This is a genomic window from Variovorax humicola, assembly GCF_037889915.1.
Classification (GTDB): Bacteria; Pseudomonadota; Gammaproteobacteria; order Burkholderiales; family Burkholderiaceae_C; genus Variovorax; species Variovorax humicola.
Genome location: NZ_JBBKZV010000025.1, coordinates 56573 through 104796, shown reverse-complemented (window position 1 = coordinate 104796; position 48224 = coordinate 56573). Strand labels below are relative to the sequence as shown.

The window sequence follows — 48224 nt, the reverse complement described above, 5'->3', positions numbered from 1 at the left end:
CGCGTGAGACACAGCACACCGAGTCGGCGGCGTGATCGACGACACCGGTTGTCCGGCGGCTGGTGCACGAAGATCTTATCGTCGTACTTGTGGCGGTGCACGGGCTGGTGGGCGCACTCGGTCTTTGGAGCGGGGGTGTAGTTGAACTCGTCCTTGGCCTTCTGCATGATCTCGGCCGCCTTGGCAAAGGTGGCGACGCGGGCCTCCGTACTCGCCACCTTCTGGGTGCCCCCTGCGGCCGCGAGATAGTCGGTGATGCCGGTGTCGAAGCGGTAGGGCGAGCTGTTGAGGATGAGGGTGTCGGGGCCGCGCACGCCATCGAGGTAGAACAGCGAGCACAGCGCGATCATGGTGCCCTGACTGTGGGCGATGATGTTGATGGGCTCGTTGGGCAGGTCGCGTCGGATGGTCTTGACGAGATTGGCCAGGCGGCGCGCGGCGTGCACGCCCCAGTAGAAGGGGATGATCGGGGAGCGCGTCCGATTGCCGCTCTTGTTGTGCGTCAGAAATCGCACATCCGTTGGATTCGCCTTCTCAAGCCTTTGCAAGTCATCCCGCCCGAGGCGAAAGTTCAAGCCATGAGCGAACTGCTCGGCCGCGTCCCGATACCACTCACTTTCGGAATTCACGTCGTGCACGAAGATGATGGTGCCGGGCATCAGGTGCGGGATGCCCACGGTATGGGTGCGCACGGGGTTGTCGCGGTCGATGCCAGTGCACTTACCTTCGACCCACTGACCCTTGCCTTGGTCGAACGCGACGGGGTCCAGCTTGCCGAGGTCACTCATTGCTTATTCCTTGCCGTTTGCAGTGCAGTGGAAGATGTTGTCGATAGGGGCTTTGCGAAGCGGCGGTGGAAATGAAGCATCCGGCCGCCATTGCCAGTCCTTCATCTCGGGAACGGGCTTTGTGAGGTCCAGGGACAACACGGTCCCGGTTGGTCGGATGGCATAGGCCAGAGACCCAGTGACAGTCACTGGCGCAGTAGGAGACAAGGCATCGGCTCTCTTCCAAGTTCGGCCTGCATCCGTCGAATAGGGCAAGCGGTCGCCTCGGCAGTACCCGCCACCCGACGAACAATCGGTGTTGCCCCTCGTTGCGGGGCCGATCAGATACTGATCGTTGGCCGCGTCGATGATGAAGTTGCTGCCCATCGAGACACCATCCATCTTCACCACATAGGAGCGAATGCCCTGCGCCTTGTCAACGTAGTAAATCGGACTGCCGTTCTCGCAGAAATGCCCGGCTTCAGAGGCATCTTCGAAATACCTGTTGTCATCAATGCGGTACAGCACTCGCGGCGCTGCACCCGGACGTCCACGCTGGTTAACGCTGCCTGCCGGTAGTAGCTCCGGCACACCTGGATAAGGCCCACCTCGAAGGGTGCACGCCACCAGGAGCATGCTCCCCGTGATCCCCGCGAGGACTGCGGCGGTTCTTGTGTATTTCATCTTTGCTATCTCCCTGAATCTTTTCGTTGTGTTCTGCTCGTCATGCGCGTGTTTGTCGGCATTGTTCTTACCCCCCGAAAATTGTTGTTTTCCGCCGATGCCATGACATGGCATGGACGCGCAAATTCCATGAATCGGCCACGCGCTGGCGTGCGTAGCTTCGTCTTGTCTCCAGGCGAACTGCTTCGCGCAACGCTGGGCGTTGGAAATGAAATGCCTCCGAATTCTTCTTCTCGTTTAGGCGGCCTCAGAAAGCGGGCCTCCTTACCCACTCTAGAAGCGCCCCCCATTGGCGTCCATCGGACTTGTCTTGAAATGTGGCGGAAATCGCGCTTTTCGGCTTTTCGTTTTCGTCCACTTGAGGCCCCCGGGATCCTGGCTCCTTGCGCGCCTGTCAATACCCCGCGCCCCTCACGAGCGCCTCGCGCGCGGTGTCGTCGATCAGGTGGTGATAGGTCTTCTCGATCTGCTCGACCGAGATGCCGGCCATCTTCGCGATGGTCATGGGCGTCACGCCCGCGGTGATCAGGTCCGTGATGCGCGAGTGGCGCAGCCAGTGGATCGTCAACGCACTCGGCAGTTTCGCGGCGACAGCGACCTCCTTGATCGCGTCGTTCCAGGCGTAGGCCTTCCAGTGGCCGCGGCTCTCGTTCGCGAACAGCGGTGCGCCCGGCAGCTTGTGGTGTGTCAGCTCTGCCAGAACAGCGACAGATTCGTGCGGCGTGCCGTACTTGTCCTTCGCGGGCAGCGTCACGCAGCGGCCCACGTTGGCCTTGTCGGCATGAACCCAGAGGCTGTGCTTGCAGCGTTCATAGTCAGCGACCGTCAGGGCCGCGAGGGCGCCGGGACGCACCGGCACGATCGGCATGGCCTTCACGAGCGGCAGGAGTTCGGGCGCGACCTCGGCGGCCGAGGCAAGGAGGCGCCCGCGCTGCGCACGAAGTGCGCGGAGCCTGGGGGCGAGCTACTTGGTTTGCGCCCCGGCCTCGAACCACTTGCCGATCAGCGCCCGCTCCGCATCGGTGATGCCGGTCGCATTGTTCATCGGCATGATCTTGGTCACCACGACCTGCTGGTAGACGCCCTGCGCATGCGCCGCAACCTGGTCGGGCGTGTCGAGCCGCACGTTCTTCATCTGCATGGCAGCACCGTGGCACATGTAGCAGCGTTGCTCGAGCACCTTCTGCACATCTCCGAACGACACCTTGGCCGCCGGCGCACCAAGCGCCGGCTCCGCTGCCGGTTCGGGCTTCATCCAGACGATGGTCAGGCCGAGCACCGCGATGCCGAACAGCGCGTACGGCAGCGGGTTGCCCGCATTGCCGAGCTTGAAGCGATGGCGCACCACGAAGAACTGGCGAATCGCCGCGCCGCCCAGCATGATCAGCAGCAGCACGATCCAGTTGTACTTGTGCGTGTAGGTGAAGCTGTAGTGGTTGCTCAGCATCGAGAACAGCACCGGCAGCGTGAAGTAGGTGTTGTGCACGCTGCGCTGCTTGCCGCGCTGCCCATGCACCGGATCGACCGGCTGGCCGGCGCGCAGTGCCGCGACGTTCTTGCGCTGGCCGGGGATGATCCAGAAGAACACGTTGCCGCTCATCGTCGTGGCCATCATGGCGCCGACCAGCAGGAAGGCCGCGCGGCCCGCGAACAGGTAGCAGGCCAGCCAGGTCGCGAAAACGATGAACACCGCGATCAGCACGCCGACGATGGTGTCGCCGTTCTTGCGGCGGCCGAAGATCTGGCAGATGCCGTCGTACACCATCCAGAACACGACGAAGAAGGCCAGCGCCACGCCAATGGCGGCACCGGGTTGCCAGTCCATCTTGCTCTTGTCGATGAGGTAGGTGCTCGCGTTCCACAGGTATGACATGGTGAAGAGCGAGAACCCGGTGATCCAGGTCGTGTAGCTTTCCCAGTACGACCAGTGCAGGTGGTCGGGCACCTTCTTGGGCGCCAGCAGGTACTTCTGCATGTTGTAGAAGCCGCCGCCGTGTACGGCCCACTGCTCGCCGCCCACGCCCTTGTCGAGGGACTCCTGGTCTTCGGGCTTTTCGAGGCTGTTGTCCAGCATCACAAAATAGAACGAGGCGCCGATCCATGCGACCGCGGTGATGACGTGGACCCAGCGCAGCAGCAGATTGGCCCAGTCGAGGTAGTAGCTTTCCATGTTGCTCTCAACCCTGGCGGCGCTACTTGGCGCCGCGATTGTGTTGCCTCTGTTCACCACTGCGGGGCTGTGAACAGCAAGAAAGCCGCGATCCCCTCGTTCCGCTGCGGCTTGTGAACTGGAGTGTATACAGTTTAAAGGCGCTGGCCCATACTTTTTTAACCTTGGCGTAGTTGCAACAACTGTGCCGCCACAGCCACGGCGATCACCTCCGGCTCCTTGCCGGTGATGCCGGGAACGCCGATGGGGCAGGTGACGCGCGCCAGTTCGCCTTCTGAAAAACCCCGCGCCTCGAGCCTGTGCCGGAAGGTCGCCCACTTGGTCTTGCTGCCGATCAGGCCGATGTAGGGCAGGTCATCGCGTTCGCGCAGGCGCTTCAGGCAGGCGATGACGATGTCGAGGTCCTCGGCATGGCTGAAGCTCATGATCAGCACATGCGATCCCGGTGCAAGCTGGGCGACGGCATCCTGCACCGGCTCTGAATACTCGGTTTCGATCTGCGCCGGCAGCGCGTCCGGGAAAACGCCGTCGCGGCTGTCGATCCAGCGCACCGCGTAAGGCAGGCTGGAAAGCAGGCGCGCGAGCGCCGCGCCCACGTGGCCGCCGCCGAACAACGCCACCGGCGCCAGACGGTCCACGAGTTCACGTTGCAGTGCGGCATGGTCTGCCGCCGTGATGTATTGATACGAAAGAAACACAACGCCACCGCAACACTGGCCCAGGCTCGGCCCGAGCGGGTAGCGACGCACCTCCGGAATCGGCGCTCCGCCCCGCAGCCAGTCACGCGCCTCCTGCATCGCCTGGAACTCGAGCTGCCCACCGCCAATGGTGGCGGTAAGACCGTCGGCCCAGACCGCCATCCAGGTGCCGGCCTCGCGCGGCGCCGAGCCCTGGGTGCGCGTGATACGCACCAGCACGCCGTCTTCTCGCGCGAGGCGGTCGAGCAGCACGTCCACATCGCCGCTCACGAGGCACCTCCCGGACAAAACCTCCCGTTGCCATCGGGGAACGGGAGCGCGGTATAACCCTGCGAATGAAATGTTCGCCCGATTTGCGTCGGCTTACCCAGGCCGGCGCCCTGCTCTGCACCCTCTGGCTCGCCGCCTGCGGCAGCGGTCCCACCGTCCCGGGCCAGTTGAGCAGCGCGACCCCTCCAAGGGCCGGCGTGGCCGCGGCACCTCCACGCCCGTCGAACGCCGCCAATGCCCGTGACTACCGGCGCGACGCCGCCCGCCACATCTACGACATCAATGCCAAGCGCATCTACGAAGGCAAGCTCCCGGCCCTGCTCTATGCGATCGGCACGCTGGAGGTGAACGTCGATGCCACCGGAAAGGTCGTCTCGATGCGCTGGATGCGCGCGCCGAAGCATGCGCCCGAAGTCATTGCCGAGATCGAACGCACCGTGCTCGCGGCCTCGCCGTTTCCGGTTGCCACGAAGCTCGGCAAGGTGACGTACACCGACACCTGGCTCTGGGACAAGGGTGGAAGTTTTCAACTGGACACCCTCAGCGAGGGTCAACTCTGAATCAAGAGCCCCGGTAGGTGGAGTAGCTCCACGGGCTGACCAGCAACGGCACGTGGTAGTGCTGGTCGGTATGCGCCACGCCGAAGTCGAGCGACACCTTGTCCAGGAAGTTGGGCTCGGGCAGTTTCACGCCCTTCGCCTTGAAGTACCCCGCCACGTCGAACACCAGGCGATAGGTTCCGACCTTGATGGAGTTGTTGTCATAGAGCGGGGCGTCGCTGCGGCCGTCGGAATTCAGCGTGAAACGGCGCACCAGTGTCGCCTGTTCGCCATCGGTGGTGTACAGCGCAACCGACATGCCGGCGGCGGGGCCGCCATGCATGGTGTCCAGTACGTGGGTGCTCAGGCCCATGGGAAAGCTCCTTGAGATTTTGTCGCGGAAAATTCCGGTGGACAAAAGTGTATACAGTTATTGGCTTTCGGGCTATCATGAAAATCATGGAGTCCTCAACCACCCGCTCGATCGTCGACGCATTGACCAAAGCCATTGTCGACCACCGCCTCCAGCCCGGCTCCAAGCTGGCCGAGCAGAAGCTGGCGGATCACTTCGGCGTGTCGCGCACGCTGGTCAGGCAGGCCCTGTTCCAGCTCTCGCAAAACCGCTTGATCCGGCTGGAGCCCGCGCGCGGCGCCTTCGTGGCGGCGCCCGAAGTGGATGAGGCCAAGCAGGTTTTCGCGGTGCGCCGCATGCTCGAAGCCGAGATGACGCGCGCCTTCGTGCGTACCGTCACACCGGCCAAGATCAAGGCACTCAAGGAACACGTGGCGCTCGAGAAGTCTTCGCTTTCGGGCGACGACGCTTCGGGCCGCACCGAGTTGCTGGGCGACTTTCATGTGCGCATGGCGGAACTGATGGGAAACACCGTATTGGCCCAGATCCTGGGAGAGTTGATTTCACGCTGCGCCCTGATCACCTTGATGTATCAGAGTGCCAGCGCAGCAGAGCATTCGAATGACGAGCATGCCGACATCGTGAAAGCGCTGGCGGCAAGGGACGAAGAACGCGCAGTGCGCCTGATGACTGAACACCTTGAGCACGTCGAGGCCAATCTGACCTTCGACCGCAAGGTTCCGACCAACGACATTTCCCTCGCGCTGTCCTGACGGCGCCCTACCAAACAATGAGTGATTCCTTGACGACTCCCTATCCCCGGGACATGGTCGGCTACGGCCGCAACGTGCCGCATGCCCAATGGCCCGACGGCGCGAAGATCGCAGTCCAGTTCGTGCTCAACTACGAAGAAGGCGGCGAGAACAACGTGCTGCATGGCGACGCGGCGTCGGAGACCTTCCTCTCCGAAATCGTCGGCGCGCAGGCCTATGAAAGCCGCCACATGACGATGGAGTCGATGTACGAGTACGGCTCGCGCGCCGGCGTCTGGCGCATCCTGCGCGAGTTCGAATCGCGCGGCCTGCCGATGACCATCTTCGGCGTCGGCATGGCCCTGCAGCGCTACCCGGAGGTGCTCGACGCGTTCCTCAAGAACGACTACGAGATCGCCAATCACGGCCTGCGCTGGATCCACTACCAGAACCTGCCGGAAGCCACCGAAAAGCGCCACATGGAGCTGGCCACGCAAGTCATCCGCGACATGACCAAGGGCCAATGGCCGCTCGGCTGGTACACCGGCCGCGACAGCCCCAACACGCGCCGCCTGCTGGCCGACCATGGCGGCTATGAATACGACAGCGACTACTACGGCGACGACCTGCCCTTCTGGACGCCAGTCACCAGGACCGACGGCAGCGTGGTGCCGCAGCTGATCGTGCCCTACTCGCTCGACTGCAACGACATGCGCTTCGTGCAGGCCCAGGGCTTCAACACCGGCGAGCACTTCTTCAACTACCTGCGCGACAGCTTCGACGCGCTGTATGCCGAAGGCGAAGAGGCACCGAAGATGATGAGCATCGGCATGCACTGCCGCCTGCTCGGCAAGCCCGGCCGCATCGGCGCGCTCCAGCGCTTCCTCGACCACGTGCAGAAGCACGACAGGGTCTGGGTCTGCCGCCGCATCGACATCGCTCAGCACTGGAAGAAAGTGCACCCGTTCAAGACCTGAGAGGAAGACTCACATGGCACTGACCATCGAACAACTGAACAGCGCTTCGGCGCCCGAAGCCGTCGCCATGCTCGACGGCATCTACGAGCATTCGCCCTGGGTGGCCGAACGCGCACTGGCCGAGCGGCCGTTCCGATCGCTCGCGCACCTGAAGTTGGCGATGGTGAAGGTACTGGAGCGTGCGAGCGATGACGAGAAGCTCGGCCTGATCCGCATCCACCCCGAACTCGCGGGCAAGGCGATGGAAGCCAAGACGCTCACGGCCGAGTCGACCAACGAACAGGGCAAGGCCGGCCTGACCAACTGCACGCCCGAGGAACTCGAGCACATTCGCAGCCTCAACAAGGCCTACGGCGAGAAGTTCGGCTTTCCGTTCGTGCTCGCAGTGCGCGGCCCGCGCGGTGCCGGGCTCGGCAAGAAGGCGATCATCGAGACCTTCGAGCGCCGGCTGCATCACCATCCCTCGTTCGAACTGGGCGAGGCGCTGCGCAACATCCATCGCATTGCCGAGATTCGCCTGAACGACAAGTTCGGCAATGACATCACGCTCGGCAACGATGTGTGGGACTGGCAGGAGCAGCTCGCCGTCTACACCGACCCGGGCTATGCGGAACTGGGCCAGCTCACCGTCACCTACCTGACGGACGCGCACCGTGCCTGTGCAGCGCAAATCTCGAACTGGATGACCGAGTGCGGCTTCGACTCCGTGCACATCGACGCCGTCGGCAACGTGGTCGGCCGCTACGAAGGCGCCACACCGGGCGCCAAGACGCTGATGACCGGCTCGCACTACGACACGGTGCGCAACGGCGGCAAGTACGACGGCCGGCTCGGCATCTTCGTGCCGATGGCCTGCGTGCGCGAGCTGCATCGCCAGGGCCGCCGCCTGCCCTTCGCATTCGAAGTGGTCGGCTTCGCGGAAGAGGAAGGCCAGCGCTACAAGGCCACCTTCCTGGGCTCCGGCGCGCTCATCGGCCACTTCAACCCCGAATGGCTCGAGCAGAAGGATGCCGACGGCATCACCATGCGCGAGGCGATGAAGCATGCCGGCCTGAACGAAGAAGACATTCCGAAGATCCAGCGCGATCCGGCGCGGTACCTCGGCTTCGTCGAAGTGCACATCGAACAAGGTCCTGTGCTGACCGAGCATGACCTGCCGCTCGGCATCGTCACCTCGATCAATGGCAGCGTGCGCTATGTGGGTGAGGTGATCGGGATGGCCAGCCATGCGGGCACGACACCGATGGACCGCCGGCGCGATGCCGCTGCGGCCATGGCCGAGCTGATCCTGTTTGCCGAGCAACGCGCCGCGAAGGATGGCGACTCGGTCGCCACCGTCGGCATGCTGCAGGTCCCGAACGGGTCGATCAACGTCGTCCCGGGCAACTGCAAGTTCAGCCTGGACATCCGCGCGCCGAACAATTCCCAGCGCGACAGCGTGGCCAACGACATCCTGGCCGCGCTGAAGGACATCTGCGAACGGCGCAGCGTGCGCTACACGCTCGAGGAAACGATGCGCGCAGCCGCCGCGCCGAGCGCGCCCGAATGGCAGCAGCGCTGGGAAAAAGCCGTCGACTCGCTTGGCCTGCCGCTGTTCCGCATGCCCAGCGGCGCCGGCCACGATGCGATGAAGCTGCATGAAGTGATGCCGCAGGCGATGCTGTTCGTGCGCGGCATCAATTCGGGCATCAGCCACAACCCGCTCGAATCGAGCACATCGGACGACATGCAGTTGGCCGTCGAAGCCTTGCAGCACCTCCTCAACAACCTGACGGCCTGAAGAAGAAACAATGACCGACTACGCCAAACTCGACGCCTGGATCGACGCCCACTTCGACGAAGAAGTGAAGTACCTGCAGCAACTGGTGCAGGTTCCCACCGACACGCCACCCGGCAACAACGCGCCGCATGCCGAGCGCACGGCCGAACTGCTCAAGGACTTCGGCTTCGATGCCGAGAAGCATGCCGTGCCCGCGCAGGAAGTGAAGGACTACGGCCTCGAATCGATCACCAACCTGATCGTGCGCCGCCAGTACGGAACGCCGGGCACGGGCCGCACCGTCGCGCTCAATGCCCACGGCGACGTGGTGCCGCCGGGCGATGGCTGGACGCACGACCCCTACGGCGGCGAGATCGCCGACGGCGCGCTGTATGGCCGCGCCGCCGCGGTCAGCAAGAGCGACTTCGCCAGCTTTACCTTCGCGCTGCGCGCACTCGAAGCGGTCGCCCGGCCGACCAAGGGCAGCGTCGAACTGCACTTCACCTACGACGAGGAATTCGGTGGCCTGCTCGGTCCGGGCTGGCTGCTGCAGAAAGGCCTGACCAAGCCCGACCTGATGATCGCCGCAGGCTTCAGCTACGAGGTCGTCACCGCCCACAACGGCTGCCTGCAGATGGAAGTGACGGTGCACGGCAAGATGGCGCATGCGGCCATCCCGACCACCGGCGTCGACGCGCTGCAAGGCGCGACAAAGATCCTCACCGCGCTGTATGCGCAGAACACGCTCTACCAGCAGGTCACGTCGAAGGTCCCAGGCATCACCCACCCCTACCTCAACGTCGGTCGCATCGAGGGCGGCACCAATACCAACGTGGTGCCCGGCAAGGTCGTGCTGAAGCTCGACCGCCGCATGATCCCCGAAGAGAACCCGGTCGAGGTCGAAGCAAGCATCCGCAAGGTGATCGCCGATGCGGCCGCGGAAATGGCGGGGATCACGGTCGAGATCAAGCGCCTGTTGCTGGCCAATTCGATGCAGCCGTCGCCCGGCAACAAGCCGCTGGTCGAAGCGATCCAGAAGCACGGCGAGACCCTCTTCGGCGAACCGCTCAAGGCGGTCGGCACGCCGCTGTACACCGACGTGCGCCTCTACGGCGAGGCCGGCGTTCCAGGCGTGATCTACGGCGCCGGCCCGCGCACGGTGCTCGAGTCGCATGCCAAGCGCAGCGACGAACGCGTGCAACTCGAAGACCTGCGCCGCGCCACGAAGGTGATCGCGCGCACGCTGGCCGATCTGCTGGCCTGACGGCGCCGCGAAATCACCAGTTGAACTTCACCCCCGCCCGTGCCGACCAGGCCCGGTACGACCCGCCGGCCTGCCAGCCGACATCGCCCCAGCCGGCCCAGCCTTGCGAAATCCTGAAGTCGGCGCCGGCCTTCAGTTCGTAGCGGCTGCTCGGGAAGATGTCCTTGGTCGCGGGCTGGTTGCTCAGTACGATTTCGTCGGTGAGGTGGTCGTATAGCCAGTTCACGGCGGCATAGGGCTTGATGCGCACGCTGCCCTCGTCGATCCAGCCGGGGTACATCCGTACGCCCACGCGCGACATCCAGCCGCCGCGCTTGGCGCCCGAGACTTCGCTGCCGTCGGACTGCGTCACGTTGTACGCATGGTTGTGCGTGTAGATGAATTGACCCTGCGGCACGACGACCCAGGCGCTGGTTTCCGACAGGCGCATCGCATAGCCGGTTTCCGCCGATGCCATGCCGTTGTGCGATTGGTAAGAGACATGCGCGAGCAGGGGCCGGTCGACCTCGTTGGTGAATCGGCCGTACTGCGTCCAGGTGTCGGCGTACCAGCCAAGCCTTGTCTGTTCGTTCTGGTACCAGGTGGCGTTGAAGCCGAAGCCGCCGCCCGATGTCCTGCCGTTGGCCGTCAGCGGGCTGCCGCGCATGGTTGCATCGGTCCGCCCCGCTCCAAAACTGACCATGGCGCCCACCGAAAGCCGACCCGTTCCCAGCGGCCATTGCCAGATGTCGCCTCCGGCCTGTAGCAGTTCTGCCTTGCTGTCGATGCCGGGAATGTCGTTGCCCTTCAGGCGGAAACCTTCACCGCCGGCGCGCACCCACAGGCCGCGCCGCGTTGCCGAAGGATCGGCGCCCGGGTCCGTGCTGAACAGCGAATAGTCGCCCACGCGATCATCGAGGCCATGCACGAAAAGCAGGTCCGACACCCGGCGGTTGCCCATGTATGCGCCCGTCTCGAGCCGGCCGCCGCTGCCACAAAAAACGCTGCCGACCGGCGAAGGTGGCACGCATTGGGCAAAGGCACCGTTTGCGCCAGCACAGAGCAAAGCTGCGACCAACAAGGCGGTACGTTGCATGGGTTCAGGCCTCCAAGCCGGACGACGTTACCGGTTTTTACAGGATTTTCCTAGCGATTTGTTGAACGCCGCCTGAACGGCCGTCACGCCTTTGCGGCGGTACCGAGCAACAGTTCGCGCAAGGCAGCGGCTGCCGGGGACAGCGAATTGCCCGGGGCGCGCAGCAGCGTCATGGTGCGTGCAAACATCGGGCGGCCGATCGAGCGCACCACCAGCCCGTTCCATTCGGCCAGCGGCCGCAGCGCCATGGTCACGACGGCAATGCCAAGGGCCTCGCGCGCAAGGCCCATCATGGTCCACGGCAGCGCAATCTCGAAGGCGTAGTCGAGCGTGATGCCGCGGCTGGCCAGTTTTTCCTCCAGCAGCCGGCGCACAGGATTGCCGGGGAGGTAGCCGATCAGCGGCTCGCGCGCCAGTTGCGCCCATTCGAGCGTACGGCGCCCAGCCAGCGGATGCTCCGGCGACAGCGCGGCAATAAACTCGTCGGCCCACATCGGGGTGGAGACGAGGTCCGTCCGCACGTCGGTCTGCGTTGCGATGCCCAGGTCGGCGGCACCGCTTCGCACCAGCGCATGCACCTCATGCTCGGGTACGTCGTGCAGCACTACGCGCACGCCGGGATGCAGCGTGGCAAAGGCCCGGATCGCCGGCGGCAGCAGCAAGGCGCACTGCGCGTTCGGCGCGGCCACCGCCACGCGGCCGCGCGAGAACCGGGCAAAGTCGCGCGCATCGGCAAAGAGATGGTCCCAGTCCGCGACCAGGCGACGCGCCGCGGGCAGCAACGCGGCGCCGGCCTCGGTCACGCGGCAGGCGCGCGTGTGGCGGTCGAACAGGCGCGTGCCCAATTGCTTTTCAAGCTTGACCAGCGAGGCGCTCAACGATGACTGCGACATGCCGAGGCGCTCGGCGGCGCGCGTGAAATGCCCGCTTTCCCCGAGCGTGACGAAGACCCGCAACTCGGCCAATGACGCTTTCATCGTGAATCCAGATTGATTTATACGATTGTGCGTCTTTTTCGATTTCTGAAGCCGGCATATTCTTTGCGAGTCAACCCGCGCAGGTTCCCCCGATGTCAGCCGCCCAGGAGTCGTTCATGAGTTCATCCGAGTCGCCGTCCGTCCACCCCGTCGATCAACGCATGCCGGCCGGCAAGCTCGCGGCATTGGGCCTCCAGCATGTGCTGGTGATGTATGCGGGGGCCGTCGCCGTGCCGCTGATCGTCGGCCGCGCGCTCAAGCTGACCCCGGACGAGGTCGCGATGCTGATTTCGGCCGACCTGTTCTGCTGCGGCATTGCGACGCTGATCCAGTCGCTCGGGGCCACCCAGTGGTTCGGCGTCAAGCTGCCGGTGATGATGGGCGTGACCTTCGCGTCCGTCGCGCCGATGGTGGCGATGGCCAATGCCAATCCGGGCGCGGCCGGCGCGCAGCTGCTGTTCGGCTCGATCATCGGCGCCGGCGTCATCTCGATACTGATCGCGCCGGCAGTCAGCCGCATGCTGCGCTTCTTTCCGCCGGTGGTGACCGGCACCATCATCGCGGTGATCGGCATCAGCCTGATGCGCGTGGGCATCAACTGGATCTTCGGCAACCCCTTCGGCCCGACAGCGCCCAACGTCGTCGACCCGGCGCACCTCAAGTGGCTGGCGGACGTGACCTCGCCCGGCTCGGCCACGCCGGCGGTGCCCAAGGGTTTCGCGATCCTGCCGACCGTGCCCAATCCCAAGTACGCGGACCTGTCGGGCGTCGGCATTGCTGCGCTGGTGCTGGTGTCGATCCTGCTGATCGTCAAGTTCGCCAAGGGGTTCATCGCCAACATCTCGGTGCTGCTGGGCATCGTCATCGGCGCCGTCGTCGCCACGGTCATGGGCATCATGACCTACGAGAAGGTGGGCAAGGCGGCATGGGTCGACGTGGTGCTTCCCTTTCACTTCGGCTTGCCGCAGTTCGACGCGCTGCTGATCCTGACGATGACGCTGGTGATGATCGTGGTGATGATCGAGTCCACCGGCATGTTCCTGGCACTCGGCGAAATGACCGGCCGCAAGATCACGCAGCAGGACCTGGCGCGCGGCCTGCGCACGGATGGCCTGGGCACGCTCATCGGCGGCATCTTCAACACTTTCCCCTACACCAGCTTCTCGCAGAACGTGGGCCTGGTGGCGGTCACCGGCGTCAAGAGCCGCTTCGTCTGCGTGGCCGGCGGCGTGATCCTGATCGTGCTGGGCCTGTTGCCCAAGATGGCGGCGCTGGTGGAGTCGCTGCCCACCGTGGTGCTCGGAGGTGCCGGCCTGGTGATGTTCGGCATGGTGGCCGCCACCGGCATCCGCATCCTGTCGAACGTGGACTTCAAGACCAACCGCTACAACGCGATGATCGTGGCCGTGTCGATCGGCGTGGGCATGATTCCGCTGATCGCGCCCAACTTCAAGCAGTGGATGCCGCACGGCATTCACTCGCTGATCGAGTCGGGCATCCTGCTGACATCAATCTGCGCGGTGGTGCTGAATCTGTTCCTGAATGGCGCGAAACACGACGAGGCTGCAACGATCGCGGCGGCCAAGCAGGCCGAAGCGCATTGAGTCCTGCGCCGTGTGCGGCGCCTTCAACTAGAACCCGGCGGCCGCGAGGCGCCGGGTTTGCGCCATAGGGGCACTGTCGCGGGTGCGGCGATCTACACGTGATGATGCGTGGCGCCAAGAGGAATCCGGCTCGCCTCCGGCTTCTGCGGTGTTTCCCGCACGGGATCGCAACGGTCAGATCATCGCGAGCGGCGTCTTGCGCCGCGGCGGCGGATAAAGGCGGTCGATTTCGACGATCTCTTCAGGCGTGAGGACCAGCGCCGCCGCCGCGAGGTTTTCACGCAAGTGACGCTCGCGCACTGCCTTTGGAATGGCGACGACGCCGGACTCGGCCAGCAGCCGCCCCAGCGCGAGTTGCGCCACCGTGACGCCCCGCCGCGCGGCCAGCGCCTCCAGCCTTGCATCCGATGCCAGCGCGCCCCGGTCGATCGGGCTGTAGGCCATCAGCGGCTGTCCGTGGTCGCGCAGCCAGGGCAGCAAGCCGAACTCCGGGCCGCGCTCGCCCAGCGAGTAATAGACCTGGTTGGCGGCGCAGCCCTTGCCCTCGCCGAGTGCGTTCAACTCGGCCATGTCGTCGATGTCGAAATTGCTCACGCCCCATTGGCCGATGTCGCCCTGCGCCACCAGCGCCTGTAGGGCGGCACAGGTTTCGCGCAGCGGGTGCGGGCCCTGCCAATGCAGCAGGTACAGGTCGATGCGGTCGAGCCCCAGTCTCGCCAGGCTGCGCGCACACGCTTGCGCAGTGCCCTTGCGGCTGGCGTTCTGGGGCAGGACCTTGCTGACGATGAACAACTCGTCGCGCTGCACCTCGCCGGCGCGGATGGCCTGCGCGATGGCCTCGCCGACGACCTCCTCGGAACCGCCGTCGCCGTACATCTCGGCGGTGTCGATCAACCGGTAGCCCATGCCGATGGCCGATCGCACGGCCGCAACCTCGGCGGTGCGACGGTTGGCAGCTTCGCCAAGGCGCCATGTGCCCAGGCCGAGGACAGGCATGGCGGCGCCGGCAGGCGTGGAGACGGTTCGCGTCATGGTCTCGTCCCTCATGGTTGCATCCTGGTTGGATCAGGCCAGCGGCGAGCTGGATGGCGTCTCAGCCGGAAGTGGCCGCTCAGGTGTAGCGCTTTTCGAGCGCATCCCACTCGGGCTTGCCGACCAGCCGCTGGCGTTCGTCGAACGGCGTCACCAGAGCCGGGTCTTCATCGATACGCTTCGTCTCGCGCAGCACGGTCAACGCCTTCTGCATGCCGGCCACCGCGCCTTGCAGTGCAGCGTTGGCGTACAGCACGATGCCGTAGCCCAGCCCGGCCAGTTCTTCGGCACCGAAGATGGGAGTGCGGCCACCGATCACCATGTTCATCAACTGGGGCTTGGCGAGGCGCCGCGGCAATGCGCGGATCTCCTCGGGCGTGGTCACGGCTTCGACGAACAGGATGTCTGCGCCGGCCTCGGCGAACTTCTGCGCGCGCTCGATGGCCGCGTCGAAGCCCTGTGTGGCGCAGGCATCGGTGCGGGCCATGATGAGGAAGTCCGGGTCGTGCCGGGCGTCCACCGCCGCCTTGATCTTGCCGACCGCCTCTTCGGTTGAAATGACTTCCTTGCCCGAAAAATGGCCGCAGCGCTTGGGGGCAACCTGATCTTCGAGCTGGATGCAGTCGGCGCCCGCGCGTTCCAGCACGCGGACCGTGTGGCGCACGTTCAGCGCATTGCCGAAGCCGGTGTCCGCATCGACGATGAGGGGCACGCTCACGGCATCGCGAATGCGCGCCGTGTGGTCGGCGATCTCGTGCAGGCCCATGAAGCCCTGGTCCGGCATGCCGAACCACATGTTGGTGACGCCGGCGCCGGTGACGTAGATGGCTTCGTAGCCGAGGTCTGCGATGACCTTGGCCGACAGCGCGTTGAACGCGCCGGGCACGATCACGCCGCGGCGAGCCTCCGCCAGGGCCTTGAGTTGCTTGCGAGTGGACATTCAGGAATTCCTGTGAGATTCAAAAACTGTCGCCGGGCACGCGCACATGCCCTTCCATCAGCACGCGGGCGCTGCGGCTCATCAGGGCCTTGGTGACCGTCCACCGGCCGTCGACCAGCGCGGCCTCCGCGCCCACGCGCAGTGTCCCCGAGGGATGGCCGAAACGCACGGCCTTGCGTTCGCCGCCGCCGGCCGCCAGGTTCACCAGCGTGCCGGGAATCGCGGCGGCGGTGCCGATGGCCACGGCCGCCGTGCCCATCATGGCGTGGTGCAGCTTGCCCATGGAAAGGGCGCGCACCAACAGGTCGACGTCGCCGGCCTCGACCGCCTTGCCGCTCGACGCGGCGTAGCCAGCGGGCTTGGCGACGAAGGCAACCTTGGGCGTGTGCTGGCGCCTGGCAGCTTCGTCGACGTGCTGGATCAGCCCCATGCGGACCGCGCCGTGCGCACGGATGGTCTCGAACATCGCCAGCGCCCTGGCGTCCCCGTTGATCGCGTCCTGCAGTTCGGTGCCGCCGTAGCCGATGGATTCGGCATTGACGAAGATGGTCGGGATACCGGCGTTGATCAGCGTGGCCTTGAGCGTGCCGATGCCGGGCACCTCCAGGTCATCGACCACCTGGCCGGTGGGGAACATGGCGCCGCCGCCTTCACCGTCGCCCTCGTCGGCCGGGTCGATGAATTCGAGCTGCACTTCAGCGGCCGGAAAGGTCACGCCGTCCAGTTCGAAATCACCCGTCTCCTGCACCGCACCATCGGTGATCGGCACGTGCGCCACGATGGTCTTGCCGATGTTGGCCTGCCAGATGCGCACCGTCGCAATGCCGTTGCGCGGCACGCGGCTCGCGTCGACGATGCCGTTGCTGATTGCAAACGGTCCGACGGCCGCCGAGAGGTTGCCGCAGTTGCCGCTCCAGTCGACGAAGGGGGCGTCGATGGCTACCTGGCCGAAGAGGTAGTCGACGTCGTGCCCGGGCCGTGCGCTCTTCGACAGGATGACCGTCTTGCTGGTGCTCGAAGTGGCCGCGCCCATGCCATCGATCTGCTTGCCGTAGGGGTCGGGGCTGCCGATCACGCGCCTCAGCAGCGCGTCGCGTGCGGGCCCCGCTTCCTGCGCCGCCGCGGGCAGGTCCTGCAGGCGGAAGAACACGCCCTTGCTGGTTCCGCCACGCATGTAGGTGGCAGCAATCCTGATCTGTGGAAGTTGTGGCATCAGGCAGCTTGTGTAGATGATGCAAGGAAGTCTTGCGCAAAACGTTGCAGCACGCCACCGGCCTCGTAGATCGACACCTCCTCGGCCGTGTCCAGGCGGCAGGTCATGGGCACTTCGACGCGTTCGCCGTTCTTGCGATGGATGACCAGCGTCAGGTCGGCACGTGGCCGGCGTTCGCCCACCACGTCGTAGGTCTCGGTACCGTCGATGTCCAGCGTCCTCCGGTCCACGCCCGGCTTGAACTCCAGCGGCAGCACCCCCATGCCGATCAGGTTGGTGCGGTGGATGCGCTCGAAGCCCTCGGCCGCGATCGCCTCCACACCCGCCAGGCGCACGCCTTTGGCGGCCCAGTCGCGCGAACTGCCCTGGCCGTAGTCGGCGCCGGCGACGATGATCAGCGGCTGCTTTCGCTGCATGTAGGTCTCGATGCCTTCCCACATGCGCACGACCTGGCCCTCGGGCTCGACGCGGGTGAGCGATCCCTTCCTGACCTTGCCGTCGACGACGGCCATCTCGTTGACGAGCTGCGGGTTGGCAAAGGTCGCGCGCTGCGCAGTCAGGTGGTCGCCACGGTGCGTGGCATAGGAGTTGAAGTCCTCTTCCGGCAGGCCCATCTTGTGCAGGTACTCGCCGGCCGCGCTGTCCATCAGGATGGCATTGGACGGCGACAGGTGGTCGGTCGTGATGTTGTCGGGCAGCACGGCCAGCGGTCGCAGGCCCCTGAGCGTTCGTTCGCCGGCCAGGGCGCCTTCCCAGTACGGAGGGCGGCGGATGTAGGTGCTTTGCGGACGCCAGTCGTAGAGCGGGCTGATCTTCTCGTCGCTCGCCACGCCGATCTTGAACATCGGGTCGTACACGCGGCGGAAGTGCTCGGGCTTGACGCTCTCGGCAATGATCGCGTCGATCTCCGCATCGCCGGGCCAGATGTCCTTCAAGGTCACCGCCTGGCCGTCGGCGTCGATGCCCAGCACGTCCTTCTCGATGTCGAAGCGCACGGTACCGGCGATCGCATAGGCCACGACCAGCGGCGGCGAGGCCAGGAAGGCCTGCTTCGCATAGGGATGGATGCGACCGTCGAAGTTGCGGTTGCCCGACAGCACGGCCGTGGCGTACAGGTCGCGGTCGATGACTTCCTGCTGGATGACCGGGTCCAACGCGCCGCTCATGCCGTTGCACGTGGTGCAGGCGAACGCGACGATGCCGAAGCCCAGCTTTTCCAGTTCGGACAGCAGCCCGGCTTCTTCCAGGTAAAGCTGCACCGCCTTGGAGCCGGGCGCCAGCGAGGTTTTGACCCAGGGCTTGCGCACGAGCCCGCGCGCGTTGGCGTTGCGCGCCAGCAGGCCGGCCGCGATGACGTTGCGCGGATTGCTGGTGTTGGTGCAACTGGTGATGGCCGCGATGATGACGGCGCCATCCGGCATCTGGCCGGGCACTTCCTCCCACTTGGCGGCGATGCCGCGCAAGGCCAGATCCGAAGTCGGCAAACGCTTGTGCGGGTTCGATGGCCCGGCCATGCTGCGCACGACGCAGGACAGGTCGAAGTGCAGCACGCGCTCGTATTCGGCGGTGGCCAGCGCGTCGGACCACAGGCCGGCCTCCTTGGCGTAGATCTCGACCAGGCGCACCTGTTCGTCTTCGCGCCCGGTCAACCGCAGGTAGTCGATGGTCTTCCGGTCGATGGAGAACATCGCCGCGGTGGCGCCGAATTCCGGCGTCATGTTGGAGATGGTCGCGCGGTCGCCCAGCGTCAGGGCCGAGGCGCCCTCGCCGAAGAACTCCAGGTAGGCGCCCACCACCTTCTCCTTGCGCAGGAACTCGGTCAGCGCAAGCACGATGTCGGTGGCGGTGATATTGGGCTGCGGGTTCCCGGTGAGCTCCACGCCGACGATGTCGGGCAGGCGCATCCAGGATGCACGGCCGAGCATCACGCTCTCGGCCTCGAGCCCGCCCACCCCGATGGCGATCACACCCAGGGCATCGACGTGCGGCGTGTGGCTGTCGGTGCCCACCAGGGTGTCGGGATAGGCGACGCCGTCTCGCGCATGCACCACCGGCGACATCCGTTCCAGGTTGATCTGATGCATGATCCCGTTGCCCGGCGGGATCACCTCGACATTCTTGAAGGCCTTCCTGGTCCACTCGATGAAATGGAAGCGGTCCTCGTTGCGGCGGTCTTCGATGGCGCGGTTCTTGGCGAAAGCGTCCGGGTCGAAGCCGGCGAATTCGACCGCCAGCGAATGGTCAACGATCAACTGCGTCTGCACCACGGGATTCACTTTGGCGGGGTCGCCGCCCATGTCGGCAATGGCGTCGCGCAGGCCGGCCAGGTCCACCAGGGCGGTCTGGCCCAGGATGTCGTGGCACACCACGCGCGCCGGGAACCACGGGAAGTCGCGCTCGCGCTTTCGCTCGATCAGTTGCCTCAGCGATTCGTCGAGGATGGCCGGGTCGCAACGGCGCACCAGGTTTTCGGCATGCACGCGCGAGGTGTAGGGCAGCCGGGCCCAGGCACCGGGCTGGAGCGCGTCGACGGCTTCGCGTGCGTCGTAGTAGTCCAGTGCGGTGCCGGGCAGATTCTTGCGGTATCGGGTGTTCATGGGGCGGGCGGCACCCTGCGGCGCCGCTGATGTCGCGTGTTGGTTAGATGCGGTCCTGGATCGACACGAACTTCAGGTCTTCCGGGCCGGTGTAGTTGGCGCTCGGCCGGATGATCTTGTTGTCGACGCGCTGTTCGATGATGTGCGCAGCCCAGCCAGAGGTGCGCGAGATCACGAAGAGCGGCGTGAACATGGCGGTGGGCACGCCCATCATGTGATAGCTGACCGCGCTGAACCAGTCGAGGTTGGGGAACATCTTCTTGACCTCCCACATCACGGATTCGAGCCGCTCGGCGATGTCGAACATCTTGCTGGAGCCGGCTTCCTTCGACAGCGACCTGGCCACGCCCTTGATGACCACGTTGCGCGGGTCGCTCTCCGTGTAGACCGGGTGGCCAAAGCCGATCACGACCTCCTTGGCCTCGACGCGGCGGCGGATGTCGGCCTCGGCCTCGCCGGGGTTGTCATAGCGCTTCTGGATCTCGAACGCGACCTCGTTGGCGCCGCCATGCTTGGGGCCCCGCAACGCGCCGATCGCGCCGGAGATGGCCGAGTACATGTCGCTGCCGGTGCCGGCGATCACACGCGCCGCGAAGGTCGAGGCATTGAACTCGTGCTCCGCGTACAGGTTGAGCGAGGTATGCATCGCGCGCTCCCATTCGGCCGAGGGTTTGCGTCCATGCAGCAGATGCAGGAAGTGCGCGCCGATCGAGTCGTCGTCGGTCTCCACCTCGATGCGCTTGCCCTGGGTGGACCAGTGGTACCAATACAGCAGCATGGAGCCCAGCGAGGCCATCAGCCGGTCGGCGATGTCGCGCGCGCCTGGTGTGTTGTGGTCATCCTTCTCGGGCAGCGTGCAGCCCAGCGCCGACACGGCGGTACGCATCACGTCCATCGGGTGAGCCCCGGCGGGAATCTGTTCGAGCGCCTGCTTGACGCTCGCAGGCACGCCGCGCATGGCCTTCAGCTTCGCCTTGTAGGCAGCCAGTTCGGCCCGCGTGGGCAGCTTGCCGTGCACCAGCAGATGCGCAATCTCCTCGAACTCGCAGACTTCGGCAATGTCGAGGATGTCGTAGCCGCGGTAGTGCAGGTCGTTGCCGGTGCGGCCGACGGTGCACAAGGCCGTGTTGCCGGCGGTCACGCCCGACAGGGCAACGGATTTCTTGGGTTTGAAACCTAGGGTTGCGGCTTCGGTCGCGGGGGTCATGCTGTCTCCTTGCTTATATATGAGCGTTCAATGGCAATGGGGCGTCCTGCGGCATCCACTGCCACCATCTCGAAGACACCCTTGAGGACTTCTTCCCGCGGCGCGCCGAGCGTCTCCGCCAGGCCTGTCACGCAGACCGTCATCGAGGTGCGGCCCACGCGGCTGACCCAGGCGCGCAGCGTCAGCACGTCGCCGACCGGGATGGGTGAAAGGAATTCCACGCCGGTCACCCCGGCCATCACCACGTCGCGCTGAGCCACGCTGCGGCCCGCCAGAAAGGCGGCCTTCGCCATGAACTGCAGTCCGTGCCCGGCAAACAAGGTGCCGTAGTGATTGGCCTGGTCCGGGAAGACGATGTCCTGGAGTTCGACGGGGCCGTTGGGTGTTGTCATGCTTCGCAATTTACGCACAATCGAGGTTTTGCAGAAGTACTGAAAGTGCGAACATTTGCGAACGATAACCCGTGAGTTTGCGAATTTTGCGAAACGTCCAGTCCCCCGGAGAACACGATGAAGAAGACTTTCATGGGCGTGCGTCTGCGCAAGCTGCGCGCGGAGCGAGGTATGACGCAGGTCGCACTGGCCCAGGCGCTCGGCCTCTCGCCGAGCTATCTGAACCAGTTGGAGCAAAACCAGCGGCCGCTCACTGTTCCGGTGCTCCTGAAGATCAGCCGGGCGCTCGGCGTGGACGTGCAGCAATTCTCCGAAGACGAAGAGGCCCGCCTCGTCGCCGACATGCGGGACGCACTCGCGGACAACCCTGGCGGCGAAGCGGTGGCATTGCCGGAACTGCAGGAGATCGCCTCGCAGATGCCTGCCGTGGGCCGCGCCTTGCTGGCGCTGCACCGGCGCCACCAGGAAGCGATGGAACGCCTCGAAGTCATGGCCACGGAACTCGGTGATGGCCGCGGCGAACTGACCCGCGCACGACCGATGCCCTTCGAGCTGGTGCGCGACTTCTTCTTCGCGAACCGGAACCACATCGAGCCGCTGGATATGGCCGCCGAGGCGCTTGCATCCGAGGCACGCGCGTACGGCGGCACGCTCGGCGAATGGCTGCTGCAACGCTTGATGAAGCAGCGCGGCGTGCGCGTGGTGCCCACGGATGACGGCGCAGTAGACAGCCAGCGCCGCTACGACCCCGCGAACCGCGTGCTGCGACTGTCGTCCGGGATGGCGCCTGGGCAGCAGGCCTTCCAACTGGCGACGCAACTCGCCCTGCTGGAGCAGAGCGCCTTGATCGAATCGCTCGTCGAAGGCGCCGGCTTCGGGGATGCTGCCGCGCATGGGCTCGCGCGAATCGGCCTGGCCAACTACTTCGCCGGCGCATTGCTGCTGCCGTACGGCGTGTTTCTTGCGGCGGCCGAAAGCCTGCGCTACGACATCGACCTGCTGGCCGGCCGCTTCGGTGTCGGCTTCGAAACGATCTGCCACCGCCTCAGCACCCTGCAGCGCCCGGACTCGCCGGGCGTGCCGTTCTTCTTCGTCCGCGTCGACCGCGCCGGCAACATTTCCAAGCGCCAATCGGCGACGCATTTCCACTTCTCCAAGATCGGCGGCACCTGCCCGCTATGGAACGTCTACGAAGCCTTCGCGCAACCGGGCCGCATCCTGCCCCAACTCGCGCGCATGCCCGACGGCCGCACCTACCTGTGGATCGCGCGCACGGTGTCGCACGGGCAGCGCGGCTTCGGATTGCCGGGCAAGACCTTCTCGGTCGGGCTGGGGTGCGACATCCGCTTTGCGCCGCGGCTCGTCTATGCCAAGGGCCTCGATCTCAAGGATCCGGACGTGCCGACGCCCATCGGCATGGGCTGCAAGGTGTGCGAGCGCGTCGCTTGCCCGCAGCGGGCGTTTCCGTTCGTCGGGCGGCCCCTCGACGTAGACGAGAACGAAAGCCGATTCGCGCCCTATGCCGTGGCCGGCGATTCGGGGCGCAACGACAAGGCAGGCCGCTCGTAAGCGTTGACCTGCTGCGGCAGATACGGGCTTGCCGAATGGCGAATTGGCGGGTGGCCTGGTCTGTGCTTCACGCATGTTGCCGCCGCTTCCCGGCATCGAGGTAGTCGGCGCCCAGCCCCTATGTCCAGCACCCGCAACCCTCGGGAATACCCTCTGCCTTCACATCGAAATCTTGCCTACATTTCTTGCATGCAAGTTTGATCGATGTTGCATGCAAACTTGCACCTTGAACAGGAGCCTTTCATGCCCCGTTTCGCGAAATCCCTCTTCGGCCAGGTTGTGATTGCCCTGGTCATCGGCGTGCTCATCGGGCTGTTCTGGCCCGCCTTCGGCACCAAGCTGCAGCCGTTGGGTGACGGCTTCATCAAGCTGATCAAGATGATCATCCCCGTGCTCGTGTTCTGCGTGGTGGTGCACGGCATCGCCGGCGCGGGCGACCTGAAGCGCGTCGGCCGGGTCGGCGTGAAGGCGCTGATCTATTTCGAAGTGCTGACCACCGTCGCGCTCGCGCTGGGCCTGGTGCTGGCCTTCGTCTTCAAGCCCGGCGTGGGCATGAATGTCGACCCCAAGCTGCTCGATGCCTCGGCCATGAGCGCCTATGCGTCGAACGCCGACAAGCTCACCAGCGGCGGCACCGTCGAGTTCCTGATGAAGCTGATCCCGACCACGGTGGTCAATGCCTTCGCCACCGGCGACGTGCTGCAGGTGCTGCTGTTCGCAGTGCTGTTCGGCTGCGCGCTGACGCTGCTGGGCGACCGCGGAAAGCCCGTCGCGCAGGTGGTGGACGCGCTCTCGCTGGTGCTGTTCAAGATCATGGGCATCCTCATCAAGCTGGCGCCGCTCGGCGTGCTCGGCGCGATCGCCTTCACGGTCGGCAAGTACGGCATCGGCTCGCTGAAGCAACTGGGAATGCTGGTGGCGCTGTTCTACGGCGCGGTGCTGGTCTTCGTGTTCGGCGTGCTGGGACTGGTGATGCGCATGTCGGGCTTCAGCCTCGTCAAGCTGCTGCGCTACCTGCGCGAAGAGCTGACCATCGTGTTCGCCACCACCTCCTCCGACAGCGTGCTGCCGCAGATCATGGCCAAGCTGCGCCGCATGGGCATCCGCGATTCGACCGTGGGCCTGGTGATCCCGACCGGCTATTCGTTCAACCTCGACGCGTTCTCTATCTACATCACGCTGGCCGCCGTGTTCATTGCGCAAGCCACCAACACGCCGATCTCGATGTCCGACCTGCTGACCATCCTCGCGATTGCACTGGTCACCTCGAAGGGCGCGCATGGCGTGCCGGGCTCGGCGATCGTGGTGCTGGCGGCCACGCTGCATGCCATTCCGGCGATTCCCGCGATCGGCCTGGTGCTGGTGCTGTCCGTGGACTGGTTCATGGGCATTGCCCGGGCGCTCGGCAACCTGATCGGCAATTGCGTCGCGACCGTCGCCATTGCGGCATGGGAAGGCGACATCGACCGCGAGCGTGCGCATGCGGTGCTCGACGGCAGCTATTCTCCGGACGATGAGCCGCTGGCTGAACCCGGCGCCCTTCCTGTACTCAACCCGAGCCATTGACTTTCATGACCATCGTTTCGCCCACCGTGATTGCCGAGCAGGTGGTCGAATCCATCCTCGCCCAGAAGCTCGCGCCCGGCGAGCGACTCGGCGAACAGGCGCTGGCCACCCACTTCGGCGTGAGCCGAACGATGGTGCGCGAGGCGCTGATGCAGTTGCAGGCGCGCGGTTTCGTCGAGGTGCAATCGAAGCGCGGCTGGTTCGTGGTGGAGCCGTCGGCCGAAGAGGCGCGCGACGCCTTTTCGGCACGCCGCATCGTGGAATCGGGCATCCTGGGCGACGCGGGCAGGCCGCTGCAAAAGGTGATTCGCCGATTGCGCGAGCACATCGCCGAAGAACAACGCGCGATCGATGGTGCCGATGCCGCCACGCGCGCCTTCCTGCTGGCCGATTTCCACGTTTGCCTGGCCGAGCAGATGGGCCACCGGCTGCTGAGCGACATGCTGCGCGACCTCACCGCCCGCACCACGCTGGCCGCCACGCTGTATCAATCGACGCATGAAGCCGCTCAGTCCTGCATGGAGCACGCGGAGATCGTCGCCGCGCTCGAAGCCGGCGACAACGCGCTGGCCCGGGAACTGATGCTCAAGCACATCGGCAACGTCGAGGAAGCGCTCGAGGTCGATTCCGCTGCTGTCGAACCGGACGCCTCCGCCCGCCTGCGCGCGACGCTTGCACCCGTCGCACGGCCGCACGCCCTGCGCCCGCGCTGATCCGAACCTTGCGCACCGAATGAGCGCAAGCCTTTGATCCTGCTGCGTTTTCCGAGCAAGGCGGCACGGGTTTACTGGGGACAAGCGGGGTTGGCTGCGAGCAGCTCGAGGGCCTTGTCCTGCAGCGGCGTGGCCGTGTGGTGATGACGATCTTGACGCCTGGGTTGAGGCTCGTGCCGGTCATGTTGCAGGCGAACGTTGCCAAGTCCTGAAGCAGCGTGCGCAGGCTGTGCAACGGCAATCCGTCGTTGGCGTACTTCGATGCGTCCTTGTCCCTGGCGTGTTCGGAGCGCACCGCCTTGGCCACCGGAGAAGCGCGGCCGAACTGCGCCGGGTGGCGGAACTCGTCGTCAAACAGCATGGGCTTCAGACGCTCGCGCAACGAGTCGGCCTTGCGCCAAAGCGCGAACGACGTCTCGGTGACGCGGTCACCCACCCAGGTGATTCGCTCGATACCAAAGCGCTGCTTGAGATTGGTCACTTGCCCGGCGACCGGGGCCGGGTCGCCCGTGTTACCGGCGAACACCTCCACCGCGATCGGGAAGCCCTCGGGCGTGCCGATCCGCCCGAAGACGATCTGTGGATCGTCGCGCTTGCCATCATGACGCGAATAGCCGCGCGGCCAACTCGCAACAGCGTCCGGTCAGCCAAGTCGACGTGAGGTCGTACTGCACCAGCGTGCTGCCCGCCAGGTGCGCTCGCGCCAGGCGTCGCTCGATGCGCGGCTGCGCCTCGTGCAGCCAATCCAGCGCGCGATTCAGGTCATCGGCGCTGCAATGTCACGGATGGGTGAAATTCAAGAACAAATTGCACTATTCACATTGCTGAAAAAACAGGCAAAAAAAAGCTGGAGCCCGAGCCATGCTCGGGTTCCAGCTACCTCAATGCTTCAGTTCGGGCTGATTCGCGGTGGGATCCGGCGGCGCCGACAGCGCGACGCTCCGGATCCGCCTACCGATCCCTCAGGGCACGTTCGCGCCAGTCACCTGGAACGGCTTGCCTGCCGGCACCCAGCGCCCGCCGAACTCGAAGGCACTGGCCATGCCGCAGCCGCTCGGCATCGGGCAGGCTCCGCCCGAGTTGGTTGCAAAGACGACCGATCCCCAGCGGTAGTTGGCAATCTGCTGGCCACCGTAGTCGGCAATCGTCAACAAGTACGACTGCGTGCCATGGTTGTCGTTGTCCTCGGCCGTCACCGGGTCCAGCAGACGCGAGTCCTGCAGCGTGCGGACAACCTGGCCGCTGGTGCCCGAGAAGTCCACCCAATTGACCTTGCGCTCGGCGCGCGAGACCACCATCACACTGCCGGGCAAGTTGTGCTTGTTGTAGGCGATGTGCGTCGGGTTCTTGCCCACGGGCACCGTGCCCACCTCCCCGATGGTGGTTGGCGTCGCTGTGCCGCCGCCAGTGAGGTAGCCGCCCACGTTGTAGATGTGCAACGTGCCGTCTTCCGTGGCGATCCAGGCGCGCTGGGTGCTGTACAGGCTGACCTTCACAGCCGTCGGCCGGCTGGCGAGCGACACGGTCGTGATCACCGTGGGCGAGGACGTCGCGGTCAACGCATACGGCCACTGGCTGGCGGCCATGCCGGTGTTGTTGATGGCGTTGTCGAAGCTCGTGCGGTTGTTGGCGGTGAAGTACACGTCACGGTAGGAGTCGAACAGCGGCCTCAGGTCGATGAACGTGGCCTTGCGCTCCGATTTGGAGGTGACCACTGCGACGCCGGCGTGCGCATAGGTGCCGTAGTTGATGCCACCCACGGCAAAGCTCTGACGCCAGGACTCGGTGCGCAGATCCACGCTGGTGGATTCCACCCAGTTCGTCCCACCCCCCGGAACTTTGATCCGGTGCATGCTTTCGGGGTCCACGCCGGTCGCCACGGAGACGTCAGTGGGCGCCTTGAAGGGCAAGTCGACATAACCGATGATCTTCATGAAGCCCACAGAGCCCTGGTTCGGGATACCGGGCAGCGTGACGCCGCGCCACGTGTCGCGGTTGCGCTCCGACAGTGCCAGCACGGCCAGGCGCCCGCGCACGTTCTGGGTGTCCCAGACGGTGACCAGTGCAAACTCGCCGCCGTTGGTGACTGCAATCGACGTGGGCACGTAGCCGGGTTCGAGTTGCACGGTCGAGGGGTCCTCCGAGGTGTTGCTGCCGCTGGTGCCGATCAGGCCGCTCTGGTAGCCGATGATGCTGTTGACGCACCAGGTGGGGCGACCGTAGCAGCGTCCCATGGCGACCGGAGCGCGCGCGCCGTAGCGCTTTGCGCTCGGATCGTCCATGCCGCCCGGATATGTCCAGGAGACGTCGGGCCGCTGGGTGAACGTGTTATCGCGCATGCCAAGGGTCTCGATCCGCGCCACGCCAATTCCGCCGACCGTCGCTGCCGGGTTATCGGCCACGAAAGCGACCTGCGCCTGGTTGGAGGAGTAGTCGTTGAACGACGTGTTGAGCGGCCCGCCGATCTGCCAGTAGGCCTTGAACGCGCTCGTCGAATAGGGAGCGGGCAACAGGTTGTCCCCCGGCTGGCCGTAAGTCGGCAGTTTCGAACTGTCGAAGCCTGACTCGGCCGCGCTCGCGCCATAGCGGTAGGCAATGCCCTCTTTCTTGCTCATCAAGCCGGCAGTCGTGACATAGGCCGTGCTGTTGACAGCCCCGGAACTGTCGACGACGTCATTGGCCAGCGCAGTGCCGCTTCCTCCGGTGCCCGTCCCGGTGCTGGTACCAGTTCCGGTACTCGTACCGGTTCCGGTGCTGGTACCAGTTCCGGTGCTGGTACCAGTTCCGGTGCTGGTACCAGTTCCGGTGCTCGTACTGGTGTCGGATGCTGGTGCCGTTGCGGCAACGAGGTAGCAGGCCTTCACCACGTTGGGCACCGGATCCGTGCCGAAGAACGCGTTGGTGCAAGAGCCGGAGCCCGAGACCGGTTTCACGATCCAAACGCTACCTGCGCCGTACTTCACTGAAGAGCCGGTTGCAACGGTGAACCCAGCCCCCTCGGCGGCCAGATAGACGTCTGTCGTCGTGGGTGCGGTCGTCGAGGCGGTGCCTGACTGGGTGTAGCAGGCCTTCACGACGCCATAGGCAGGATCCCCGCCGAAGAACGCGTTGCTGCAAGTCCCGGACCCTGTCACGGTCTTCTGGACATAGTTGTCGCCGGCACCGTACTGCACGACGGTTGCGCTTGGCATGTTGAGCGAACCGCCTTCGTTCGCCACCTTGACCCAGCTCGTATCCAGCTTTTGGACCGCCGCGTCGGAGGTCGTCGGTTTTTCACCCGTGGCGGTCATGGCACCCAAGCTGCCGATGGCGCCGCCGCCGCTACTGCCACCGCCACCACAGGCGGCTAGCATAACTGCCGAGGCGACACATAATGTAATCTTTACAACTTTCAATTTGAATATCTCCTTACGTCATTATTTTTAATTGCAAAGATGTAAGTGACTACAGGCAACGCGGGTATTTTTCCTACATTTTGTGATTGAGCGCGGGACGCAGCCGGACCGGCCGAGTTGCCGCATTCACCGTTGTTGGCGGGGGCAAATGGAGCTTCAAGCGGGCAAAATGAGGGTTTTCACCCATGAGTGCCGTGAAATAAATCCACACATTTTTCGGAGGCTCAACTTGCCCCGGTCCAGCCGATAAGCGGCCTTTTGCGTCGCCCGGGCAACCCGGCGCAGGTGAAAAGCAGCGCGGTCAACGTATCGCACGGCCTGAAATACGCGGGCAGATTGGTGCCTCGCGGGCCGACGCGACGCTTACGATCGCAATTTCGGCCATCTCACGAGCTTTTGTCAGGATCTTCCGCCATTTTCGGGTGCGTCAGCATGCGCACCAGCAGATGGCAGCGCACGTGCAGCCGATCGGCATCGCCCACACGCTGGGGCGTCAAGTACGCCGTGCCGCGCACGATGCTCGCAAGCTCCAACAGTTCTGCATTAATTGCATCAATTTGTTTCGAGCAGCGTTTTTTGGAGAGATTCAGGCATTCCACCAGTTCTCTCCGAAGCGCTCCTGAAGGAACGCGATCAAGCTCAACACCTTGCCCGGGACCAGCTTGGGCGACGGAAACACGGCATGGATCTCCTGGTCGGCCAGGCCATGGTCGGGCAGGACGCGGACCACCTTGCCGGTGGCCAAGGATTCGCTCGCGACGTAGTGCGGCATCATGGCGATGCCCAGGCCGTTGCGGGCCGCGAGCAACACGGCGGAAACGTTGTTGGAACGCAGGCGGCCCGACACCGGTACCGTTACCGGCTCTCCCTTGGGCGTGTGCATCTGCCACACGTCGTCGCCGACCACGCTGCTATATATCAGTGCGACATGGCCACTCAGGTCTTGCGCGCGCTTCGGCATGCCGTGCGCCTTCAGGTAGCTCGGCGCCGCGACCATGACCCACGGATTTCTGCCCAGGAAGCGCGCGCCCAGCGAAGAATCGGCCAGCTTGCCCATGCGGATCGCGACATCGATGCCGTTGGCCACCAGGTCGACATAGCGGTCTTCGAAGCTCAGGTCGACCTGCACTAGCGGGTGCCGCGCCATGAACTCCAGCACCTGCGGCACCACCACGCGCCGCCCGAACGCGACCGACGTGCCGATGCGCAGCAGCCCCTGCGCCTGCGACTGGCGCAGCTGCACCGAGTTGTCGGCCTCCTCGGCGTCGCGCACGATGCCCTTGCACTTCTCGTAATAGAGGGCGCCCGACTCGGTCAGGCTGACGCCGCGCGTGTTGCGGTTGAGCAGCCTCACCTTCAGGCGCGCCTCGATGGCGGCGACCTGCTTGGTCACGGTGGGCTGCGTGGTGTTGAACTCGCGTGCCGCCTTGGAGAAGCTCCCGGTCTCCACCACGCGCACGAACATTTCCATGGCAAGCAAGCGGTCCATCAAGTCCTCCTGTCCCGGGGGCGGGACGCGCCGGCCGGGTGCGCTGGATGGTACTCACTTATTCCAATGCGGAATAGGTTTTATGGTCGCGTGCCCTCTTCTTGCAAAGCCGGTTGATTCCCAGAATCGACCCATTCACTAGGAGATGACGACATGGCAAAGATGACAGCGGCCCAGGCCGCAGTGCTCGTGATGGAAAAGGAAGGCGTGACGCAGGCATTCGGCGTGCCCGGCGCAGCCATCAACCCGCTGTATTCGGCGCTGCGCAAGCAGGGCACCATCGCCCACATCCTGGCGCGGCACGTCGAAGGCGCATCGCACATGGCCGAGGGCTACACCCGCGCCGTGGCCGGCAACATCGGCGTGTGCATCGGCACCTCCGGACCGGCCGGGACGGACATGATCACCGGGCTCTATTCCGCCTCCGCGGATTCGATCCCGATCCTCTGCATCACCGGCCAGGCGCCGCGCGCACGCATCTACAAGGAAGACTTCCAGGCGGTCGACATCGAGTCGATCTCCAAGCCCGTCACCAAGTGGTCGGTCACGGTGCGCGAGCCCGGCCAGGTGCCGCAAGTGTTCCAGCAGGCCTTCCACATCATGCGTTCGGGCCGCCCCGGCCCGGTGCTGATCGACCTGCCCTTTGACGTGCAGATGGCGCAGATCGAGTTCGACATCGACACCTACGAACCGCTCAAGCCCTACAAGCCGGCCGCCACGCGCGCCCAGATCGAGAAGGCCATCGGCATGCTCAACGCCGCCGAGCGCCCGCTCATCGTCGCCGGCGGCGGCATCATCAACGCCGATGCGGCCGACCTGCTCGTTCGCTTTGCCGAGGCGACCGGCGTGCCGGTCATCCCCACGCTGATGGCCTGGGGCGCGATTCCCGACGACCATCCGCTGATGGCCGGCATGTGCGGCCTGCAGACCAGCCACCGCTACGGCAACGCCACGATGCTCGCCAGCGACTTCGTGCTCGGCATCGGCAACCGCTGGGCCAACCGCCACACCGGCTCGGTCGAGGTCTACACCAAGGGCCGCAAGTTCGTGCACGTCGACATCGAGCCGACGCAGATCGGCCGCGTGTTCACGCCGGACTTCGGCATCGTGTCGGACGCCAAGGCCGCGCTGGAGCTGTTCGTCGAAGTGGCCGAAGAGATGAAAGCCAAGGGCCAGCTGCCCGACCGAAACAAGTGGGTCGGCGAATGCCGCGACCGCAAGAAGACGATGTTGCGCAAGACCAACTTCGCCGACGTGCCGATGAAGCCGCAGCGGGTGTACCAGTGCATGAACAACAACTTCAGCCACGACACCTGCTACGTGAGCACGATCGGCCTCTCCCAGATCGCGGCCGCGCAGTTCCTGCACGTCTACAACCCGCGCCACTGGATCAACTGCGGCCAGGCCGGCCCGCTGGGCTGGACCATCTCGGCAGCGCTCGGCGTGCGGGCGGCCGACCCCGCGCGCAAGATCGTCGCGCTCTCGGGCGACTACGACTTCCAGTTCATGATCGAAGAGCTGGCCGTGGGCGCGCAGTTCAAGCTGCCCTACATCCACATCGTCGTGAACAACAGCTACCTCGGCCTGATCCGCCAGAGCCAGCGCGGCTTCGAGATGGATTACTGCGTGCAGCTCGGCTTCGACAACATCAATGCCGGGCCGGACGCCGGTGTCGAGGCCAGCTACGGCGTGGACCACATGAAGGTGGTCGAGGGACTGGGCTGCAAGGCGATCCGCGTCTACAAGCAGGACCAGATGCAGGGTGCGATCCAGCGCGCCGAGCAGCTCATGGCCGAGTTCGGCGTGCCGGTGGTGATCGAGGTGATGCTGGAGCGCGTGACCAACATCGCGATGGGGACCGAGATCGACGCGATCAACGAGTTCGAACCGTTGGCCGAGGGCCTCGACGACGCGCCGACGGCCATCGCCGCAGCCATGCTGGACTAGACCAGGCTCGAGGGTCGGGCTCGTCCCCAGGGCTGCGCGCACTTCGTGCGCTCCTCCCACCCCCTACCGAAGGAAGGACTGTTGCTCGCCCCCAGGCTCCGCGCACTTCGTGCGCTCCTCCCACCCCCTACCGGGGGCAACACTCGCGGCCCGGCAGAGCCGGTTCCGCGGAGTTTCCCGCGAATACTTTCTACGTCTACAACATGCCCAAGTTCGCCGCCAACCTCACGATGCTCTTCACCGAGCTGCCGTTCATGCAGCGCTTCGAAGCCGCCGCCAAGGCGGGCTTCGAGGCGGTGGAGTACCTCTTCCCCTACCCGTTCACCAAGCAGGAGCTGAGCGCCGCGCTGCGCGACAACAAGCTGCAACAGGTGCTGCACAACCTGCCCGCCGGCAACTGGGACGGCGGCGACCGCGGCATCGCCTGCGACCCCGCCCGCACCGCCGAATTCCGCGAAGGCGTGGCCAGTGCCATCGACTACGCCACGGCGCTGGCCTGCCCGCGCGTCAACTGCCTGGCCGGCAAGCTGCCGGCGGGCGTGACCCCGCAGGCGGCACATGCCACGCTGGTCGACAACCTGCGATTTGCCGCGAAGGAACTGCAGGCCGCCGGCATCCAGTTGCTGATCGAGCCGATCAACACCTTCGACATCCCCGGCTTCTTCCTGACCCGTACCGACCAGGCGCTGGCCATCCTCGACGAGGTCGGCTCGCCCAACCTCTTCGTGCAGTACGACATCTACCACGCGCAGCGCATGGAAGGCGAATTGGGCAACACGCTCGGCAAGCAACTCGCGCGCATCGGCCACATTCAGCTCGCCGACAACCCCGGCCGTGGCGAGCCCGGCACGGGCGAAATCAACTACGCCTGGCTGTTCAAGCACATCGACGCCATCGGCTACACGGGCTGGATCGGCTGCGAATACAAGCCGCGCGCCACGACCATCGACGGCCTCGGCTGGCGCAGCGCGCTTACCCAATAGCCCATCGCCCAATCGCCAACAACAACAGGAGAAAACAGAATGTCCAACGGATCGCAAAAAATCGGCTTCATCGGGCTTGGCATCATGGGTGCGCCCATGGCTGGCCATCTGCTCGACGCGGGCCATCAGCTGTTCGTCAACACGCGCGGTGCGATGCCCGAGCCTTTCGCATCGAAGGCCACTTCATGCAAGACGGCCACCGAGGTTGCGCAACAAGCCGACATCGTCTTCGTGATGGTGCCCGACACACCCGACGTGGAGTTGGTGCTGTTCGGCGAAGGCGGCGTCGCGGCCGGCCTGTCGAAGGGCAAGGTCGTCGTCGACTGCAGCTCGATCGATCCGGTTGCAACCAAGGGATTCGCGAAGAAGATCGAAGCCCTTGGCTGCGGCTATGTCGATGCGCCGGTGTCAGGCGGCGAAGTCGGCGCGAAAGCTGCCAGCCTCACCATCATGTGCGGCGGCGAAGACGCGGTGTTCGAGCGCGTCAAGCCGCTGCTCGAGAAGATGGGCAAGAACATCACGCTCGTTGGCGGCGCCGGCGACGGCCAGGTGTGCAAAGTCGCCAACCAGATCATCGTGGCGCTCAACATCGCCGCGGTGGGCGAAGCCTTGGTGTTCGCCAGCAAGGCCGGTGCCGATCCGGCCAAGGTGCGCCAGGCGCTGATGGGCGGCTTCGCATCGTCGCGCATTCTCGAAGTGCACGGCGAGCGGATGATCAAGCGCACCTTCGCCCCCGGCTTCCGGATCGCGTTGCACCAGAAAGACTTGAACCTGGCGATGCAAAGCGCACGTGCACTGGGCGTGGCCCTGCCTCAAACGGCAGGCGCGGCCCAGCTCATGAACGCCTGCGCAGCCCTGGGCCACGGCCAGTCCGATCACTCGGCGCTGGTCAGGGCACTGGAGGCGTTGGCCCAACATCCGGTGCAGCCCGATTGAAGACCGGGCGCACACCACTGCGCTCCATCCACCGGGGTGACGGCCCCGCGGCGCAGCACCACTGCGCTTCGTCCACCGGGTTGAGGGCCCCGCGCCTCAACCCTTCTCGTAGACCGCGTCCTTCGGCGCTCCCAGCCCCGACGCGGCCAGCGACTCCTTCAGGTTCTTGCGCCGCCATGCCCAGGTCTTGAAGGCCTGCGGCATGATCGTGATGCAAGAGGCGTAGTAGATCGCCTTGAAACCCATCAAACGCGGCCAGATGGGCGTGCCGCGGAACAGGTCGCCCGCCAGGATCGAGATCAGTGCCTCCTGCATACGCCACATGTTGCGCGGGTACATGAAGATCTTTCGGATGGCCGGCGAGGTGATGCGGAAGATGAACCACGAGAACATCTTCGGTCCGTGCCTCATGACCTTCTCGAACCGGCGGAAGGCCTGTTCTGCCAGTTTGGTCTCGCCCTTGAGCCAGTGGTCCACGGCGGTTGCGCTTTCGAAGGCACTGTTCATCGCGAGGTACACGCCCGACGAGAACATCGGATCGACGAAGGCAAACGCATCGCCGATCATCGCGAAGCGGTCGCCCCGGCAGAACTTCGAGTCGTAGGCGTAGTTGCCGGTGGTAGTTGCGCCTTCGAGCAGCGTCGCATCCTTCAGCCGGTCGGCCAGTTTGGGCGCCAGCGCGATCGTCTCCATGAGGAAGCTGGTGAGGTCGCCCTTGCGCTGCTTGAAGTAGGCGGGCGACGCCACCGCGCCGACGCTGGTCGTGCCGTCGCGCAAAGGGATGAACCAGAACCATCCGTGGTCGAACCAGAACAACGTGACGTTGCCTTCATAGCGCCCGGGCGTGCGGCGCGCGTTGGCGAAGTGCCCGAAGATCGCCGCGCTCGCGTGCTTGCGGTTGCGCAACTTGGCGTCGAACTGGTTCGACAGCAAGGTGTCGCGCCCGCTGGCGTCGATGACGAAGCGCGGGCGCCATTCGGACTCCGCGCCATCGTCGGCCCGGACCTTGACGAGTGCGCGGTTGTCTGGCGTGCCCTTGCCCGCGTCCATGTCGACGTGCAGGACCTTGTGGCCTTCGAAAGTGCGCGCACCGCGCGCAGCGGCGTGGCGGAACAGCAATTCGTCGAACTCCGAACGGCGCACATGCACCGCATAGGGAAACGACTTGTCCATCGCCTCGCGGAACAGGAACAGGCTGGTGTGGTCGTGCCAGGGCGAGACGAACTCGCCGCCATGCTTGGTGATGCCGATGGCTTCGACTTCCTTGCGCACGCCGAGCCGGTCGAACAGCGGCATGTTCATCGGCAACAGCGACTCGCCGATATGAAAGCGAGGGTGGTGCGCCCGCTCCAGCAGCACCACGTCATACCCCTTGTCCGCGAGCAACGCTGCCACTGTCGAGCCCGCCGGCCCGCCGCCGATCACGACCACATCCGGCACGGCCCCGTCAAATTTCTGCATTGCCATGAAAGGCGCCTCCTCCGGCGTTGTTGATCTGTCAGCCGATCCCAGATTCGCGCTGGAGTTTAGCCACCGGCGCCCGCCGAACGTCAAATCGTGTCACCGTGCTTCCACTACGCGAACAACGAGCGCTTTTAGGGTAGCCTTCCGGGCCCAGAGAACGTAGGAGAACTTTCATGGCCGCCCCCTTGTCACCGGCAGAAGAAGCGCTGCGCGAAGCCGCCCGCGAATACCACCGCAGCCCCGTCAAGGGCAAGATATCCATCTCGCCGACCAAGCCGTTGATGAACCAGCGCGACCTGTCGCTGGCCTACTCGCCCGGCGTGGCCTACCCCTGCCTCGACATCGAGGCCGACCCGTCGCTGGCGGCCGAATTCACCTCGCGCGGCAATTTGGTCGGCGTGGTCACCAACGGCACGGCCGTGCTCGGCCTTGGCAACATCGGCCCGCTCGCGAGCAAGCCGGTCATGGAAGGCAAGGGCTGCCTGTTCAAGAAGTTCGCCGGCATCGACGTGTTCGACATCGAACTGGCCGAGAACGACCCCGACAAGCTGGTCGACATCATTGCCGCTCTGGAGCCCACGCTGGGCGGCATCAACCTCGAGGACATCAAGGCGCCCGAGTGCTTCTACATCGAGCAGAAGCTGCGCGCGCGCATGAACATCCCGGTGTTCCACGACGACCAGCACGGCACGGCCATCATCTCGGCCGCGGCGCTGATCAACGGGCTCGAACTGGTCAACAAGAAGATCGAGGACGTGAAGATCGCCGTCTCCGGCGCGGGCGCCGCGGCCATCGCCTGTCTCGACGTGATGGTGGGCCTCGGCGCGCAGGTGAAGAACATCTATGCCGTCGACTCCAAGGGCCTGATCTACGAAGGCCGCGCGGGCGGCTACGACGCGTCGAAGGCCCGCTTCGCCCAGAAAGATACGGGAGCGCGCACTTTGGCCGACGTGGTCAACGGCGCCGACGTGTTCCTCGGCTGCTCCGCGCCCGGCGTGCTGACGGCCGAGATGGTCAAGACAATGGGCTCGCAGCCGATCATCCTGGCGCTGGCCAACCCCGAGCCCGAGATCCGGCCCGAACTGGCCAAGTCCGTGCGGCCCGACTGCATCATCGCCACCGGCCGCTCGGACTATCCGAACCAGGTCAACAACGTGCTGTGCTTTCCGTACATCTTCCGCGGCGCGCTCGATTGCGGCGCAAGCAAGATCACCGAGGAAATGAAGCTGGCCTGCGTGCGCGAGATCGCCGAGCTGACCAAGGCCGACATCAGCGAGGAAGTGGCCACGGCCTATGAAGGACAGGAGCTCGCCTTCGGCCCCGACTACCTCATTCCGAAGCCATTCGATTCGCGCCTGATCCTGCGCATCGCGCCGGCCGTGGCCAAGGCCGCGCAAGACTCGGGCGTTGCGGCACGCCCCATCGAAGACATCGAGGCCTATCGCCAGCACCTGACGCGCTTCGTCTACCAGACCGGCATGTTCATGCGCCCGGTGTTCACCGCGGCCAAGCTCGCCACCGCCAAGCGCGTGGCCTACGCGGAAGGCGAGGACGACCGCGTGCTGCGGGCAGCCCAACTGGCCGTCGACGAAGGCCTGGCCAAGCCGATCCTCATCGGCCGTCCCGGCATCATCGAGGCGCGCGTCAAGAAGGCCGGCCTGCACCTGCGCCTGGGCGTCGATGCCGAAGTGGTCGACCCCGAGAACGACCCGCGCTTCCGCAACTACTGGGAGGCGTACCACAAGATCATGGGCCGGCGTGGCATCACGCCCGACGCAGCCAAGGCCATGGTGCGGCGCTCCAACACCACTATCGCCGCTCTGATGGTGCACCTGGGCGATGCCGACGCGATGCTGTGCGGGCTGGTCGGCCGCTTCGACAGCCATCTGAAGATCCTGCGCGAAGTCACGGGCCTCAAGCGCGGTGCACCCGGCTTCGCCGCGCTGAACGCGCTGACGCTCGAAAAGGGCACGCTGTTCATCGCCGACACCTTCATCCATGAAGACCCGACCGCCGAGACGCTCGCCAGCATCGCCGTGATGGCCTCCGAAGAGGTGCGCCGATTCGGCCTGCCGCCCAAGGTGGCGTTCCTGTCGCACTCCAACTTCGGCTCGTCGGAACGGCCGTCGGCGCGCAAGATGCGCCTGGCCCGCGACCTGTTCTCTCGCATGGCACCCGACGTCGAGTGCGACGGCGAGATGAACGGCGACGCGGCGCTGTCGGATGAAGTGCGTCTCAAGGCCCTGCCGGAAAGCTCGCTCTCCGGTGAAGCCAACCTGCTGATCTGCCCCAACCTCGACGCCGCGAACATCCTGTTCAACGTGCTCAAGATGACCGGCAGCAACGGCGTGACCGTCGGGCCGATCCTGATGGGCGCGGCGGCATCCGCGCACATCCTGACGCCGGCGGCGACGGTGCGGCGCGTCGTCAACATGACGGCGCTCGCGGTGGCGAACGCGGGGATTCAGAAGTAGCGGTGGCGCGTTCTGCACTGGCGCACGCAGTGTCGATCCACGGCGGGACAGGGCGTCGATGCAACTCGGCCCCCTGATCTGGAACCAGGATGCGAGCATGACAAAGTCGGACCCGGGCCAAGGCCAGGCGGCATCGGAACTCATCTCGAAGAGAATCGCCGACCTCGCGGACTGGCGCGGCGAAACGCTCGGCCGGATGCGCAAGCTCATCAAGGAAGCCGACCCGGACGTGCTCGAGGAATGGAAGTGGATGGGCACGCCGGTCTGGTCGCATGACGGCATCCTTTGCACCGGCGAGTCCTACAAGGACAAGGTAAAGCTGACCTTCGCCAAGGGCGCGTCGCTGAAGGATCCGGCCCGCCTGTTCAACGCGAGTCTCGACGGCAACGCACGCCGCGCGATCGACATCCACGAAGGCGAAGAAGTTGACGCATCCGCCTTCAAGACGCTCGTTCGCGAAGCCATCGCCCTCAACAGTTCCCGCAAGTCCTCGAAGAAGGCGAAGTCCTGAGCGAGTCGTTTTCCGGACGGGCCTCCTCGTGTGCGCAGCAACCGTCGACGAGACCGGCAGGGCGCCGATCCAACGGGGACAATGGCTGGAAAATGGCCTCATGACACAAGACCAGATCATCCGCGCGCTGCGTCGCGCCAACGAGGTGGCGCAACGCGCCATGGCCATGGGCCGGCATCCCTTCGGCGCGGTGCTCGTCGCGCCCGATGGCGAAACCGTCATCGCGGAGCAAGGCAACATCGACACCGTGCATCACGCCGAGGCCACGCTGGCGCGCACGGCCTCGCTCAACTACCCCGCCGACTTCCTCTGGCAGTGCACGCTGGTCACCACCTTCGAGCCCTGCGCGATGTGCGCGGGCACCACCTATTGGGCCAACATCGGCCGCGTGGTCTACGGCGCGGAGGAAACGGCACTGAGGGCGCTCACCGGCGACCATCCGGAGAACCCGACGCTATCGCTGCCTTGCCGTGAAGTCTTCTCGAGGGGCCAGAAGAAGATCGTGGTCGTCGGGCCGGTGGCTGCTGTCGAGGAAGAAATGATTGCGACGCATCGCGGCTTCTGGGAAAGCCGTGGCGCTGCATAGGCCGGCGTTGCGGCCGTGACCGGCGCCGTGCAGCCGGGCATCGGGATTCGGTCGGCTCGCTCGCAGTAACGCGGCTACTTGCCAGGAAGTGGCGCAGGCGGTGGCGCAGGCGGTGGCGCAGTTGGTGCCGTAGCCGGCGGCGCAACGACCACGACGGGCGGCAACTGGTAGCTCCATGTCTCGCTCAGCGTCTTGTTGGCGGCGACCAGGGCGGCGCGCATCTCGACGGCCAGCTTCGGGTCTTTCACCTTGATGCGGACCGTCACGCGCCAGCCCTTGATCGCGGGGTTGCGCTCAAGGGTGGTGCTGATCAGTTCGGCGTTATCGCCGACGCTCACCTGCGCGGTCACAGGCGCATCGGCCGGCAGCGCGGTGGGCGGCGGACCTTCGAAATCCACCAGGAACGCGGTCGTTCCATCCGGCTGGCGAATCAGGTTGGCCTGGGTTTGCTCGCCCGTCGTGTGAATGGTCTGGGTCACGCGCGCAAGGTTTCGGGGCATCAGCGCGGCCTCGTCCATGGTCCAGTGCATGCGGTAGTCGAACTGCAGCGCCTCGCCGGCCTCGGGCTGTACCGCAGGCGTCCAGAAGGCGACGATGTTGTCGTTGGTTTCATCCGCGGTCGAAAGCTCGACCAATTCGACCTTGCCCTTGCCCCAATCGCCCTTCGGCTCGATCCAGGCCGTGGGGCGCAGGTCGTACCGGTCCTTGAGGTCTTCGAAGCGCGAGAACTCTCGACCGCGTTGCTGCAGCCCGAAGCCGCGCGGATTTTCGACGGTGAAGGTGCTCACCGTGACGCCCTGCGGATTGTTGAGCGGCCGCCACAGCCACTCTCCGCTGCCGGTGCTGATGGCCAGCCCGTTGGAGTCGTGAATGGCCGGCCGATAGCTGCGCTTGTCGGTCTGCTGGTTGGCACCATAGAGGAACATGCTGGTCAGCGGCGCGATGCCCAGCACATTGACCTTGCCGCGCATGAAGATTCGCGCTTGCACGTCGAGCACCGCATCGGCGCCGGGTTGCAGCGTGAACTTGTAGGCGCCTGTTGCGCGCGGCGAATCGAGCAGCGCGTAGATCACCAGTTTCTGGTCTTGCGCCCCGGGACGCTGCACCCAGAATTCGCGGAAGTCGGGAAACTCCTCGCCGCTCGGCAGCGCGGTGTCGATCGCAAGGCCGCGGCCCGACAAGCCATACACCTGCCCCTTGCCGATCACGCGGAAATAGCTCGCACCGAGCAAGCTCATGACCTCGTCTTCCTTGCCGGCCTGGTTGAGCGGGTACAGCACGCGAAAGCCCGCATAGCCCAGCGCACCGGCAGCGGCCTTCGCGGCATCCAGGCCGCCGAAGTCGAAGCGCTGCGCGTCGTACTTGATCTCGCTCACGTCGTTGCCGACGATTTCATTGATGGTCACCGGCGCGTTGAACTGCATGCCCTGGTGATAGAAGTTCAGCTTGAAAGGCGAGGGCTGGTCGCGCCATCCGAACTTCGCGGGGAGCGGCTGGATCTTCGCGTAGTCGGCGAACTGCATCCGGGCGAAAGCCGGCGGCAGGTTGCTGACCGGTGCCACATAGGGCGACGCCATCAGGTAGCGTGCCTTGGCGACCACGTCGTCGAGCGAGAACGCGCTGGCCTGCGCGGCACAAAGCATGAACGCAGCGGCAGCGAGGCACTGCAAGACATTGGGCATCCTGCATCGCACGATGCGCCCGGCGGCGGAAAGGATCACGACTCTCTCCTCAGGAATAGTCGCCAATGTAGCAACCCGCGCTGCAAATCCCGCGCCACGGTCCACGATGCGCGGCGATGGCTGACAGTAGACTTCGCGTTTCTGCGACACCATCGACTTCCCGGACTACCGGGTCCACAAGCTCATCGAATGAAAAACCTGTACGTGCTGGGTCTGGTTGCCAGCCTCGCCTGCCATTCGGCCCTGGCCCAAACAAGCAGCACGACCGCTCCATCGCTCAACGACAAGCCCGCCTTCATCGCAGACCTGATGTCGCGCATGACGCTCGACGAGAAAATCGGGCAACTGCGGCTGATCAGCATCGGCGGCGACATGCCACTCACGCGGCTGGCGGACGAAATCGCGGCGGGACGTGTCGGCGGCACCTTCAATTCGGTCACGCGCAAGGACAACCGGCCATTGCAGGACGCGGCCATCCAGCGCAGCCGGCTCAGGATTCCGATGTCGTTCGCCTATGACGTGGTGCACGGGCATCGCACGATCTTCCCGATCCCGCTGGGCCTTGCGTCGAGCTGGGACATGGATGCGATCACGCTGACCACACGCACCGCCGCCATCGAAGCCAGTCTGGATGCCGTCGACATGACCTTCGCGCCGATGGTCGACATCTCGCGCGACCCACGCTGGGGCCGCACCTCCGAAGGCTTCGGCGAAGACCCGTACCTCGTCTCCGAAGCCGCGCGGGCAGCTGTCAGGGGCTTCCAGGGCACTTCGCCGAAGAACGCCGACAGCGTGATGTCCGCCGTCAAGCATTTCGCGCTGTATGGTGCAGTCGAAGGCGGGCGCGACTACGCCACGGTCGACATGAGCCCGATGCGCATGTACCAGGACTACCTGCCGCCCTACAAGGCTGCCATCGACGCGGGCTCGGGCGGCGTGATGGTGGCGCTGAACTCCATCAACGGCGTGCCCGCCTCGGCCAACACCTGGCTGATGCAGGACCTGCTGCGCAAGGACTGGGGTTTCAAAGGCGTGGCCTTCAGCGACCACGGCGCCATCGTCGAGCTGATCCGGCACGGCGTGGCGAAGGACGAGCGCGATGCGGCCCGGCTCGCGATCAAGGCGGGCATCGACATGAGCATGGCCGACACGGTCTATCTCGAGCAACTGCCGGGCCTGGTCAAGTCCGGCGACGTCAGCCAAAAGGAAATCGACAACGCGGTGCGCGAAGTGCTGAGCGCCAAGTACGACATGGGCCTGTTTCATGACCCTTACCGCCGCATCGGCGCTGCCGCGCAAGACCCGGCTGACGTCAACGCTGAAAGCCGGCTGCATCGCGCCGAATCGCGCGAGGTGGCGCGCAAGTCGATGGTGCTGCTGGAGAACAGGAACAACACGCTGCCGCTGAAGAAGGCCGGCACCATCGCGCTGATCGGCCCGCTGGCCGATGCGCACATCGACATGATGGGCAGCTGGTCGGCCGCCGGCGTGGCGGCGCAGTCGATCACGCTGCGGCAAGGCATGCAGAAGGCGCTCGGCGACAAGGCGCGCCTGATCTACGCGCGCGGCGCCAACGTCACGGGCGACGAGAAGATCGTCGAGTACCTGAACTTCATGAACTGGGACAAGCCCGAGGTCACGCAAGACAAGCGCACGCCCGCCGCGATGATCGCCGAGGCGGTGAAGGCGGCGAAGCAGGCCGATGTCGTCGTGCTGGCGGTGGGCGAATCGCGTGGCATGTCGCACGAGGCATCGAGCCGCGTCAGCCTGGACCTGCCCGACAGCCAGCGCGCACTGAGCAGGGCCCTGAAGGCAACCGGCAAGCCGATCGTGATGGTGCTGATGAACGGCCGGCCGCTGACGATTTCGCGCGAGCGGGAGGAAGCCGATGCGATTCTCGAGACCTGGTACACCGGCACCGAGGGCGGCAACGCGATCTGCGACGTGCTGTTCGGCGACTACAACCCTTCCGGCAAGCTGCCGATCTCATTCCCGCGTTCGCTCGGGCAGATCCCGACCTACTACAACCATCCGCGCCTGGGCCGCCCCTTCACCGAGGGCAAGCCGGGCAACTACACCTCGCAGTATTTCGAGGAAGTCACCGGGCCCCTGTATCCGTTCGGCTATGGACTCAGCTACACCGACTTCAGCATGTCGGACGTGACGCTGTCGGACACCACGCTGAAGCGCAACGGCAAGATCGAGGCGAGCGTGACCTTGACGAACACCGGCAGGCGCGCAGGCGAGACGGTGGTGCAGCTCTACATCCAGGACATCGCGGCATCGGTGGTACGGCCCGTCAAGGAGCTGAAGGATTTCCGCAAGGTGATGCTGCAGCCGGGCGAAGAGAAGGTCGTCCGCTTCACCATCGACGAAGACAAGCTGAAGTTCTTCAACGCGCAACTGAAGTACGCCGCCGAGGCGGGCCAGTTCAACGTACAGATCGGGCTCGATTCGGTGGCGGTGAAGCAGCAGGGTTTCGAGCTGAAATGACCCACCCCCGATGCGCCTGCGGCGCCTCCCCCTCAAGGGGGCGATACCGGCGGCCCGGCAAAGCCGGTTCCGCGGTATCCCTGGAATTTGACGGCGCCGGTTTCGTGCGTGGTGGGTCACGCGATAGCGTGGTGGAAAACTGATATGACGCTACCCGCAGGCCTTTTCGACAGCGGCGACGGCTGCATGCGCTGCAGCTGGTGCGCGGCCACGCCGCTGTACCAGAAGTACCACGACCATGAATGGGGCTTCCCGGTGACGGACGACCGGCGCCTGTTCGAGAAGCTCTGCCTGGAAGGCTTCCAGGCCGGGCTGAGCTGGCTCACGATCCTGAACAAGCGCGAAGCCTTCCGCGCCGCGTTCGCGAACTTCGATGCAGAGGCGATGGTCCGCTTCGACGAGAACGATGTCGCGCGGCTGCTGGCCGATTCCGGCATCGTGCGGCACCGGGGCAAGATCGAATCCGCGATCAACAACGCGCGCCGCGTGCTCGAACTGCGCGAGCAGCACGGTTCGCTCGCGGCCTATTGCTGGGGCTTCGAGCCCGACCCGAAGACGCGGCCGAAGCGCTTCACGCTGGCCAACGTGAAGGCGATGACGAGTTCGCCCGAATCGGTGGCGTTGTCGAAGGACCTGAAGAAGAAGGGCTGGAGCTTTGTCGGGCCGACCACGATGTATGCGTTCATGCAGGCGATGGGACTGGTCAACGACCACTTCGACGGCTGCCATGCGCGCGAGAAGGCATTGAAGGCGCGGGCCGAGCTGCAGGTGCTCAAGTAGGTCGGTGCGCATCTTGAACGCCGGGTTGAAGCTGATTGCCCGCGATCGGGGCTAGTCGGCGAGCGCGAGCCAGGGAACACTGCATCGACCCGTCCCACATGGAAAAACTTCAATGCGCACGCTCATCCATCTGCTTCTTGCATCGTTGATGTCGCTGATCCTGGCGACATCGTCATCCGCGCAGGGCTTTGCCTTCCCGGCGAAGTTCACGGTGCGCGACATCGCCACCAACGGCACGACCATCCATGTCCGCTCCGGCGGCACAGGTCCGGCGGTGGTACTGCTGCACGGCTACGGTGAGACCGGCGACATGTGGGTCGCGCTCGCAGCCGATCTGGCGCGGGACCACACCGTGATCGTGCCCGACCTGCGCGGCATGGGCCTGTCTTCGAAGCCGGCCGGCGGCTTCGACAAGAAGACGCAGGCGGGCGACGTCAGCGGCGTGATGAGCGCACTGGGCGTCGAGCAGGCCGACGTGGTTGCCCACGACATCGGCAACATGGTCGCGTTCCAGCTCGCGGCGCAGTATCCGCAGCGCGTGCGCAAGCTGGTGTTGATCGATGCGCCGGTGCCCGGCGTCGGGCCGTGGGAGGAAATCCTGAAGAACCCGCTGCTCTGGCACTTCCGCTTTGGCGGGCCGGACATGGAACGCCTGGTCGCGGGACGTGAGCGGATCTACCTGGACCGGTTCTGGAACGAATTCTCGGCCTCGCCCGATCGCTTCAGCGAAGCGGCGCGGAGCCACTATGCAAAGCTTTACGCGCGTCCCGGCGCCATGCACTCCGGCTTCGCCCAGTTCGCGGCTTTCGACCAGGACGCGACCGACAACCGGGCGTACCTGGCGCACGACCGGCTGAAGATGCCAGTCCTCGCGATTGGAGGGCAGAAGTCGTTCGGTCCGATGATGGCGACGGTCATGCGCGCGGCGGCCGACGATGTGACGGAGGGCGTTGTTCCGGATTCGGGTCACTGGATCATGGAGGAGAACCCCGCGGCGACGATCCGGCTGGTTCATGGCTTCCTTGCGCGATGAGTTTCTCGCGCGATGAACGGCAGCCGCAGGAACGTACTGCTCGCGTCTGCCCCTTCCATCAGTGCGATGCAATCTGCGCGCCGAAATTTGGCATGATCGCCGGGGCATGAACTCCGGCAATCCCGCTTTCCCCCAAGAAGTCCCGCTCGGCGAACGCGACGGCCGCTACCTGCGCAAGGCCATCGGCTGGTCGTATGCGGCCGCGCGCCGCGGCAACCGGCCGTTCGGCGCCGTCGTCGTCTCCGCCGGCAACGAGGTCATCTGCGAGGCCTACAACAACACAGCCGAATCCGGCGACTGCACCGGCCATGCGGAGATCAACGCGGTGCGCGCGCTTGCCGGCCGCGGCCTCACGCGCGAAGACCTGGCGGGCGCGACGCTCTATGCCTCGGGCGAGCCTTGCGTGATGTGCGCGGGCGCGATCTTCTGGTCGAACATCGGGCGCGTGGTGTTCGGCATCGACGCCCAGCGCCTGCGCGTATTCCGGGGCCAACGGCAGGATCAGCGGGATGCGGAATTGTCTTGCCGCGATGTGTTCCGCGCGTCGCCGCATCCGATCGAGTGCATCGGGCCTGCGCTCATCGACGAGGCCAGCGCGCCGCACGTGGGGGCATGGAAGACCTGAGCTTCCGATAGCGGCCCGATAGCGGCCGATAGCGGCCGACAGCGCCCTGCTGCATCGCAGCACGAAAAACCAACCTTTCGTTGGGCGGCTTCGCGAGCCCCTCCTGATCGAATGCCTCCACCGCCGACCACACAGGCGGACAGGAGACATTCAAATGATCGAATTGCAGGGCCGCAAGGCCCTCATCTCCGGCGCGGCGCAGGGGCTTGGCCTGGCGATCGCACGGCTGTTCGTCGAGCGCGGCGCTCAGGTGATGCTGGCCGACATCGACGAGGCCGGCGCCGCCAAGGCCGCGGCCGATCTCGGCCCGATGGCACGATCGGTGCGCTGCGACGTCACCAAGGCGGCCGACTGGACCCGCGCCGTCGACGCCACGACGGCCGCCTTCGGCAGCCTCGACACCCTGATCAACAACGCCGGCATCGAAATCGTCAAGCCGCTGTTCGACCAGACCGAGGAAGAAGTCGGCCGGCTCATGAACATCAACGTGATGGGCGTGTTCCTCGGCATGAAGCACGCGCTCGGAGCGCTGGTGGCATCGGGCAAGGGCTCGGTCGTGAATATCTCGTCGCTGGCGGGCACCAACGGCGTACCGCTGTTCGGCTCGTATGCGGCGTCGAAGTCGGCGGTGATCCAGCTCACGCGCACCGCCGCAGCCGAGTTGCGGCCCACCGGCATCCGCGTGAATGCGGTCTGCCCGGGCTTCATCGGCACCGCGATGGTCGACCGGCTGATCCCGACCGTCGAGGCGATCGTCGGCGTGCCTTTCAGTGCGCTGGTCGCGGTGAAGCAGTTGCGCCTCGGCACGCCGCAGGAGGTGGCCGAGATGACCGCCTTTCTCGCCTCTGACGCCGCCAGTTGGACCACCGGCTCCCACTACATCCTGGACGGCGGCCTGTCTGCCGGATTGCTATGAGCACGAAGCTTCTTCAAGACAAGGTTGCCATCGTCACCGGCGCGGGCCGCGGCCTCGGCGAGGCCATCGCGCGCGCCTATGCGGACGAAGGCGCGAAGGTCATCGTGTCGGACATCGATGCCGCCGCTGCGCAGAGGGTCGCCGACTCGCTGCCCGGCGCCTCGGCAGTGGCTTGCGACGTGCGCGTTCCCGAGCAGGTCGAGGCACTGGTCGCCGCCGCCGTCAAGCAGCATGGCCGGCTCGACATCATGGTGCCCAACGCGGGCGTCGCCACGCTCTCGCCGCTGGCGGCGACGAGCTACGAACAGTGGCGCGAGGTCACGTCGGTCAACCTGGACGGCGTGTTCCTCTGCATCCGCTACGCGGCGCCGGCGCTGGTCGCAGCGGGCGGCGGCGCGATCATCACGATGGCCTCGGTCACGGCGAAGGCGGCCTGCGCGCTGATCGGCAGCTATGCGGCGGCCAAGGCCGGCGTGGTGTCGCTCACGCAGACGGCCGCGACCGAACTGCGCGCGCACAACATCCGCGTCAACGCGATCCTGCCGGCCTTCATCGAGACCGACCTCGTGAAGGCGCACAAGAAGGAGTTCGAGCAGATGCTCGGTATCCCCGACTTCGACGCGGTGGTCGCGCAGCGCCAGGGCCGCTACGGCACGGCGGCCGAGGTCGCGAACCTGGCCGTGTTCCTGGCCTCCGGCCGGTCCAGCTTCTCGAACGGCAGCGGCTTCGTGCTCGACGGCGGCGTGAGTTCGTCCCTTCTTTGATTTCGTCGTCACACATCAGGAGCAATCCATGTCCAGCAAGAAACCCGTCGTCGTCTACGGTGCCAGCGGCTACACCGGCCGCCTGGTGTGCGAATACCTGCGCGAGTACGGCATTCCCTTCATCGCCGCCGGCCGCAGCGCCGACAAGCTGAATGCGGCGATGAACGCCAACGTGCCGGGCATCGAGACGGCGGACTATGAAGTGGTGGAAGTGGCGCACACGGTCGAGGCACTGACCGGGCTGTTCACCGGCGCATCGGTGGTGCTGAACACCGTCGGGCCGTTCGCGAAGTTCGGCCCCGAGGTGGTCCAGGCCTGCCTGGCAGCGAAGTGCCACTACACCGACACCACGGGCGAGCAGGACTGGCTGATCACGCTCGACACGCAGTACGGCGCCAAGTTCGCGCAAGCCGGGCTGCTGCTGTCGCCTGGCCTCGCCCAGATGTACACCACCGGCGAGATCGCCGCGCAGCTGTGCCTGGAGACACCGGGCCTGGACACGCTGGACATCGCCGTGTTCTGGGGCGGCAGCCCGACCATCGCATCGACGCAGACCATCCTCGTCAACGCGGCGACATCGAAGGCTTTCCACCTCCAGCAGAACCAGTTCGTCGAGTGGCAACCCGATGCGGGCCTGTACAACCTCGCGATTCCCGGCCAGCACGAGATGGCACTGGCGCTGCCCTGGGGCGGGACCTCGCACCCGGTGTGGTTCAAGAGGGACCCGCGCGTGGCCAACGTCAAGGTGCTGGGCGGCGTGTTCAACAAACCGCTGATGCTGGGCGTGCCGCAGATCGTCGCGGCGGCGCTGAAGGCCACCGAAGGCATGGCGCCCGACGAGCGCTATGCCGCGCTGGCGCAGACCGCGGCCGGCGTGATGAACAGCATGCCGCCGCGCGAGAACCCGCGCATCAACAAGTCGGTCGATTCGGTGCATGCTTCCGGGCCGCTGGGCCGCGCGCACTGCGTGATCTTCGGAAATTGCAACTACAAGCAGACCGGCCTGCTGCAGGCCTACGCCGCGCATTC

The 48224-nt window shown here is 65.4% G+C and carries 41 protein-coding genes and 1 pseudogene (1 of these 42 cut by a window edge); 22 read left to right on the top strand and 20 right to left on the bottom strand.

All coding sequences use genetic code 11. The features are described 5' to 3' along the window. From WKW80_RS27790 to xdhC, 5 genes are all read right to left on the bottom strand, one after another. Positions 1–788, bottom strand: a 788-nt coding sequence (locus WKW80_RS27790; protein WP_422822975.1) for a T6SS effector phospholipase Tle3 domain-containing protein, incomplete at its 3' end; no start/stop codon positions are given. 3 nt (positions 789–791) lie between these two features. Further along, entirely contained in the window at positions 792–1295 is a 504-nt protein-coding gene (locus WKW80_RS27785) for a T6SS immunity protein Tli3 family protein (RefSeq protein WP_340366818.1), read from the bottom strand. A 550-nt stretch (positions 1296–1845) separates the two neighbouring features. After that, on the bottom strand, positions 1846–2319 hold the full coding sequence (locus WKW80_RS27780) for a tyrosine-type recombinase/integrase (RefSeq protein WP_340366823.1): 474 nt from the start codon (positions 2317–2319) through the stop codon (positions 1846–1848). A gap of 96 nt (positions 2320–2415) precedes the next feature. Continuing rightward, positions 2416–3621 carry a urate hydroxylase PuuD gene (locus WKW80_RS27775; protein ID WP_340366817.1) on the bottom strand — a complete coding sequence of 402 codons (1206 nt, stop codon included), beginning with the start codon at positions 3619–3621 and terminating at the stop codon, positions 2416–2418. A gap of 158 nt (positions 3622–3779) precedes the next feature. Next, positions 3780–4589, bottom strand: coding sequence for a xanthine dehydrogenase accessory protein XdhC (gene xdhC / locus WKW80_RS27770; protein ID WP_340366816.1), 810 nt, complete (start codon positions 4587–4589; stop codon positions 3780–3782). Between the two features lie 65 nt (positions 4590–4654). Here xdhC and WKW80_RS27765 point away from each other — a divergent pair, with 65 nt between their 5' ends. After that, positions 4655–5149 carry a hypothetical protein gene (locus tag WKW80_RS27765; protein ID WP_340366815.1) on the top strand — a complete coding sequence of 165 codons (495 nt, stop codon included), beginning with the start codon at positions 4655–4657 and terminating at the stop codon, positions 5147–5149. Between the two features lies 1 nt (position 5150). Here the strand turns inward: WKW80_RS27765 and uraH are convergent, their stop codons facing one another. Next, a complete protein-coding gene (uraH, locus tag WKW80_RS27760) occupies positions 5151–5501 on the bottom strand; it encodes a hydroxyisourate hydrolase (protein WP_340366814.1) in 351 nt (116 codons plus the stop codon). 77 nt (positions 5502–5578) lie between these two features. On the opposite strand from uraH, the gene WKW80_RS27755 reads away from it, so the two are divergent. The 4 genes from WKW80_RS27755 to WKW80_RS27740 are packed head-to-tail and all read left to right on the top strand — an operon-like array spanning position 5579 to position 10232. Then, a complete protein-coding gene (locus WKW80_RS27755; protein ID WP_340366822.1) occupies positions 5579–6253 on the top strand; it encodes a GntR family transcriptional regulator in 675 nt (224 codons plus the stop codon). A gap of 17 nt (positions 6254–6270) precedes the next feature. After that, entirely contained in the window at positions 6271–7209 is a 939-nt protein-coding gene (gene puuE, locus WKW80_RS27750) for an allantoinase PuuE (RefSeq protein ID WP_340366813.1), read from the top strand. A 13-nt stretch (positions 7210–7222) separates the two neighbouring features. Next, the gene (gene uraD, locus WKW80_RS27745) at positions 7223–8989 is read left to right on the top strand and encodes a 2-oxo-4-hydroxy-4-carboxy-5-ureidoimidazoline decarboxylase (protein ID WP_340366812.1); all 1767 of its coding nucleotides are present in this window, start codon (positions 7223–7225) and stop codon (positions 8987–8989) included. 10 nt (positions 8990–8999) lie between these two features. Beyond that, positions 9000–10232, top strand: a complete 1233-nt coding sequence (locus WKW80_RS27740) for a M20 family metallopeptidase (RefSeq protein WP_340366811.1) — start codon at positions 9000–9002, stop codon at positions 10230–10232. Between the two features lie 13 nt (positions 10233–10245). Here WKW80_RS27740 and WKW80_RS27735 read toward each other — a convergent pair whose 3' ends face one another. Both WKW80_RS27735 and WKW80_RS27730 read right to left on the bottom strand, forming a co-directional pair. Beyond that, positions 10246–11307, bottom strand: a complete 1062-nt coding sequence (locus WKW80_RS27735; RefSeq protein WP_340366810.1) for an autotransporter outer membrane beta-barrel domain-containing protein — start codon at positions 11305–11307, stop codon at positions 10246–10248. An 83-nt stretch (positions 11308–11390) separates the two neighbouring features. Further along, positions 11391–12284: a LysR family transcriptional regulator gene (locus WKW80_RS27730; RefSeq protein ID WP_340366809.1), complete on the bottom strand. Its 894-nt coding sequence runs from the start codon at positions 12282–12284 to the stop codon at positions 11391–11393. A gap of 116 nt (positions 12285–12400) precedes the next feature. Between WKW80_RS27730 and WKW80_RS27725 the strand changes: the two genes are divergently transcribed. Beyond that, positions 12401–13888 carry a nucleobase:cation symporter-2 family protein gene (locus WKW80_RS27725; protein WP_340366808.1) on the top strand — a complete coding sequence of 496 codons (1488 nt, stop codon included), beginning with the start codon at positions 12401–12403 and terminating at the stop codon, positions 13886–13888. Between the two features lie 174 nt (positions 13889–14062). Here WKW80_RS27725 and WKW80_RS27720 read toward each other — a convergent pair whose 3' ends face one another. The 6 genes from WKW80_RS27720 to WKW80_RS27695 form a co-directional block, all read right to left on the bottom strand. Then, positions 14063–14920, bottom strand: coding sequence for an aldo/keto reductase (locus WKW80_RS27720; RefSeq protein WP_340366807.1), 858 nt, complete (start codon positions 14918–14920; stop codon positions 14063–14065). A 79-nt stretch (positions 14921–14999) separates the two neighbouring features. Beyond that, positions 15000–15860, bottom strand: a complete 861-nt coding sequence (locus WKW80_RS27715; protein ID WP_340366806.1) for an isocitrate lyase/PEP mutase family protein — start codon at positions 15858–15860, stop codon at positions 15000–15002. A gap of 19 nt (positions 15861–15879) precedes the next feature. Further along, entirely contained in the window at positions 15880–17073 is a 1194-nt protein-coding gene (gene prpF / locus WKW80_RS27710; protein ID WP_340366805.1) for a 2-methylaconitate cis-trans isomerase PrpF, read from the bottom strand. Continuing rightward, on the bottom strand, positions 17073–19670 hold the full coding sequence (gene acnD / locus WKW80_RS27705; protein WP_340366804.1) for a Fe/S-dependent 2-methylisocitrate dehydratase AcnD: 2598 nt from the start codon (positions 19668–19670) through the stop codon (positions 17073–17075). Before acnD ends, prpF begins: the two co-directional genes overlap by 1 nt. A 43-nt stretch (positions 19671–19713) precedes the next feature. Beyond that, the gene (gene prpC, locus WKW80_RS27700) at positions 19714–20877 is read right to left on the bottom strand and encodes a bifunctional 2-methylcitrate synthase/citrate synthase (RefSeq protein WP_340366803.1); all 1164 of its coding nucleotides are present in this window, start codon (positions 20875–20877) and stop codon (positions 19714–19716) included. Continuing rightward, positions 20874–21269: an acyl-CoA thioesterase gene (locus tag WKW80_RS27695; protein ID WP_340366802.1), complete on the bottom strand. Its 396-nt coding sequence runs from the start codon at positions 21267–21269 to the stop codon at positions 20874–20876. Before WKW80_RS27695 ends, prpC begins: the two co-directional genes overlap by 4 nt. 117 nt (positions 21270–21386) lie before the next feature. Between WKW80_RS27695 and WKW80_RS27690 the strand changes: the two genes are divergently transcribed. The 3 genes from WKW80_RS27690 (at position 21387) to WKW80_RS27680 (ending at position 25117) form a co-directional block, all read left to right on the top strand. Continuing rightward, complete coding sequence (locus WKW80_RS27690; RefSeq protein ID WP_340366801.1) at positions 21387–22838, top strand: short-chain fatty acyl-CoA regulator family protein; 1452 nt, start codon at positions 21387–21389, stop codon at positions 22836–22838. A 243-nt stretch (positions 22839–23081) separates the two neighbouring features. Beyond that, positions 23082–24404, top strand: coding sequence for a C4-dicarboxylate transporter DctA (locus tag WKW80_RS27685; protein WP_340366800.1), 1323 nt, complete (start codon positions 23082–23084; stop codon positions 24402–24404). A 5-nt stretch (positions 24405–24409) separates the two neighbouring features. Further along, the gene (locus tag WKW80_RS27680) at positions 24410–25117 is read left to right on the top strand and encodes a GntR family transcriptional regulator (protein WP_340366799.1); all 708 of its coding nucleotides are present in this window, start codon (positions 24410–24412) and stop codon (positions 25115–25117) included. Positions 25118–25188: 71 nt separating this feature from the next. Here WKW80_RS27680 and WKW80_RS37445 read toward each other — a convergent pair. The 4 genes and pseudogenes from WKW80_RS37445 to WKW80_RS27660 form a co-directional block, all read right to left on the bottom strand. Further along, a pseudogene (locus WKW80_RS37445) lies at positions 25189–25893 on the bottom strand (hypothetical protein); the annotation flags it as partial. Between the two features lie 186 nt (positions 25894–26079). Beyond that, positions 26080–28407 (bottom strand): hypothetical protein, encoded by a 2328-nt coding sequence (locus WKW80_RS27670; protein WP_340366797.1) that lies wholly within the window; start codon positions 28405–28407, stop codon positions 26080–26082. A 491-nt stretch (positions 28408–28898) separates the two neighbouring features. Beyond that, positions 28899–29111, bottom strand: a complete 213-nt coding sequence (locus tag WKW80_RS27665; protein ID WP_340366796.1) for a hypothetical protein — start codon at positions 29109–29111, stop codon at positions 28899–28901. Further along, complete coding sequence (locus WKW80_RS27660) at positions 29099–30001, bottom strand: LysR family transcriptional regulator (RefSeq protein ID WP_340366795.1); 903 nt, start codon at positions 29999–30001, stop codon at positions 29099–29101. Before WKW80_RS27660 ends, WKW80_RS27665 begins: the two co-directional genes overlap by 13 nt. A 153-nt stretch (positions 30002–30154) precedes the next feature. Here WKW80_RS27660 and gcl point away from each other — a divergent pair, with 153 nt between their 5' ends. From gcl to WKW80_RS27645, 3 genes are all read left to right on the top strand, one after another. Beyond that, a complete protein-coding gene (gcl, locus tag WKW80_RS27655) occupies positions 30155–31948 on the top strand; it encodes a glyoxylate carboligase (RefSeq protein WP_340366794.1) in 1794 nt (597 codons plus the stop codon). Positions 31949–32151: 203 nt separating this feature from the next. Beyond that, positions 32152–32931 carry a hydroxypyruvate isomerase gene (hyi, locus tag WKW80_RS27650; protein ID WP_340366793.1) on the top strand — a complete coding sequence of 260 codons (780 nt, stop codon included), beginning with the start codon at positions 32152–32154 and terminating at the stop codon, positions 32929–32931. 39 nt (positions 32932–32970) lie between these two features. Continuing rightward, positions 32971–33867, top strand: coding sequence for a 2-hydroxy-3-oxopropionate reductase (locus WKW80_RS27645; RefSeq protein WP_340366792.1), 897 nt, complete (start codon positions 32971–32973; stop codon positions 33865–33867). 96 nt (positions 33868–33963) lie between these two features. On the opposite strand, the gene WKW80_RS27640 is transcribed toward WKW80_RS27645, so the two are convergent. Continuing rightward, a complete protein-coding gene (locus WKW80_RS27640; protein ID WP_340366791.1) occupies positions 33964–35334 on the bottom strand; it encodes an NAD(P)/FAD-dependent oxidoreductase in 1371 nt (456 codons plus the stop codon). A 170-nt stretch (positions 35335–35504) separates the two neighbouring features. On the opposite strand from WKW80_RS27640, the gene WKW80_RS27635 reads away from it, so the two are divergent. The 3 genes from WKW80_RS27635 (at position 35505) to WKW80_RS27625 (ending at position 38902) form a co-directional block, all read left to right on the top strand. Next, complete coding sequence (locus tag WKW80_RS27635) at positions 35505–37805, top strand: NADP-dependent malic enzyme (protein WP_340366790.1); 2301 nt, start codon at positions 35505–35507, stop codon at positions 37803–37805. A gap of 97 nt (positions 37806–37902) precedes the next feature. Then, entirely contained in the window at positions 37903–38316 is a 414-nt protein-coding gene (locus WKW80_RS27630) for a DUF1801 domain-containing protein (RefSeq protein ID WP_340366789.1), read from the top strand. A 100-nt stretch (positions 38317–38416) separates the two neighbouring features. Continuing rightward, complete coding sequence (locus tag WKW80_RS27625; RefSeq protein WP_340366788.1) at positions 38417–38902, top strand: nucleoside deaminase; 486 nt, start codon at positions 38417–38419, stop codon at positions 38900–38902. A 74-nt stretch (positions 38903–38976) separates the two neighbouring features. Here the strand turns inward: WKW80_RS27625 and WKW80_RS27620 are convergent, their stop codons facing one another. Then, entirely contained in the window at positions 38977–40584 is a 1608-nt protein-coding gene (locus WKW80_RS27620; RefSeq protein ID WP_422822978.1) for a glucan biosynthesis protein G, read from the bottom strand. A gap of 189 nt (positions 40585–40773) precedes the next feature. Between WKW80_RS27620 and bglX the strand changes: the two genes are divergently transcribed. The 7 genes from bglX to WKW80_RS27585 all read left to right on the top strand — a co-directional run. Further along, entirely contained in the window at positions 40774–43077 is a 2304-nt protein-coding gene (gene bglX / locus WKW80_RS27615; protein WP_340366787.1) for a beta-glucosidase BglX, read from the top strand. A 144-nt stretch (positions 43078–43221) separates the two neighbouring features. Continuing rightward, positions 43222–43857, top strand: a complete 636-nt coding sequence (locus tag WKW80_RS27610; protein WP_340366786.1) for a DNA-3-methyladenine glycosylase I — start codon at positions 43222–43224, stop codon at positions 43855–43857. A gap of 112 nt (positions 43858–43969) precedes the next feature. Continuing rightward, on the top strand, positions 43970–44890 hold the full coding sequence (locus WKW80_RS27605) for an alpha/beta fold hydrolase (RefSeq protein WP_340366785.1): 921 nt from the start codon (positions 43970–43972) through the stop codon (positions 44888–44890). 106 nt (positions 44891–44996) lie between these two features. After that, complete coding sequence (locus tag WKW80_RS27600) at positions 44997–45515, top strand: nucleoside deaminase (RefSeq protein ID WP_340366784.1); 519 nt, start codon at positions 44997–44999, stop codon at positions 45513–45515. Between the two features lie 154 nt (positions 45516–45669). Then, positions 45670–46431: an SDR family NAD(P)-dependent oxidoreductase gene (locus WKW80_RS27595; RefSeq protein WP_340366783.1), complete on the top strand. Its 762-nt coding sequence runs from the start codon at positions 45670–45672 to the stop codon at positions 46429–46431. Further along, positions 46428–47195, top strand: coding sequence for an SDR family NAD(P)-dependent oxidoreductase (locus WKW80_RS27590; RefSeq protein ID WP_340366782.1), 768 nt, complete (start codon positions 46428–46430; stop codon positions 47193–47195). Before WKW80_RS27595 ends, WKW80_RS27590 begins: the two co-directional genes overlap by 4 nt. Before the next feature lie 28 nt (positions 47196–47223). Further along, positions 47224–48224, top strand: partial view of a DUF5938 domain-containing protein gene (locus WKW80_RS27585; RefSeq protein ID WP_340366781.1) — the 5' portion only. The gene runs 133 nt beyond the window's last position; the window shows 1001 of its 1134 coding nt (coding positions 1–1001); the start codon lies at positions 47224–47226; the stop codon falls past the right edge of the window.

What these genes read in the sequence shown, in the direction of transcription:
- WKW80_RS27600 (WP_340366784.1), top strand. Translation starts at nt 44,997, where the DNA reads ATGAACTCCGGCAATCCCGCTTTCCCCCAAGAAGTCCCGCTCGGCGAA.
- WKW80_RS27735 (WP_340366810.1), bottom strand. Translation starts at nt 11,307, where the DNA reads ATGCAACGTACCGCCTTGTTGGTCGCAGCTTTGCTCTGTGCTGGCGCA.
- WKW80_RS27740 (WP_340366811.1), top strand. Translation starts at nt 9,000, where the DNA reads ATGACCGACTACGCCAAACTCGACGCCTGGATCGACGCCCACTTCGAC.
- WKW80_RS27720 (WP_340366807.1), bottom strand. Translation starts at nt 14,920, where the DNA reads ATGACGCGAACCGTCTCCACGCCTGCCGGCGCCGCCATGCCTGTCCTC.
- WKW80_RS27680 (WP_340366799.1), top strand. Translation starts at nt 24,410, where the DNA reads ATGACCATCGTTTCGCCCACCGTGATTGCCGAGCAGGTGGTCGAATCC.
- WKW80_RS27625 (WP_340366788.1), top strand. Translation starts at nt 38,417, where the DNA reads ATGACACAAGACCAGATCATCCGCGCGCTGCGTCGCGCCAACGAGGTG.
- uraH (WP_340366814.1), bottom strand. Translation starts at nt 5,501, where the DNA reads ATGGGCCTGAGCACCCACGTACTGGACACCATGCATGGCGGCCCCGCC.
- WKW80_RS27640 (WP_340366791.1), bottom strand. Translation starts at nt 35,334, where the DNA reads ATGGCAATGCAGAAATTTGACGGGGCCGTGCCGGATGTGGTCGTGATC.
- WKW80_RS27660 (WP_340366795.1), bottom strand. Translation starts at nt 30,001, where the DNA reads ATGGACCGCTTGCTTGCCATGGAAATGTTCGTGCGCGTGGTGGAGACC.
- WKW80_RS27780 (WP_340366823.1), bottom strand. Translation starts at nt 2,319, where the DNA reads ATGCCGATCGTGCCGGTGCGTCCCGGCGCCCTCGCGGCCCTGACGGTC.
- WKW80_RS27595 (WP_340366783.1), top strand. Translation starts at nt 45,670, where the DNA reads ATGATCGAATTGCAGGGCCGCAAGGCCCTCATCTCCGGCGCGGCGCAG.
- WKW80_RS27605 (WP_340366785.1), top strand. Translation starts at nt 43,970, where the DNA reads ATGCGCACGCTCATCCATCTGCTTCTTGCATCGTTGATGTCGCTGATC.
- WKW80_RS27685 (WP_340366800.1), top strand. Translation starts at nt 23,082, where the DNA reads ATGCCCCGTTTCGCGAAATCCCTCTTCGGCCAGGTTGTGATTGCCCTG.
- puuE (WP_340366813.1), top strand. Translation starts at nt 6,271, where the DNA reads ATGAGTGATTCCTTGACGACTCCCTATCCCCGGGACATGGTCGGCTAC.
- uraD (WP_340366812.1), top strand. Translation starts at nt 7,223, where the DNA reads ATGGCACTGACCATCGAACAACTGAACAGCGCTTCGGCGCCCGAAGCC.
- WKW80_RS27645 (WP_340366792.1), top strand. Translation starts at nt 32,971, where the DNA reads ATGTCCAACGGATCGCAAAAAATCGGCTTCATCGGGCTTGGCATCATG.
- WKW80_RS27695 (WP_340366802.1), bottom strand. Translation starts at nt 21,269, where the DNA reads ATGACAACACCCAACGGCCCCGTCGAACTCCAGGACATCGTCTTCCCG.
- prpC (WP_340366803.1), bottom strand. Translation starts at nt 20,877, where the DNA reads ATGACCCCCGCGACCGAAGCCGCAACCCTAGGTTTCAAACCCAAGAAA.
- WKW80_RS27715 (WP_340366806.1), bottom strand. Translation starts at nt 15,860, where the DNA reads ATGTCCACTCGCAAGCAACTCAAGGCCCTGGCGGAGGCTCGCCGCGGC.
- prpF (WP_340366805.1), bottom strand. Translation starts at nt 17,073, where the DNA reads ATGCCACAACTTCCACAGATCAGGATTGCTGCCACCTACATGCGTGGC.
- WKW80_RS27670 (WP_340366797.1), bottom strand. Translation starts at nt 28,407, where the DNA reads ATGACCGCCACGGGTGAAAAACCGACGACCTCCGACGCGGCGGTCCAA.
- WKW80_RS27635 (WP_340366790.1), top strand. Translation starts at nt 35,505, where the DNA reads ATGGCCGCCCCCTTGTCACCGGCAGAAGAAGCGCTGCGCGAAGCCGCC.
- acnD (WP_340366804.1), bottom strand. Translation starts at nt 19,670, where the DNA reads ATGAACACCCGATACCGCAAGAATCTGCCCGGCACCGCACTGGACTAC.
- WKW80_RS27590 (WP_340366782.1), top strand. Translation starts at nt 46,428, where the DNA reads ATGAGCACGAAGCTTCTTCAAGACAAGGTTGCCATCGTCACCGGCGCG.
- WKW80_RS27775 (WP_340366817.1), bottom strand. Translation starts at nt 3,621, where the DNA reads ATGGAAAGCTACTACCTCGACTGGGCCAATCTGCTGCTGCGCTGGGTC.
- WKW80_RS27630 (WP_340366789.1), top strand. Translation starts at nt 37,903, where the DNA reads ATGACAAAGTCGGACCCGGGCCAAGGCCAGGCGGCATCGGAACTCATC.
- gcl (WP_340366794.1), top strand. Translation starts at nt 30,155, where the DNA reads ATGGCAAAGATGACAGCGGCCCAGGCCGCAGTGCTCGTGATGGAAAAG.
- WKW80_RS27690 (WP_340366801.1), top strand. Translation starts at nt 21,387, where the DNA reads ATGAAGAAGACTTTCATGGGCGTGCGTCTGCGCAAGCTGCGCGCGGAG.
- WKW80_RS27765 (WP_340366815.1), top strand. Translation starts at nt 4,655, where the DNA reads ATGAAATGTTCGCCCGATTTGCGTCGGCTTACCCAGGCCGGCGCCCTG.
- bglX (WP_340366787.1), top strand. Translation starts at nt 40,774, where the DNA reads ATGAAAAACCTGTACGTGCTGGGTCTGGTTGCCAGCCTCGCCTGCCAT.
- hyi (WP_340366793.1), top strand. Translation starts at nt 32,152, where the DNA reads ATGCCCAAGTTCGCCGCCAACCTCACGATGCTCTTCACCGAGCTGCCG.
- WKW80_RS27620 (WP_422822978.1), bottom strand. Translation starts at nt 40,584, where the DNA reads ATGCCCAATGTCTTGCAGTGCCTCGCTGCCGCTGCGTTCATGCTTTGT.
- WKW80_RS27725 (WP_340366808.1), top strand. Translation starts at nt 12,401, where the DNA reads ATGAGTTCATCCGAGTCGCCGTCCGTCCACCCCGTCGATCAACGCATG.
- WKW80_RS27730 (WP_340366809.1), bottom strand. Translation starts at nt 12,284, where the DNA reads ATGAAAGCGTCATTGGCCGAGTTGCGGGTCTTCGTCACGCTCGGGGAA.
- WKW80_RS27610 (WP_340366786.1), top strand. Translation starts at nt 43,222, where the DNA reads ATGACGCTACCCGCAGGCCTTTTCGACAGCGGCGACGGCTGCATGCGC.
- WKW80_RS27755 (WP_340366822.1), top strand. Translation starts at nt 5,579, where the DNA reads ATGAAAATCATGGAGTCCTCAACCACCCGCTCGATCGTCGACGCATTG.